The sequence below is a fragment of the Blautia sp. AF14-40 genome (genome assembly GCF_003479665.1).
GTDB classification, from domain to species: domain Bacteria; phylum Bacillota; class Clostridia; order Lachnospirales; family Lachnospiraceae; genus Fusicatenibacter; species Fusicatenibacter saccharivorans.
This window is the reverse complement of the sequence record NZ_QUHK01000020.1, coordinates 357-58,027: the sequence shown is the minus strand read 5'-3', so window position 1 is coordinate 58,027 and position 57,671 is coordinate 357. Positions and strand designations below refer to the sequence as shown.

General features: G+C 45.7%; 44 protein-coding genes and 1 riboswitch. Of the genes, 34 read left to right on the top strand and 10 right to left on the bottom strand.

The features are described 5' to 3' along the window. Window positions 1–22 precede the first annotated feature (22 nt). The 15 genes from DWW13_RS13525 to DWW13_RS13455 all read left to right on the top strand — a co-directional run bounded on the left by DWW13_RS13525 (window position 23) and on the right by DWW13_RS13455 (window position 16,511). Window positions 23–859: a PRD domain-containing protein gene (locus DWW13_RS13525; protein ID WP_022461277.1), complete on the top strand. Its 837-nt coding sequence runs from the start codon at window positions 23–25 to the stop codon at window positions 857–859. Between the two features lie 4 nt (window positions 860–863). Beyond that, window positions 864–1,121, top strand: coding sequence for an HPr family phosphocarrier protein (locus DWW13_RS13520; RefSeq protein ID WP_117801790.1), 258 nt, complete (start codon window positions 864–866; stop codon window positions 1,119–1,121). 23 nt (window positions 1,122–1,144) lie between these two features. After that, window positions 1,145–2,773: a phosphoenolpyruvate--protein phosphotransferase gene (gene ptsP, locus DWW13_RS13515; protein ID WP_118720326.1), complete on the top strand. Its 1,629-nt coding sequence runs from the start codon at window positions 1,145–1,147 to the stop codon at window positions 2,771–2,773. Between the two features lie 418 nt (window positions 2,774–3,191). Continuing rightward, window positions 3,192–3,734: a hypothetical protein gene (locus tag DWW13_RS13510; protein ID WP_118601690.1), complete on the top strand. Its 543-nt coding sequence runs from the start codon at window positions 3,192–3,194 to the stop codon at window positions 3,732–3,734. Window positions 3,735–3,932: 198 nt separating this feature from the next. Continuing rightward, window positions 3,933–4,226 carry a hypothetical protein gene (locus DWW13_RS13505; protein ID WP_238046140.1) on the top strand — a complete coding sequence of 98 codons (294 nt, stop codon included), beginning with the start codon at window positions 3,933–3,935 and terminating at the stop codon, window positions 4,224–4,226. A 300-nt stretch (window positions 4,227–4,526) separates the two neighbouring features. Further along, entirely contained in the window at window positions 4,527–6,749 is a 2,223-nt protein-coding gene (locus DWW13_RS13500) for a sensor domain-containing diguanylate cyclase (RefSeq protein ID WP_118720324.1), read from the top strand. 192 nt (window positions 6,750–6,941) lie between these two features. After that, window positions 6,942–7,054: riboswitch (SAM riboswitch) on the top strand. 106 nt (window positions 7,055–7,160) lie between these two features. Then, complete coding sequence (metK, locus tag DWW13_RS13495; RefSeq protein ID WP_055267252.1) at window positions 7,161–8,348, top strand: methionine adenosyltransferase; 1,188 nt, start codon at window positions 7,161–7,163, stop codon at window positions 8,346–8,348. Between the two features lie 175 nt (window positions 8,349–8,523). After that, the gene (locus DWW13_RS13490; protein ID WP_055267274.1) at window positions 8,524–10,017 is read left to right on the top strand and encodes a sensor histidine kinase; all 1,494 of its coding nucleotides are present in this window, start codon (window positions 8,524–8,526) and stop codon (window positions 10,015–10,017) included. Next, on the top strand, window positions 10,014–10,703 hold the full coding sequence (locus DWW13_RS13485; RefSeq protein ID WP_022461272.1) for a response regulator transcription factor: 690 nt from the start codon (window positions 10,014–10,016) through the stop codon (window positions 10,701–10,703). The genes DWW13_RS13490 and DWW13_RS13485 overlap by 4 nt, the downstream gene beginning before the upstream one ends. Before the next feature lie 27 nt (window positions 10,704–10,730). Further along, complete coding sequence (locus DWW13_RS13480; RefSeq protein ID WP_055226007.1) at window positions 10,731–11,327, top strand: guanylate kinase; 597 nt, start codon at window positions 10,731–10,733, stop codon at window positions 11,325–11,327. Between the two features lie 54 nt (window positions 11,328–11,381). Next, window positions 11,382–12,371: a DNA polymerase III subunit delta' gene (gene holB, locus DWW13_RS13475; RefSeq protein ID WP_022461270.1), complete on the top strand. Its 990-nt coding sequence runs from the start codon at window positions 11,382–11,384 to the stop codon at window positions 12,369–12,371. 4 nt (window positions 12,372–12,375) lie between these two features. Continuing rightward, window positions 12,376–13,278, top strand: a complete 903-nt coding sequence (locus tag DWW13_RS13470; protein ID WP_055226011.1) for a PSP1 domain-containing protein — start codon at window positions 12,376–12,378, stop codon at window positions 13,276–13,278. A gap of 169 nt (window positions 13,279–13,447) precedes the next feature. Beyond that, window positions 13,448–14,131 (top strand): tRNA1(Val) (adenine(37)-N6)-methyltransferase, encoded by a 684-nt coding sequence (locus tag DWW13_RS13465; protein ID WP_055226320.1) that lies wholly within the window; start codon window positions 13,448–13,450, stop codon window positions 14,129–14,131. A 4-nt stretch (window positions 14,132–14,135) separates the two neighbouring features. After that, complete coding sequence (rsmI, locus tag DWW13_RS13460) at window positions 14,136–14,981, top strand: 16S rRNA (cytidine(1402)-2'-O)-methyltransferase (RefSeq protein ID WP_118720322.1); 846 nt, start codon at window positions 14,136–14,138, stop codon at window positions 14,979–14,981. Window positions 14,982–15,143: 162 nt separating this feature from the next. Continuing rightward, window positions 15,144–16,511: an MATE family efflux transporter gene (locus DWW13_RS13455; RefSeq protein ID WP_118720320.1), complete on the top strand. Its 1,368-nt coding sequence runs from the start codon at window positions 15,144–15,146 to the stop codon at window positions 16,509–16,511. Between the two features lie 114 nt (window positions 16,512–16,625). Here the strand turns inward: DWW13_RS13455 and DWW13_RS13450 are convergent, their stop codons facing one another. The 4 genes from DWW13_RS13450 to DWW13_RS19185 all read right to left on the bottom strand — a co-directional run bounded on the left by DWW13_RS13450 (window position 16,626) and on the right by DWW13_RS19185 (window position 19,909). Beyond that, window positions 16,626–17,870 (bottom strand): aminopeptidase, encoded by a 1,245-nt coding sequence (locus DWW13_RS13450; RefSeq protein ID WP_118720332.1) that lies wholly within the window; start codon window positions 17,868–17,870, stop codon window positions 16,626–16,628. A 25-nt stretch (window positions 17,871–17,895) separates the two neighbouring features. Further along, window positions 17,896–18,612, bottom strand: coding sequence for a histidine phosphatase family protein (locus DWW13_RS13445; RefSeq protein WP_118720318.1), 717 nt, complete (start codon window positions 18,610–18,612; stop codon window positions 17,896–17,898). Window positions 18,613–18,765: 153 nt separating this feature from the next. After that, window positions 18,766–18,960 (bottom strand): hypothetical protein, encoded by a 195-nt coding sequence (locus DWW13_RS13440; RefSeq protein WP_118720316.1) that lies wholly within the window; start codon window positions 18,958–18,960, stop codon window positions 18,766–18,768. Between the two features lie 346 nt (window positions 18,961–19,306). After that, window positions 19,307–19,909, bottom strand: a complete 603-nt coding sequence (locus tag DWW13_RS19185) for a hypothetical protein (RefSeq protein WP_118720314.1) — start codon at window positions 19,907–19,909, stop codon at window positions 19,307–19,309. 121 nt (window positions 19,910–20,030) lie between these two features. On the opposite strand from DWW13_RS19185, the gene DWW13_RS13430 reads away from it, so the two are divergent. Next, window positions 20,031–21,374 (top strand): hypothetical protein, encoded by a 1,344-nt coding sequence (locus DWW13_RS13430; protein ID WP_147343061.1) that lies wholly within the window; start codon window positions 20,031–20,033, stop codon window positions 21,372–21,374. Between the two features lie 50 nt (window positions 21,375–21,424). On the opposite strand, the gene DWW13_RS13425 is transcribed toward DWW13_RS13430, so the two are convergent. Together DWW13_RS13425 and DWW13_RS13420 are read right to left on the bottom strand one after the other, a co-directional pair. Beyond that, a complete protein-coding gene (locus DWW13_RS13425) occupies window positions 21,425–23,053 on the bottom strand; it encodes a hypothetical protein (RefSeq protein ID WP_147397736.1) in 1,629 nt (542 codons plus the stop codon). 302 nt (window positions 23,054–23,355) lie between these two features. Beyond that, complete coding sequence (locus DWW13_RS13420; RefSeq protein ID WP_117510709.1) at window positions 23,356–23,826, bottom strand: hypothetical protein; 471 nt, start codon at window positions 23,824–23,826, stop codon at window positions 23,356–23,358. 459 nt (window positions 23,827–24,285) lie between these two features. Between DWW13_RS13420 and DWW13_RS13415 the strand changes: the two genes are divergently transcribed. The 5 genes from DWW13_RS13415 to DWW13_RS13395 all read left to right on the top strand — a co-directional run bounded on the left by DWW13_RS13415 (window position 24,286) and on the right by DWW13_RS13395 (window position 33,482). Continuing rightward, window positions 24,286–24,894 (top strand): nucleoside recognition domain-containing protein, encoded by a 609-nt coding sequence (locus tag DWW13_RS13415; protein ID WP_055267272.1) that lies wholly within the window; start codon window positions 24,286–24,288, stop codon window positions 24,892–24,894. 133 nt (window positions 24,895–25,027) lie between these two features. Further along, complete coding sequence (locus DWW13_RS13410; protein ID WP_055220354.1) at window positions 25,028–25,732, top strand: ABC transporter ATP-binding protein; 705 nt, start codon at window positions 25,028–25,030, stop codon at window positions 25,730–25,732. Between the two features lie 7 nt (window positions 25,733–25,739). Continuing rightward, on the top strand, window positions 25,740–30,005 hold the full coding sequence (locus DWW13_RS13405) for an ABC transporter permease (protein ID WP_118720310.1): 4,266 nt from the start codon (window positions 25,740–25,742) through the stop codon (window positions 30,003–30,005). Window positions 30,006–30,188: 183 nt separating this feature from the next. Then, window positions 30,189–31,313: a Gfo/Idh/MocA family protein gene (locus DWW13_RS13400; protein ID WP_117510713.1), complete on the top strand. Its 1,125-nt coding sequence runs from the start codon at window positions 30,189–30,191 to the stop codon at window positions 31,311–31,313. Between the two features lie 15 nt (window positions 31,314–31,328). Further along, the gene (locus DWW13_RS13395) at window positions 31,329–33,482 is read left to right on the top strand and encodes a glycoside hydrolase family 3 N-terminal domain-containing protein (RefSeq protein ID WP_118720308.1); all 2,154 of its coding nucleotides are present in this window, start codon (window positions 31,329–31,331) and stop codon (window positions 33,480–33,482) included. A 48-nt stretch (window positions 33,483–33,530) separates the two neighbouring features. Here DWW13_RS13395 and DWW13_RS13390 read toward each other — a convergent pair whose 3' ends face one another. Further along, the gene (locus DWW13_RS13390; RefSeq protein WP_118720306.1) at window positions 33,531–34,403 is read right to left on the bottom strand and encodes an AraC family transcriptional regulator; all 873 of its coding nucleotides are present in this window, start codon (window positions 34,401–34,403) and stop codon (window positions 33,531–33,533) included. Between the two features lie 245 nt (window positions 34,404–34,648). Here DWW13_RS13390 and DWW13_RS13385 point away from each other — a divergent pair, with 245 nt between their 5' ends. Further along, window positions 34,649–36,673, top strand: a complete 2,025-nt coding sequence (locus DWW13_RS13385; protein ID WP_118720304.1) for a right-handed parallel beta-helix repeat-containing protein — start codon at window positions 34,649–34,651, stop codon at window positions 36,671–36,673. Window positions 36,674–36,798: 125 nt separating this feature from the next. Further along, window positions 36,799–38,787 (top strand): right-handed parallel beta-helix repeat-containing protein, encoded by a 1,989-nt coding sequence (locus tag DWW13_RS13380; RefSeq protein ID WP_117762073.1) that lies wholly within the window; start codon window positions 36,799–36,801, stop codon window positions 38,785–38,787. An 86-nt stretch (window positions 38,788–38,873) separates the two neighbouring features. Here DWW13_RS13380 and DWW13_RS13375 read toward each other — a convergent pair whose 3' ends face one another. Beyond that, window positions 38,874–40,070 carry a cation:proton antiporter gene (locus DWW13_RS13375; RefSeq protein ID WP_055226128.1) on the bottom strand — a complete coding sequence of 399 codons (1,197 nt, stop codon included), beginning with the start codon at window positions 40,068–40,070 and terminating at the stop codon, window positions 38,874–38,876. A gap of 849 nt (window positions 40,071–40,919) precedes the next feature. On the opposite strand from DWW13_RS13375, the gene DWW13_RS13365 reads away from it, so the two are divergent. From DWW13_RS13365 to DWW13_RS13340, 5 genes are all read left to right on the top strand, one after another. Continuing rightward, complete coding sequence (locus tag DWW13_RS13365; RefSeq protein WP_055226130.1) at window positions 40,920–41,849, top strand: calcium/sodium antiporter; 930 nt, start codon at window positions 40,920–40,922, stop codon at window positions 41,847–41,849. A gap of 372 nt (window positions 41,850–42,221) precedes the next feature. Beyond that, window positions 42,222–42,587, top strand: a complete 366-nt coding sequence (locus DWW13_RS13355) for a BlaI/MecI/CopY family transcriptional regulator (RefSeq protein WP_055226132.1) — start codon at window positions 42,222–42,224, stop codon at window positions 42,585–42,587. Between the two features lie 29 nt (window positions 42,588–42,616). Further along, window positions 42,617–43,831 carry a M56 family metallopeptidase gene (locus DWW13_RS13350; RefSeq protein WP_055226134.1) on the top strand — a complete coding sequence of 405 codons (1,215 nt, stop codon included), beginning with the start codon at window positions 42,617–42,619 and terminating at the stop codon, window positions 43,829–43,831. 112 nt (window positions 43,832–43,943) lie between these two features. After that, window positions 43,944–44,300 carry a hypothetical protein gene (locus DWW13_RS13345; protein WP_022461240.1) on the top strand — a complete coding sequence of 119 codons (357 nt, stop codon included), beginning with the start codon at window positions 43,944–43,946 and terminating at the stop codon, window positions 44,298–44,300. A 90-nt stretch (window positions 44,301–44,390) separates the two neighbouring features. Next, on the top strand, window positions 44,391–45,659 hold the full coding sequence (locus tag DWW13_RS13340; RefSeq protein WP_055226137.1) for an extracellular solute-binding protein: 1,269 nt from the start codon (window positions 44,391–44,393) through the stop codon (window positions 45,657–45,659). A 376-nt stretch (window positions 45,660–46,035) separates the two neighbouring features. Here DWW13_RS13340 and DWW13_RS13335 read toward each other — a convergent pair whose 3' ends face one another. After that, complete coding sequence (locus DWW13_RS13335; protein ID WP_082424849.1) at window positions 46,036–46,668, bottom strand: nucleotide exchange factor GrpE; 633 nt, start codon at window positions 46,666–46,668, stop codon at window positions 46,036–46,038. Between the two features lie 250 nt (window positions 46,669–46,918). On the opposite strand from DWW13_RS13335, the gene DWW13_RS13330 reads away from it, so the two are divergent. From DWW13_RS13330 to DWW13_RS13320, 3 genes are all read left to right on the top strand, one after another. Then, window positions 46,919–48,712, top strand: coding sequence for a family 43 glycosylhydrolase (locus tag DWW13_RS13330; RefSeq protein ID WP_118720302.1), 1,794 nt, complete (start codon window positions 46,919–46,921; stop codon window positions 48,710–48,712). A gap of 91 nt (window positions 48,713–48,803) precedes the next feature. Next, complete coding sequence (locus tag DWW13_RS13325) at window positions 48,804–50,957, top strand: glycoside hydrolase family 3 N-terminal domain-containing protein (protein WP_118720300.1); 2,154 nt, start codon at window positions 48,804–48,806, stop codon at window positions 50,955–50,957. Between the two features lie 12 nt (window positions 50,958–50,969). Then, the gene (locus DWW13_RS13320; RefSeq protein WP_118720298.1) at window positions 50,970–52,355 is read left to right on the top strand and encodes a glycosyl hydrolase family 28 protein; all 1,386 of its coding nucleotides are present in this window, start codon (window positions 50,970–50,972) and stop codon (window positions 52,353–52,355) included. A gap of 357 nt (window positions 52,356–52,712) precedes the next feature. Here DWW13_RS13320 and DWW13_RS13315 read toward each other — a convergent pair whose 3' ends face one another. Continuing rightward, window positions 52,713–54,170 (bottom strand): alpha-L-fucosidase, encoded by a 1,458-nt coding sequence (locus tag DWW13_RS13315; RefSeq protein WP_117762067.1) that lies wholly within the window; start codon window positions 54,168–54,170, stop codon window positions 52,713–52,715. A 434-nt stretch (window positions 54,171–54,604) separates the two neighbouring features. On the opposite strand from DWW13_RS13315, the gene DWW13_RS13310 reads away from it, so the two are divergent. From DWW13_RS13310 to DWW13_RS13300, 3 genes are all read left to right on the top strand, one after another. Next, the gene (locus tag DWW13_RS13310) at window positions 54,605–55,597 is read left to right on the top strand and encodes an energy-coupling factor ABC transporter permease (RefSeq protein ID WP_117762066.1); all 993 of its coding nucleotides are present in this window, start codon (window positions 54,605–54,607) and stop codon (window positions 55,595–55,597) included. Between the two features lie 23 nt (window positions 55,598–55,620). Next, window positions 55,621–56,391 carry a cobalt ECF transporter T component CbiQ gene (gene cbiQ / locus DWW13_RS13305; protein WP_055267212.1) on the top strand — a complete coding sequence of 257 codons (771 nt, stop codon included), beginning with the start codon at window positions 55,621–55,623 and terminating at the stop codon, window positions 56,389–56,391. Between the two features lie 110 nt (window positions 56,392–56,501). Further along, the gene (locus tag DWW13_RS13300; protein WP_055267210.1) at window positions 56,502–57,242 is read left to right on the top strand and encodes an energy-coupling factor ABC transporter ATP-binding protein; all 741 of its coding nucleotides are present in this window, start codon (window positions 56,502–56,504) and stop codon (window positions 57,240–57,242) included. The last annotated feature ends 429 nt before the right edge of the window (window positions 57,243–57,671 follow it).

Genomic DNA, 57,671 nt, shown 5'->3' with positions numbered 1-57,671 from the left:
GCCTTAAAAACGGGTGAGAAGAATGTACAGGATAGCAAAAACACTGAACCACAATTCATTTATTGGTGTGGAAGAAGAAAATAACCGGGAATATCTGGTCATGGGGAAAGGAATTGCATTTGGGAAAAAAACGGGACAGCGTGTACAGCCGGGAGACGATGCCCGCATTTATTCCCTGACAGAGATGACGGAGCGAGGAAATGCCAGAACCATTGTACAGGGCGTTTCTCCGCTCAGCCTGGAGCTGGCGAGTGCCGTGCTTGACGAGGCAGAAAAGGAATTTGGAAAAATTGACCGTTCCATCGTCTTTCCAATGGCAGATCATCTGGATTTTGCTGTCCGGCGGATTCAGAACGGTGAGCAGATCAGCAATCCGCTCACCGACGATATCCGTGTGATGTTTTACAAAGAGTATAAAGTTGCTTCCTGTATCAGGGAGCTTTTAAAAGAACGGCTTCAGATCGAAATTGATGAACATGAAATCGGCTATCTTGCACTTCATGTTCATTCGGCAATTGTGGAGGAAAATGTTTCACAGGCCATGGAAGTAGCAAGAGCAGTCCGGGAGAGCATTTCTTTGGTGGAGCATATCACCGGGCATACCATCGATGTGATGTCGTTGTCGTATAACCGTATGATGAACCATATCCGCTATATGGTTGCAAGAGCGGTCAGTGGGGAAAAACTGAAAGTAAATATGAATGACTACATGTCCGTAAAGTTTCCGAAAGCCTTTCAGGCGGCGAAACGAATCTGTGAGGAGATGGAAAAGAGGCTGAAACTTCCGATGGAGGAGATCGAAATTGGATATCTCGCTATGCACATAGAACGGATTATGGACAGAGAAGAAGGAGAATAAAAGCATGAAATCATTTGAATATACCATTAAAGATGAACTGGGAATCCACGCAAGACCGGCAGGAATGCTGGTAAAGGAGGCAAAAAATTTTGCATCGGAATGCACCATCACAAAAGATGGAAAAACGAAAAAACTGACTCAGCTGATGATGCTGATGTCACTTGGTGTAAAGCAGGGAGATACCGTAACCGTTGCAGCAAACGGAGAGGACGAAGATGCAGCGATTGAGACGCTGAAAGCGTTTTTCGAAGCAAATCTGTAAAAAGTACGCTCGGAGGATAAAAAATGCAGTATTTTCAGGGGAAATCCGTATATAAAGGAATTGTTATGGGACCGGTTGCGGTTCTGAAGAAAAATGATTACCAGGTTAAAAGAGCCCGGATTGAAGATTCGGAAGCAGAAGTAAAACGTGTGAAAGAAGCCGTGGAGGTTTCGAAAAAACAGCTTGGCAGACTGTATGACAAGGCAGTCCGGGAAGTTGGAGAGGCAAGTGCGGCGATCTTTGAAGTCCATCAGATGATGCTGGAGGATGAGGACTATCTGGAATCAATGGAGAACATGATCCGGACAGAACTGGTAAATGCAGAATATGCAGCGGCAGCAACCGGCGATAATTTTGCAGAGATGTTTGCAGCTATGGATGATGAATATATGAAGGCTCGTTCCGCAGATGTAAAAGATATTTCCGAACGTCTGGTCCGCAATTTAAGCGGTGAGGGAGATAACGACCTGAGTTCTATGGAACCATCTGTTATAGTGGCAGACGATTTAAGTCCGAGTGAAACTGTACAGATGGACAAAGAAAAAATACTTGCGTTTGTGACTGTGCATGGATCTACCAATTCTCATACTGCGATTCTTGCGCGAATGATGAATATTCCGGCATTAATCGGCGTCCCGATGGATTTAAACGGTCTGAAAACAGGCATGACGGCCGTTGTAGACGGTTTTTCAGGTCAGGTTATCTTTGAGCCGGAGGAGGATGTGCGGAAGGAAACCGAAAAAAGAATGCAGGAAGAAGCAGAAAAACAGAAGCTTCTTGAGGAGTTGAAAGGAAAAGAAAATATTACGCCGGATGGCCGTAAGATCAACATCTATGCAAATATCGGCAGTGTTGGTGACCTTGGCTATGTGATGGAAAACGATGCCGGTGGAATCGGACTTTTCCGAAGCGAATTCCTCTATCTTGGAAGAAATGATTTCCCAACGGAGGAAGAACAGTTTCAGGCATATAAACAGGCCGTGCAGACCATGGCAGGCAAAAAAGTGATTATCCGTACGCTGGATATCGGGGCAGATAAGCAGGTAGAATACTTTAATCTTGGAAAAGAAGAAAATCCGGCGCTTGGGTACCGTGCAATCCGGATTTGTCTGAAACAGCCGGAAATTTTTAAAGCGCAGCTTCGCGCATTGTTCCGCGCAGCCGTTTACGGAAACCTTTCTGTCATGTATCCGATGATCACATCAACAGAAGAGGTAGAAAAAATCTACGCAATTGTTGCAGAGGTAGAGGAAGAGCTGAAAGCACAGGAAGTGCAGTATAAAATTCCGGAGCAGGGCATTATGATCGAGACACCGGCAGCCGTGATGATCAGCGACCGTCTGGCGGAAATGGTGGATTTCTTCAGCATCGGAACGAATGACCTGACGCAGTATACCCTGGCGATTGATCGTCAGAATGAGCAGCTGGATGATTTCTACAATCCACACCATGAAGCGGTTCTTCGGATGATTCGTATGGTGGTGGAAAATGCTCACAAATGCGGAAAATGGGCAGGAATCTGCGGGGAACTCGGTGCGGACCTGACATTGACGGAGCAGTTTGTACGAATGGGAGTGGATGAGCTTTCTGTTGCTCCGTCCATGATTCTGAAGCTGCGGAAGATTGTCCGCGAGATGAAAGCAGAAGAGTAGAAGAAAAGATACAGCAGATAAGAAAAGAAACCATAGAGCGGATTTTCGGTACAGCTAAAGAACAGCATGGATTTTGATATACGCAGTATGTAGGAACAGCATGGATGGAAGTCAACTACCCATGACCTTTAGGTCGTGGGTAGTTGACTGGAAACACCATTATTTCCTTGATTACCTTACCTATACGAGTGAGTATATGAAAAATTACACATTTAAAAAAAATTAATTTTCAGCAAGTTAAATAAAATCTTCAGAACTTTATTGTAAAACGCTATATATTGTAAAAAAATAACAGGCATGTTACAATGGCTTCAAGAAAATAACAAAAATTCAAAATAATGGAGGTGTTTCCCATGAACTAATTTAGAAATGATAAGTTGAAGCAAAGATTTAGGATAGATAATAAGGAGGCACTATTATGAAAATAAGACATGCCACAGCTTTATTACCATTGATTCTTTTGGTCGGTTGCGCATTAAATGGAGAAAATCAAATCAGAAAACTAGATTTGAAAGGACTTTGTACAAAAGAACAGATTTTTCAGTATGAAGATTTTAGTTGGGGAATGGATACAGAAGAAACTTTTAATCAAAGTTCTTTAAAATTTGATGAGAAAGATTTGGGACAGACCCAAGATAGCGCAAAAACATATACAAGTGAAGAGGAACTTTCTCTTGACAATGCAAAAGCGAACATGAATCTGGAATTTTCCAATGATCAATTAAATCAAGTGTCATTTACTTTCTATCTTGAGAAAGATGCGAAAGAATGGATTCAAAAAGAAGTCGATGAACTGAATTCTTTATATGGAGACGTAGAGACAACTGGATTAGATAACCAGACTTACCAGTGGAGTGGGGAACAGAATACCGTTCTACAAATGGTGGTTTTTTCAAAAAATGATGAAAAGGCTACTGTTATTTTGAGTGTAGCATCATTTGAATATTCCATTGGATCATAGTGTAAGTTTCCCTCCCTAGGAGCCTGTGAAAAAAAGCATAAATTTAATTTCTTAAAAGAGTTGTATACGAATGTAGAATGATGTATAGTATTTGCGAGAGGCACCTTCTTTCGTAAATGTTGCAATGTTTGTTTAGGCACTTTCATTATACAACACGAACGATTTAAGGTGTCTTTCTTTTTATGCAAAATCACGAACTTGCTCACTTATAGTACAAAAGATAAACCGATCATCTTCGCATTCCACGGATATCCGACTCTGATCCACGAGCTGACCTATGAGCGTCACAACCACAACATGTCCGTTCACGGCTATCAGGAGGAGCGTACCATTACAACTCCATTCGATATGCGTGTACAGAACAAGATTGACCGTTTCAAGGGTGCTCACCTGATCCAGAAGATGAACGACAAACTCATCGAGCACAAACAGTACATCGCTGAGTACGGTCAGGACCTCGAAGAGATCCGCAACTGGGAGTGGCATAAATAAGATCTGCTGATCTTTCCATGACCTTGAAATCTTTCATAACAAAAATAAGGAGGCGTTTCTGCAATCCGAAAGGAGAGCGGGGACGCCTTCTTTTTTGCACTTTTTGTCAGAAATGCTCAAATTTATAATGTTTTATTTTAATAAAAAATAAAATTTATACAAATAATTGTAATGAAATAAGGAAAATTTTAAGAAAGTATGGTATAGTATGAGTACTAATGAAAATTTTTGCGCATTCCCGGGACGGAAGAAGGGAAGGAAAAAGAGAGTTGAAAAAATGGAAGAGAAAAGGGCTATGAGATGAAGAAAAGCAGATTTACAGACCGGACAAAATGGAAGATCATCATCGTTCTGATGGTTGGAATGGTCGTTGTGGCACTGTTTCTGCAGGCAGGGATTCTGATGTACGTCAACAGTAAAAATTTGGACAAGACGTCACAGATGCTGCTGGATCAGTCGATCAGCATTATTGAGAAAAATCAGAAGAATGAGATAGATCTGATCAGGTCGATGAAGGAAGATTATGTTATCCGTGCGCGGGCAGTGTCGTACATTCTGGAGTCGAGGCTGGAAGCGGAAAATGATACGGAGGAGCTGCAGAAAATCGCGTCGCTGATGTCGATTGACGAAATTTATCTGTTTGATGCGACGGGAAAAATTTACAGCGGAACAAAACAGGAGTACTATGGATACAGCTTTGACTCCGGCGAGCAGATGGAGTACTTTAAGCCGATGCTGGAGAATAAGGGTCTTACGATGTGCCAGGATATCACGCCGAACACCTCGGAGGGAAGGAGCATGATGTATGCGATCACCTGGAACAGCACAGGAGATAAGATGATTCAGGTCGGAATCGAACCAGTGCGGCTTCTGGCGGAGATCAAACAGAATGATGTATCGACCGTAGTGAGCAATATGCCGATGTATCAGGGCATGAATCTTTACGTGGCAGATCTCGATACCCATGAAATCCTGGGTGCAACGGATGAGAATACGATCGGAAAGAAGCTGGAAGCCATCGGTATGCCGCGGGCGTACCTCGGCGGAACAAAGATGGTGAGCGGAATTGTAAAAATCCACGGAGAGAAATACAACTGCGTTTTTGAACCGTTGGGAGAATACCTGGTTGGTGTTACCTTTGCGGTATCTGCGGATAATGAGAGCAACCTGATTGCGATTCTGATGGTTGCGCTGTATCTGTGCATTGCGTGTGCAATCCTGCTGTATCTGGTTTCGCGGGTTCTGAAAGCAAACCGGGAGAAAAAAGAGCAGTACGGTATTCTGGCGTCGATGGCAGAGATTTATTATCGGATGTATCTGGTAAATCTGGAACAGGATTCCGTCATTGCCTATTCCGACCAGACGGAGGAACAGGAGACCGGAAAGATTTACCGGAATGCGGATCAGAGAATGCATGAGATTATGGCGGAGACCGTCATTGAGGCGTACCAGGAGCAGGCGGATCAGTTCGTAGATCTGCACACGGTTGCGGAGCGCATGAAGGGAAAGAAAATTATCTCCGGAGAGTTTGTAGGAAAGGATTTTGGCTGGTTCCGTGCATCGTTTGTTACGATCCGGGCAGACATCAATGAGAAGCCGGTGAAGGCAATTTTCACGATTCAGAGCATTGAAAATGAGAAGAAGAAAGAAGAGATGCTTATCGAGACATCGAATACGGATGAACTGACGGGATGTCTGAACCGCAGAGCATATGAGAAGGATATCCGCGGGCTGCGGCCATCGACGGAGTTTGTCTATGTTTCCATGGATGTCAACGGACTGAAAATTGTGAACGACAGTCTTGGCCATGCGGCGGGAGATGAACTGCTGCGCGGGGCATCGTACTGCATCCGGAAGTCGTTTGATGACTATGGAAAGGTTTACCGGATCGGCGGCGATGAGTTTGTCGCGATTCTCTTTATAAATTCACAGTGGATGCAGGAAATACGTCACGAGTTTGTGGAAACGGTGGAGTCCTGGAAGGGTGAGCGGATCGATTCCATGACGATTTCGTACGGTATTGTCTCAAGCCGTGAGAAAGAGTGGGAGTCCGTACACGAGATAGCGCATGCAGCGGATATCCGCATGTATGAGAAAAAGGCGATGTATTACAGCCGGAACGGCGTGGACCGGAGAGGACAGCCGGCCGCGTATATTGCGCTCTGCAAGCTGTATCCGAAGGTGCTGAAAATCAATCTGAACAAGGACAGCTACCGGATCCTGAGCTGGGAACCGCCGAAGACGGAGGACGGAGCACCGACGAGTCTGTCATCCTGGCTGGAGCATCTGTCTGCGGCTGACCGGATTGTACCGGAGGACAAAGACGAGTATCTTGCAAAAACAGATCTCGATGCGATCCGCCGGCGGTTTGATGAAACCAAGGCTGCGCAGACAATCACATATCACTGCGAGCAGGATGGAAAAGCGCGGACGGTGACGATTGAAATTGTGCCGACGGATGAATACACGCCGGAAAACAGGACGGGATTCCTTTACATTAAAGAACACGAAAAAGAAACATGATTTTTTGCTGCCCCGGGGCTTCGGAAATCCGCCAGAAGCTCCGGGGCAGTGTATTTTCCGGGATTTTGGCGGTTTGAGTCCGACACTTCTAAGAAAATGTCTCAATTCCTTTCATTTCCTCTTGACGAATGACGTATTTTGCGATAGTGTATCAGAGGAACAAAAAACAAAATCAAAAATTCAGTTGCTTTTCTCTTATTCAGAGTGGTGGAGATACATAGGATCTGTGAAACCACGGCAACCCCCAGACAGAATGGTCTGTACGGGAAGGTGCCAGCCTGAGCGAAATTTTCGAACAATAAGGGGATTTGAACATTACTATTCAGGTCCGCTTCGCTTGCGGATCTTTTTTATTGTTCAGAGATCTTATAGAAGATCAAAAGAGAAGAGAAGAAAAAAAGGAGAACGAGAATGGAAAAAAGACTGTTTACTTCTGAGTCTGTAACCGAAGGACATCCGGACAAAATCTGTGATGCCATTTCTGATGCGATTCTGGATGCGCTGCTTGAGCAGGATCCGATGAGCCGTGTAGCTTGCGAAACCTGTACTACAACAGGATACGTTATGGTAATGGGTGAGATTACATCCAACGCACACATTGATTTCCAGCAGGTTGTACGTGATACCGTTCGCGAAATCGGCTACGACCGTGCAAAATACGGATTTGACGCAGATACCTGCGCTGTTGTAACTGCAATTGACAAACAGTCCACCGATATCGCTATGGGTGTAGACAAAGCGCTCGAAGCAAAAGAGAACAATATGAGCGATGAGGAGATCGATGCCATTGGAGCAGGAGATCAGGGAATGATGTTCGGATTCGCAACCAACGAGACCGAAGAGTACATGCCATACCCGATCTACATGGCACACAAACTGGCTCGCCAGCTGACCAAAGTCCGCAAAGACGGTACTTTAACATACCTGCGTCCGGACGGAAAAACACAGGTAACCGTAGAGTACGATGAGAACGGCAAACCGTTCCGTCTTGATGCGGTTGTTCTTTCCACTCAGCATGATCCGGAAGTATCCCAGGAGCAGATTCATGAGGATATCAAAAAATACGTATTCGACGAAATCATTCCGGCAGACATGGTAGATGAGCACACCAAGTTCTTCATCAACCCGACCGGCCGTTTTGTAATCGGCGGACCTCACGGAGATTCCGGCCTCACCGGACGTAAGATCATCGTAGACACCTACGGCGGATACGCTCGTCACGGCGGCGGAGCTTTCTCCGGAAAAGACTGTACAAAGGTAGACCGTTCTGCAGCTTATGCGGCACGTTACGTAGCAAAGAATATCGTAGCAGCAGGTCTTGCCGACAAATGCGAGGTCCAGCTTTCCTACGCAATCGGTGTCGCTCATCCGACCTCTATCATGATCGACAGCTACGGCACAGGAAAACTGTCCGACAACAAACTGACCGATATCGTTCGTGAGAACTTCGACCTTCGTCCGGCTGGAATCATCAAAATGCTGGATCTGCGCCGTCCGATCTACAAACAGACTTCCGCTTACGGCCACTTCGGAAGAAACGATCTGGATCTGCCGTGGGAGAAACTGGATAAAGTAGAAGACCTGAAGAAATACCTCTAATTTCAGGCTTTTCTGTTTATAGAAAGTTTAGAAAGATTCATCTAAGTTAATGAAAAATCCTCAGGCGTTGTGCTATAATAAATTTAGACTGCGTACTGGGGATTTTTTGTGCGCAAAAGTACGAAATATGTGTTGGAAAACAGGTGGATCTTATATGGAAAAAAAGAAGAAAAGCATGAAATTAAGGACGAGAGTAATCATTTCTTTTTTCATCATCATACTGGTTCCGATCGTGATGTGTGCCTTGACGTTTTACTTTTTTGTAGGGTATAAAGCAAAGATTATCGGTGAAAAATACGGTCTTGCGAACGCAACATACCGGACGATTTCGAACAACACCCTGCTGCTGAATGCGATGACATCAGAAGAGTACGACGAAGTAGAGGATACCGCGAAATCGGATACGGCAAAGCTGGAAGAAACGAATTATCTCTCTGTTCTGAATGCAAGACTGCAGAAAAAACAGTCGTTTATCGCGGTGCGCGAGGATGGTGTTATCATTTACAATGGCTCGGAGGAGCTGTCGTCGGAGGAGCTGGAAAATGAGCTGCCGAAATACGGTGACCCGGGGGCCAATTTGAAGGGCGGCGTTTATTTCCGCAATGAAAAACAGTGGATGGTCAAACAGGTGGACTATGAGAACTCGGACGGAAAAGAATGCAGTGCGTTTATCGTCACCAAGACAGACCAGATTGCGCCGCAGATTACGGGCATGGTAAAAGAGCTAGGCATCGTGATTGTGCTGATTCTGGTGCTCACCAGTCTGGGCCTGAGCTTCTGGATTTACCGCGGTGTGATCGGACCGCTCGAGCAGCTGAAAAAGGCGACACAGAATATCAAAGACGGAAATCTGGATTTCACTGTTGAACCGTGCGGCGTGGCGGAGATTAATGACCTCTGCGAGGACTTTGAGGAGATGCGTATCCGGCTGAAAGAGACAGCGGAGGAAAAAGTCGAGTTTGACAAAGAGAATAAAGAGCTGATCAGTAACATTTCGCATGATCTGAAAACACCGATTACCGCGGTCAAGGGTTATGTCGAGGGAATCATGGACGGTGTGGCAAATACGCCGGAGAAGATGGACCGCTACATCCGCACCATTTACAACAAAGCGAATGAGATGGACCGTCTGATCAATGAGCTGACGTTTTATTCCAAGATTGACACGAACCGCATTCCGTATACGTTTTCCAAGATTCACATTGCGGATTATTTTGATGACTGCGTGGAGGAACTGAATCTGGAGCTTGACGCGCAGCATGTGGACCTGACATACTTTAATTATCTCGAGGACGACCCGGTCGTCATCGCGGATGCGGAGCAGATCAAGCGTGTCATCAATAACATTGTAAGCAATTCCATCAAATATATGGACAAGAGCCATAAGGTCATCAACATCCGTCTGCGTGATGTCGGAGATTTTGTGCAGGTGGAGATTGAGGACAACGGAAAGGGAATTGCGACGAAGGATCTGACGAAGATTTTCGACCGTTTCTACCGCACCGACGCGTCCCGCAACAGCACGAGAGGCGGCAGCGGCATCGGTCTTTCCATCGTGAAGAAGATTCTCGAAGACCACGGCGGAAAAGTGTGGGCCACCAGCAAAGAAGGGGTGGGAACCACGATGTACTTTGTATTAAGAAAATATCAGGAGGTACCTGTTTCATGAGTAAAATACTGATTGTTGAGGATGAGGAATCCATTGCAGATCTGGAGAAAGATTATCTCGAGCTTTCGGGCTTTGAGGTGGAGATTGAAAACCAGGGAGACACCGGTCTTGTGCGGGCGGTCAAAGAGGATTTTGATCTGCTGATTCTGGATCTGATGCTGCCGGAGGTGGATGGCTTTGAGATCTGCCGTGAGGTGCGTGAGAAGAAAGATATTCCGATTATCATGGTTTCGGCAAAGAAGGATGATATCGACAAAATCCGCGGACTCGGCCTTGGTGCGGATGATTATATGACGAAGCCATTTTCTCCGAGTGAGCTGGTTGCACGCGTGAAAGCGCATCTGGCACGGTACGACCGTCTGGTCGGAAACGGCAAGAAAGAGAATGATGTTGTGGAGATCCGCGGCATCAAGATTGACAAAACGGCACGCCGCGTGTGGGTGAACGGAGAGGAGAAGCAGTTTACAACGAAAGAGTTCGATCTGCTGACCTTCCTTGCGGAGAATCCGAACCGCGTTTTCACGAAAGAAGAGCTGTTCCGTGAGATCTGGGATATGGAGTCCATCGGAGATATTGCGACGGTTACGGTGCATATCAAGAAGATCCGTGAAAAAATAGAGTTTAATACGGCAAAGCCGCAGTATATCGAGACGATCTGGGGCGTTGGATATCGGTTTAAGGCATAAAGAATCTGTGTTTCGGGGAGAGATAAAATGGGAAAAATTTACTATCTGATGGGAAAAAGTGCGTCAGGGAAAGATCATATTTATGAGCATCTGATCCAGGAGACGGCGCTGGATTTAAAACCGTTTGTCCTGTATACAACACGGCCGATCCGGAGCGGGGAGCAGGACGGAAGAGAGTATTTCTTTGTGGATGAAAAACGGCTTTCGGAACTGCGGGAGGCCGGAAAGATTATCGAGGAGCGCATGTATTCGACGGTGCAGGGGCCGTGGTATTATTTTACGGCGGATGACGGGCAGATTGATCTTGCGAAGCATGATTATCTCGGAATCGGGACACTGGAATCGTATCTGAAATTAAAGGCATACTTCGGGGAGCAGGCGATGGTTCCGCTGTATGTCGAGGTGGACGATGGGCTGCGGCTTTCGCGGGCACTGGAACGGGAAAGAAAACAGACAGAGCCGAAATACGCGGAGATGTGCCGGAGATTCCTGGCGGACTGTGAGGATTTTACGGAGGAGAAAATTGCGGAAGCTGGAATTGTCCGCAGATTTTCCAATAATTCTACGCCGGAAGACTGTTTTTCCGAAATTCAGAATTTTGTGGAACAACAGAAAAAGTTGTGATATACTTAATGCAGTATTAGTAAGAAATACAAAAGAACTCCAGGGGGTGATTTTATGCAGGGTTTTCAGAAGGTTGTAGGACATCAGGAAATCATAACGCATTTACAGAATGCCATTTCGATGAATAAAGTATCTCATGCTTATCTTTTTGGCGGAGAGAGTGGATCGGGAAAGAAAATGATGGCTTCACTGTTTGCGATGACGCTTCAGTGCGAGAAGCACGGGGTCGAGCCCTGTATGGAATGCCCGTCCTGTAAAAAGGCACAGAGCCAGAATCATCCGGATATCATTTATGTGAAGCATGAAAAGCCGAACACCATCAGCATCGATGAAATCCGCGAGCAGCTCATTAACGATGTGATGATCAAGCCGTACAGCAGTCCGTACAAGATTTATATCATCGACGAGGCGCAGAAGCTGACACTTCAGGCGCAGAACGCGCTGCTGAAGACGATCGAGGAGCCGCCGGCCTACGCAGTTGTCATGCTTCTGGCAGACAACCCGGATGCGCTGCTTCCGACGATTTCGTCACGCTGCGTGCAGTTAAATTTAAAACCAGTGGGAGACCAGCTTGTGAAAGATTATCTGATGAACGAAATGCATGTGCCGGATTACCAGGCAGAGGTTGATGCGTCCCTGGCGCAGGGAAATATCGGAAAAGCAGAGCGGATTGCCCGTTCTCCGGAATACGAGGAGACGCTGGAAAGTGCACTCCGCATGGCAAAGTACGCCGACAGTATGCCGCTGTATGAAATCGTGGAGACGATCAAAAAACTGACGGCCGAAAAAGACAATATTGATGATTACTTCGATATCTTTTCTTTATGGTTCCGCGATGTTCTGCTCTTTAAGGCGACAAAAGAGGTCGATTCCCTTGTGTTCAAGCAGGAGCTGAATGGAATCCGTGAGAGAGCAAATAAGAGCTCATACGAAGGCCTGGAGAAGATTATAGAGGCGATTCAGAAGGCGAGAGCCCGCCTGAACGCGAATGTTAATTTTGATTTAACCATGGAGCTTATGTTCCTGACAATGAAGGAAAACTGATAACATGATAACAATTATAGGAGTACGTTTTCGAAACGTAGGAAAAGTATATTATTTCTCGCCGAGAGAGCTGGACATCTGCGTGGGCGACCACGTTATCGTTGAGACGGCGCGCGGCGTAGAGTATGGTTTCGTTGTGCTGGGGCCAAAAGAAGTTGACGATTCCAAGGTGATCCAGCCGTTGAAAGAAGTCATCCGCATTGCAACGCCGAAGGATGATGCGCGGGAGGAGAGCAACCGCAAGAAAGAAAAAGAAGCGTTTGAAATCTGCCAGAAGAAGATCCGGGCGCACAACCTGGAGATGAAGCTGATCGATGCAGAGTATACGTTTGACAATAACAAGATGCTGTTTTACTTTACCGCCGACGGAAGAATTGATTTCCGTGAGCTGGTAAAGGATCTGGCGGCTGTCTTTAAGACGAGAATCGAGCTTCGCCAGATCGGTGTCCGCGATGAGACAAAGATCCTCGGCGGAATCGGCATCTGCGGCAGACCGCTTTGCTGCCATACGTATCTGTCCGAGTTTGCACCGGTTTCGATCAAGATGGCAAAAGAGCAGAACCTGTCCCTGAACCCGACGAAGATTTCGGGTGTCTGCGGACGACTGATGTGTTGCCTGAAAAACGAGCAGGAAACCTATGAATACCTGAACCGCAAGCTGCCGGGTGTCGGCGATATCGTAACGCTGCCGGACGGCATGAAAGGTGAGGTTTCCGGTGTGAATGTGCTTCGTCAGCTCGTAAAAGTGCTGGTGGATGTGAACGATGAGAAGGAAATGCGGGAGTGCCCGGTGGAAGAGCTCAAGTTCAAGCCGAAGCATAAGAAGGAAAAAGGCAAAGAGAAGAAAAAAGACAGAAACAGCTCCGGGGAGCAGGCTTCTTCGGAAGAGGCAAAACAGCCGGAATAAGATTGATTTGGAATGCATTTTGAAAAAAGTAAGCGCCGGGTAAAACTGACGCTTCTTTTTGTGTGATGCGGCGCTGGGCGGTCAGCAGGAGGAGGGATTTTCATTGGATAGAAAAGAAGAATTTTTGAAGCCGGGTGAGCGGCTCGATGATCTGCAGAACGGTTACTGGATGATACAGAATCCATCCCTTTTCTGCTATGGCATTGACGCGGTGCTGCTGGCATCCTACGCGAAGGTGAAGCGCGGGGAGCGGGCGATGGATTTCTGCACGGGATCGGGAATTGTGCCGATTCTGCTGAAGGCGAAGACAAACGGAGAGCATTTTTCCGGGCTGGAAATTCAGGAGTACAGTGCCGAGATGGCACAGCGGAGTGTGCGGTACAATCATCTGGAAAATGATGTTGAGATTTTCCAGGGAGATGTGAAGACGGCATCGCAGCAGTTTGGAAAAGAAGTGTTTGATGTGGTAACGTGCAATCCGCCGTACATGACGGGGCAGCACGGGTTGACGAATGCGCTTGAGGCGAAGACGATTGCGCGGCATGAGGTGCTGTGCTCGTTTGATGATATTGCGAAAGAGGCATCGGCGGTTTTAAAGACGAAAGGACGGTTCTATCTGGTGCACCGGCCGTTCCGGCTGGCGGAGATTTTTTCGACGCTGAAAAAATATCATCTGGAACCAAAAAGGATGCAGCTCGTTTATCCGTTTGTGGACAAGGAGCCGAACATGGTGCTGATCGAGGCGATGAAAGGCGGGAATCCGAGAATTACCGTGGAGAAACCGCTGATTGTGTATGAGACGCCGGGCGTGTATACAAAGGACATCCGGGAATTATATGGAGACGGGAGATAAGAACATGGCAGGAAAATTATATTTGTGTGCAACACCAATTGGAAATCTGGAGGACATGACCTTCCGTGCAATCCGCATTCTGCAGGAGGTCGATCTGATCGCGGCGGAGGATACGAGAAACAGCATTAAGCTGCTGAACCATTTTGAGATTCATACGCCGATGACGAGTTACCATGAATACAACAAATACGACAAGGGCCGCGAGCTGGTGCAGAAGCTGCTGGCGGGAACAAATATCGCGCTGATCACGGATGCCGGAACACCGGGAATTTCTGATCCGGGTGAGGAGCTGGTGAAGATGGCGTACGAGGCAGGCATCGAAGTGACAAGCCTGCCGGGCGCATGCGCGTGTGTGACGGCACTGACACTGTCGGGACTTTCAACGAGAAGATTTGTCTTCGAAGCATTTCTTCCGCCGGATAAAAAAGAACATAAACTGGCGCTGGAACGGCTGAAAAACGAGACGCGGACGATGATCGTATACGAGGCGCCGCATCATCTGCTGAAAACGCTGCGGGAGCTGCTGGAGACGCTTGGCAACCGGCGGCTGACACTCTGCCGGGAACTGACCAAGAAACACGAGACGGCATGGCAGACCACGATTGAAGATGCCATCACCCGCTACGAACAGGAAGATCCGAAAGGCGAATGCGTTCTTGTCATCGAGGGCAGAAGCCAGAAAGAAATCGAGGACGAGGCGAAGGCTGCGTTTGAGGAAATTTCGATTGAGGAACATATGAAACGGTATGAAGACCAGGGGATTGCGCGGAAAGAGGCGATGAAGCTTGTGGCAAAAGACCGTGGCGTAACGAAGAGAGATATTTATCAGTATTTACTGGGAAAAGAATAACGACACGCTCTAAGAGAAGGAAAGAGAGGAAGAAGTATGAAAATCTGTAAAATTTTGTGTTATTGTATTTGTTTTACAGATTTGGAGATATTCCTTGTCCGGTAGCTACTCCCGTCTGTTATAATAGGAATAATGAAGTATTTTTGAGGGAGGAAATTTTTTATGTCACAGTCACAAACCCAGCGGAGTTCCCGGGTTGATCTGCTTCACGGCTCGATTCTGAAATCTCTGCTTCTTTTTGCACTTCCGATCATGGCATCCCGTGTATTTCAGCAGATTTACAACACGATGGACACACTGATTGTCGGCCATACACTCGGCGATTCGTCGATTGCAGCTATGGGTGCCTGCTCGTCGATCTATGAAATGATGACCGGATTTACGTTCGGCGTCGGAAACGGGCTCGCGATCGTCACGGCGCGATGCTTTGGAAGACAGGAGACGGAACGGATGAAAAAATCCGTTGCATCCTGTATCGTTATTGGTATTACCATTACACTGGTGGTCACCGTTCTTGCAACGATTTTCATGCATCCGCTGTTGCGGCTGCTGAAAACACCGGCAGAAATCCTCGAAGAATCCTACAGCTACATTTCAATTCTATCCGTTTTTCTGTTTGTCATGTTTGCCTACAACCTGTGCTCCGGTCTGTTGGGAGCAATCGGAAACAGCTTTATGCCGCTTGTTTTCCTGATTATTTCATCGTTGGTAAACATTGTACTGGATTTGCTGTTTATCCGTTCTTTCGGCATGGGTGTTCGCGGTGCTGCAATTGCAACCGTGATTGCGCAGGGAATTTCCGTCGTGCTCTGCCTGATTTATATTGTTACCAAAGCAAAAATTCTGCTTCCGGAAAAACGTCATTTTGAACCGGATCGCGGACTGTACATGGAGCTTCTGGCACAGGGATTTTCGATGGGATTTATGAGCAGTATTATCTATGTCGGTTCGATTGTCCTGCAGCCGGGCATCAACAGCCTTGGCTATGAAACAATTGCGGGACACACGGCTGCGAGAAAGCTGTTTTCCTTCTCGATGATGCCGCTTTCCTCGATGGCACAGGCAGTCAACACGTATGTGGCACAGAACCGCGGCGCGGACAACTGGGAGCGCGTACGGAAAGGCATTCGCTATGCTTATATTTTCTGCTTCAGCGTGACCGCATGCCTGATTCTCCTTGTCACGCCGCTTGCACCGACGATGGTTCATCTGATCTCCGGCTCGTCCGACCCGACTGTCCTCGGAAACGGAGCCCGCTACCTCCGTGTAGCCATTCCGTTCTTCTTTGCGCTCGGCCTCGTCAACTGCAGCCGCCTTGCACTGCAGGCACTCGGAGAAAAGATTCTTCCGCTGCTGTCGAGTTTTATTGAGCTTTTCGGAAAAATTATTTTTGCGATGGTGTTTATCCCGCGCTACCACTACAGTGCCGTGATCTGGTGCGAACCGATCATCTGGTGCTTCATGGCAGCAGAACTTGTGATTTCGCTGTATCGAAATCCTTATATGAGAAAAGGGAAGTCTGGAAACTGATTTTTTTCAAAAACAAAACCCGGGGCAGTCTACAAAAAACGGTAGATTGCCCCGGGTCTGTTTTTTTGACTAAATAAAGGAAGTCCCCTGCTTCTATTGCGAAAAACAGCAGATTTACTCTGCCCAGGTACCATTTACAAAAATATCGGTTTCGCTTCCATCTTCGCGGATACCTACGATGTGCAGGTCATCCGATCCAACCATAAAGTCAACGTGGATCAGAGAATCATTCACACCTTTTTCCAGAATTTCCTCGTTGCTCATCTCCAGAAATCCATCGAGCACCTCAGGGAAACCGGCGCCAGCGGCAACGTGGCAGCATGCGTTTTCATCGAAAAGGGTATTAAAGAACATCAGCCCGGACTGGTTAATCGGAGATTCTTTCGGAACGAGTGCAACCTCGCCGAGCATTGCAGCACCGGCGTCCATGGCGAACATTTTTTTCAAAACCTCTTCGCCCTGCTCTGCGTGGCAGTCAACGACTTTTCCATCCTTGAAATCGACGGTAAAGTTGTTGATGATCTGTCCCGACCAGCTTAAAGGTTTTGTGGAAACGAGACGGCCTTCACATTTTCCTCTCATCGGGCTGGTGAAGACTTCTTCGGTCGGCATGTTTGGAACGTAGAAGGTGTTGTTCGTATGGTTGATATCACCGGCGCCGCTCCATTTTGCGCCCGGAATCAGCTCAACGGTGAAATCCGTACCGTTTTTGCTGGTGTAATGCAACTTGTGGAATGCCTGCTCATTCAGCCAGCTGGCTTTCTGGGTCATGAGGTCGCAGTGTGCCTGCCAGATCTTTTCTGCATCTTCGCCGTCTTTTAAGTAAACACAGTCGAAAATAGCATCCCACAGTTTTTCAACAGCAATATCCTCCGGCTCGCCCGGGAATACTTTTTCTGCCCATTTTGGAGAAGCGGCGGCAACGATCAGCCACTGATGCTTTCCATCGAGCTGGTCACGGTATTTTTTAATGACCTTTCCACGCATCTGACGAACGGTGGAGAGCAGGTCCGCAGGAATGCCGGCGAGCTCGTCCGGATCGGAGGAGTCGATGAAAATGCGAACCGGCAGATCAACCGTCATCTGTTTGAAACGCTCTTCTTCCCAGTGCGGAACCGCGCCAAGCGTTTCTGCGGTGGCATACTGATAATGCATTTTGTTGATCTCACCGCATTCCCAGATCACTTCCACATAGCTTGCGCCCGCCTGATAGCACTCCTCTGTCACCATCTGGGTAAGCAGAACCTGATCGATGCCGGCCTGGAGGCGGACACGCTGTCCTTTCTGTACATTTGCGCCGATTTTTACGATCAGCTTTGCATATTCTCTTAATTTTGCCTGAAATTTTGCTTCATTCATGATAAAAGACTCCTTTTTGTGATTTTTAAAACTGAAATGGATCATTAAAGGCTCCATAGTACGAAACCGGTTCGCCCGCGGAAAGCAGATGATGGACATCGCCGACGGTCTGGCAGCGGAAGTACACTTCACCCGGCTTGCGTTCCTCACTTCCGACAATTGTGACGGAAGTCGGCGCCAGGAACATGCCCTGCCAGAGCTGTACCGGCGTCATATTCAGCAGATGCGACAGTGCCACACAGGTGACGCCGAGATGGCAGAAGCAGACGATGACGGCTTCCCGGTTTGTTTCATCCGAAGCGTGATAGCGGTAGCCGTCGCGTACATAGCCGTAGCGCGCAAGCAGTGCATCGAGTCCGTCGGTCACGAAATGGTAATTCTCGTCCATGTTTCCGGTCTGCATAATCGGATTTTTCGTCCAGAAATCCTGGTCATAGAGATCCCGGTTTGCATCGAGCACATCCGGCAGAAAATCCCATGGAATCCGGCGTTTTCCCGTTTCCGGGTCAATGACAGGTGCATCAAATTCCCGCAGCCATGGGAGAATTTCGGCTTCGCGGCCTGCATTTTTCAGTGTAAAAGAAGCCGTATCTTTCGCACGGCCAAGCGGAGAACAGTAAAAATCGGTGACATTCCATTTTGCTGTGCGTTTCGAAAGCAGCTCGGCCTCGCGCCAGCCTTTTTCGGTCAGAGAATCAATTTCATAATTTGGTTCGCCGTGGCGGATAAAAATAATTTTCATAACGTTCCTTTCTTCGTATGTCGAAAAAATGGTGGATTTCGACATAGAAAAGTAAAATTTCGTCCCGAAAGATCTGTGCCGGAGCATAAAAGAATTCAGAACTAAGAGCATTTCATTCAGTATATCATAAATAGTCAGATTTGTGTGAATTTCTTATCGGCATCTCCCCCAGTTCAGCTCCCCGTTGGTAAACTCAGCCCAGTTGTACTGCGCCATGTATTCGCCATGGTACTGGTTGATCGCGGAAAGTTTTCCCTCGCACCAGTCAAAATAGTCACAGGAGACTTCTTCCGGGCAGATCCGCAGGCTTCCTCTGGCGGACGCAACGAGCGTTTCACAATGATACACTTTTAACGAATAAAAATTTGTGAAGCGGAAGCTCCCTTTTTGATACGCTGCATCTTGAGAGAGTAGCTAGTAGCAGTCCTGTAGGTAGGTGCAAACAGGAGAAAAATATGCTATAGTAAAAACAGCGTAAGGGGAAACAAAAAGTAATGCAGCAAGAGGAAAGAGGATGATAAACTGTCGGTCATCAAGGTCTGTCTGAACGCTCAAAAAGAAACCCATGATGTATTTCTTCAGATGATGAAGACACTACTTGGTGTTGAAATGCCGGAGAATGAATTTTTGAAATTGATGCATACGTAAAAAAACAGGCACGATTCCCGAAAAAGGTGATTCGTGCCTGCTTTTTTTACTTTTCTACTTCTTCATACTGGTTGCCTTCCGGGTCACGCAGGTTATCATCTACATAAATTTTTCTTCCTTTGGTATCCAGTCTTTCTTTGTAGTCCATAGAGAAGGCACCCAGTGAAGCGGCCAGAAAGCTAAAAACAATCGTCGCTTTAGAAAGGTTCTGTAAAAATTTGAGGGCGCCATAAATAATCAGGTTTTTGTAATACTCCAGCCGCAGTCCTTTTTCAACACCCCGTGCAGTGAGACGGCAGATAAGCAGAACAACGGCCAGCATAAATGCACCGATAACCAGAAGAAAAATTCCGGCTTCATGATATTTTCCAGGTAAATAGCAGGCACCGATTACGATCATGATCGGGGCAATTAAGGACATAGTAAAAACCATTTCGGCACGAAAGGTAAAAAATCGATACATCAAAAAGATTAAGATTAGGATAGCGATGAAAAGCATATTAGTTTTCTCCTTCGTAATGTTATAAATGATATAAAGCTTTTTTGCAGAAAAAGCAGATGAATTTGTGTGAAAAATTTTGCATATTTTGGCTTTTTCCTGTATACTTAGATCAATGTCGACAGGAAAACAGCATTCTGCCCAAGCCATCGGATATTTGCTGTTGTCCGGAAAGGAACTTTGATACTACATGAGCGATTTTTCACAAAGGCTTGAAAAGGAAATAAAAAATACAGGAAAAACTTTATATTATCTGTCTGAGGCCAGTGGTATGCAGCTGGATTACATTTCTAAAATGAGTAAAGGAAAACGTATTCCAAAAGAAGAAGAGCGCCTGACCTGTCTTCTTGATGCGATGGAATGCACCGGAAATACAAGAGCAGATCTCCTGTTCCTTTATCGCCAGGAAAAAATGGGAAAGAGCCAGTGGCAATGTATGGAAGAACTGATCCGTATTATCCAGCAGGATGTGGTTGAATTTCCTCAAGTCTCTGTTTCTACAAGTGTTTCAGGAATTCCGGATACGGATATGACGCTGGACAATATCTTTGCAATTTATGCGTGTATTCGAAAAGCAATGATAAATGCTTCCGATTCCACGATTTGCTTATGTACTCCGGAAATTTCACTGGAACATTTACGATATCTTGTTCAGATTATTCATGAAGTGCCCTATCGCAGATTAGAGCATCTTTTTCCTTTGCTGCAGAATCAGACAACGGAAAATACACTGGATAACCTTCGGAAAATATGCAGTCTGAAACCGGCAATGAACTATGAAAACTACAAACCATTTTATTATTACGTTTCTTCTGCTGAGTCCGAGGCGAAAAAAGCAGGCTTACTTCCCAACTGGCTGATCACAGACCATATTGCAATTGGAATCAATTTTCATACGGCGAAAGGAATTATTCTCAGAGATGCGCAACAAATACAATTACTGAAGAATTCCTTTATTCAGGAAAGAAAAATAGCAAAGGAAATGTTGTTTTGCTCTGATTTAAATGCTTATGTAAAAGATGTCAATGTTATGATGAATGAAGGCTATGTAACGCATAACTATTATATTGAATATTCACCATGTCTTCTGCATCTGATTCCGTTAAATGTACTGAAACAGCAGATCATCCTGGATGGAGTGGAAAAGGAACAGCTTTTATCTTCTCTCTTTCAGCGGATCCGGCACATGGAAACGGAAAGTATGGTACATATTTTCTGTATATCTGGCTTACGACAATTAATGGAGCAGGGACGCATTGCAGGCTATCCGGATATGCTTTATAAGCCTCTTGATCCTGCGATGCGCCTGTGGCTGTTGAAAAGTTATTATCAATATATGCTGCACACACCTCATTCCTGCATTTGTGTAAAAGAAAATTTCGTCCAGCTGCCGAAACATATCTCCATTGTATGTAGCTCTAATGTTCATAATGGAATTGCATTTTGGAACAATACAAGTCATGGATTGCAATATTATATTTTAAAAGAATCCGGCTTCTCACAAAAACTATATGAATTTTGCCAGTTTCTGGAGAATGGAAACATGGCATGGTCACAGGAGGAGACGCTGGATATTATTCGAAACATGATTGTGGAATATGGAGGCACCTTATAAACCGCGCTTCCAGGAAAATAAAGGATTCTTTCGGGACAGCTTTTCTCCTGCTATCTCTGGAAGAGCCGGGAGAAAAGCCCCTTCTTTTTTGCCGGGCGGGATGCAGCAGGTACATTTTGATTGATATATTGCTGAAACATGTTTTTTGAATCCTGAATGAGACCATTTAATTGCGCATTCTGACCAGCAGAAAACAGATCACACAATACAACTCCTTTTTGGGCATAGTACAATGCATTTTCCTTTCGCTCCAGTCTCATATTTGCAATTTGGAGCGTTTGATAGATAGGGATTTGATAGACCGGCATTTCTTCCGGAAGCAAAAGATCGCTGTAATGATACAGAAGTAATGAGATTTCTTCCGCTGCTTCCTGGATCTGCTCGGGATTTATATGTTCTTCCTGTACATTCTGAAGATACATAGATCCACATCCGATACAAATGCGGATGAATGCTTTGGACACAGTTTCTCTGATTTGTGGATTTAGAATTTCTGCATTCCATATATATTCGATACTTTCTGCCAGACGCCAGCTCTTCTCGGCCAATTCGGTGCATTTGTGTCCCTGTATTTTTTCTGCTGTTACGACGGAAATGCATGCCAGCATACATTTCAGTTCATTCATCAATAAAATTTCAGCAGTTTTTTCTTTTGGGATTTTTAACTGCATTTCCTGTTCCAGCTTTTCTTGCTGGTGTTCTGTAAAATCCTGTAATTCTTTGATGCTCTCCGGATCGCTGAACTGAGATTCCTCCAAAGTTATTTTGCAGATCATTACCCGGAGCAGATTCTGATAGGTTTCTTTCCAGATTCCCGGTTCTTCTGATTGATTACTGATGGCCATGCATCTTCTGAAAAGATCTGTTTTATCAAAGGCCGACAGATATGGATTGTTGGAAAATTGCAGAATCTGAAAGGCTGTACAATGAAAATTTTCTTTTGCAGCTGCCTGCATCAGGAGCTCGGGATATTTTCGGGCATTCATAGACGCAACAGAAAATTCCTCTGCCTGTTTTTGAGCAGAAAGCAGCATTTTCTTTGGGGCTTTCTGTAGCAAAAATCCATTTTCCGGAAAGAGATTTCCAAAGATATTTTTAAAAATAGCTTGTTGTACTGCTGCTTTCAGTGTCATTGCATGAGAATGCATCTGCGGGCAATCCAGATTTCCGGCGACTGCTGTAATTTCATATTTTTCTTTGAGTGAAAGCAGCGCCGGAACAAGCAGATATTCTGTATCTGTCAGAATTTCCAGACGATGATAGACATCATGGTACGGCGCACCCGCGAGATCTCCCTTGGAAAACAGGAGCTTCGGGAAAAAATTCCAGCAGATACCTTCTAAGGTATGGTCTGTTACCTTTGCCTGCGCCAGCTCATAGATAGAATCATATCCTTCCTGATTGCTTTTTACTGTAACATGGGTATCGGATTGCACAGAATATAATTGACGTTCATAATAATTGGACAGAAAAATTCTGTCGCCCAAGTGATCCCAGGAATACATATAGTCCATATAGGATTCATACACATGATTTCCAAACATACTTGTCGTTGGTCCGACAAACAGAGAGTTCCACGCTTCGTAAGTATCAAGTTTTTGATTAAAAGCATTTACCATTTTTGCCTGTTCTTCTTTTGTATATTTGGAAATTTCCGTTCGTTCATTTGTCTTTTGCACAGAAGTTCCGCCTTTGCGGCGTCCGTGCTCAACCAGGAGAAGAAAGATGATTTCTTCTTTTTCCAGAAATTCTATTTCAAAAGAAATATCCCATGATTTTTCATCACAATAGGTTCTGTAATTACTACCTGAATTTATCGCTTTTTGTAATATTTCGGGATCAAGAGTTTCCCATGGAATCGAAACAGGAAAGTCCATATTTTATTTCCTCCAGGTGTCTGCTGATAAAATGATGTTGGAGGCAAAAAATATTTTGCCTCCCTTGTCATCCGATTGCTTTGCATGATATGCTTTGGCAATTCTTATTTTAATACTTTGATAGATACTTTTCCGCCAATTCCGGCCTGACACTGAACTTTTAAGATATCTCCGTCTTTTAAATCCAGATCCAGGTAACCATCACCAGTTTTAAACATGGCACCGGCTAAGGATTTTCCTATTTCGCCGACGGATATTTGTTCTGCGAGGCCGCTGCCTGCAGAAAATCCAATGATGGACCCCATCAGATTGACATTCCCTTTTTTGCTGTCTTTTGCCGGATCTATCATAGAAATACGATGAACGCCAGGAGTTAAGCTGATTTCATATGGAGTCTTAGATGCCTCATATAAAGTTCCTTCTTTTTCGTCATCAATAAAGATGCCTATTTTTGCTTTGGAATTCATCATTTTATTGTACTTGAGTGGATGAAACATTTTGTCCATGACGCTCATGGAAAGATCTTTTGCCATTCGATTGGAATCTTTTACTGTTAATACTAATCTTGCACTCATATTTTCCCTCCTGAAGTCAAGCGTTTCAAATGATGCGCTTTTGTATTTTGGGTATCGGATTGTTGTTTTGGTATGGAATAGAATGATCCGATTCCGGCTAAAATTTGTGTTTATTATACTATTATTTGAAAAACTATATGAAATAGGCATAAAAATTAGACAAAAAATCAGATGAAAACATAAATTAAACTTTTAATGATTCCTATGATCCGATTTTTTTAAAAGAAAATTGATTTTATGGGAAAACAAAACTTATTTTGGAATGGAGAGAAGCGCAGGAGGCTGTGAACGACAGAACAAAAGAAAGAAATGACAGAAAACAGATACCGCGGTGACAAAGCTGTTCACAAAGCTGGCGGGCGTGACAACGGCGTCTTATCTGTGGGTTGAAACAAAATATCATGAAAAACAGAAAAGAAGCATATCGTATAAAGATAACGGATGAACGCAGGTGAATCCATGAACAGACTCTGGAGCGGTATGCTTCTTCTTGGCATTGCCTACGGTGCTTTTTGCGGAAAACTGCCGGAGGTGACAGACGGTGCGCTGCGCGCTTCAAAAGAGGCAGTTGTGCTGGCAATTTCTCTTCTGGGTGTGACGGGCCTTTGGAGCGGGCTGATGGAGATTGCAAGGAAAGCGGGAATGATCGACAGCCTGGTAAAAAAGATGGGACCGGTCATGCGCTTTTTGTTTCCAAAGGTACCATCGGATCACCCGGCCATCCAATCGGCTGCCACAAATATGATCTGTAATGTATTCGGTCTTGGCGCAGCGGCAACGCCGCCGGGCCTTCTTGCCATGGAACAGTTCGAAGAGCTGGAAGAGGAACGGCGGAAAAACAAAAATCCGGCCGCTGTTCCGAAAGGAACTGCAAACCGGGAAATGTGCACCTTTCTGATTTTAAATATTTCTTCCCTGCAGCTGATACCGGTCAACGTGATTGCATACCGCAGCCAGTATGGCAGCGTGCATCCAACGGCCATTGTCGGACCGGCACTGGCGGCAACGGCAGCAAGCACGGTAGCGGCTGTTTTATTCTGCAAATGTATGGAAAAATGCAAAAGCTGAGAATGCGGTCTGCCCAGGAATATTTATAAAAAAACAGTAAATTCGCCTTCTTAGGACTAGCCGCCGCGGCAACGGCTTGGTACAATAAAGGAAATGAGGGATATTGAATTTTACATAGGAGGAACACAAGAGCATGGCAGGATATGTGAGTCTTCAGGATGTAACCAAGACATACAAAATGGGTGAAGTCACCATCAAGGCCGCGGATGGAATCAGCTTTGATGTGGAAAAAGGTGAGTTTGTGATTGTTGTTGGACCGAGCGGTGCGGGTAAGACGACGGTGCTGAATATTTTAGGCGGAATGGACACAGCGACTTCCGGAAAGGTGCTGGTGGACGGCGCGGAAATCAGCAAATACCGCGGCAAGAAGCTGATCCAGTACCGGCGGGAGGATATTGGATTTGTTTTTCAGTTTTATAATCTGATGCAGAACCTGACGGCGCTCGAGAATGTGGAGCTGGCGATGCAGATTTGTAAGCATCCGCTGGATGCGTCGGAGGTGCTTGCGGAGGTTGGGCTGGAAGAGAGAATGAATAACTTCCCGGCGCAGCTTTCGGGCGGAGAGCAGCAGCGTGTGGCGATTGCGCGTGCGCTGGCGAAGAATCCGAAACTGCTGCTCTGCGATGAGCCGACCGGCGCGCTCGATTATGTGACGGGAAAAGCGATCTTAAAGCTGCTGCAGGATACCTGCCGGGAGAAGGGGATGACGGTCATTGTCATCACTCACAACTCGGCGCTGACACCGATGGCGGACCGCGTGATTAAAATCCGAAACGGAAAAGTGGCGGGCATGAAAACAAATGAGAACCCGACACCGGTGGAAGAGATAGAATGGTAGGTGGACGATGAGAGCATTTCGAAAAGACTTTATCCGGGAAATCACAAAGAACAAGGGGCGGTTTCTGTCAGTCTTTTTCATCGTGCTTCTTGGCGCGGCGTTTTTCTCGGGCATTCGGTCGGCGGAAGGAGATATGAAGGTTTCGGCGGACCGGTATTATGATGAAGTAAATTATATGGATTTGAAAGTTCTTGGAACGCTGGGGCTGACAGACGATGATCTGGCGGATATCGCGAAGACGGATGGCGTGAAAGCGGTCTACGGCGGAAAAACGGTGGAAGTGCTGCATGACATCGGCGAGAGCGAGCAGGTTGTGAAGCTGATTGCGCTGACGGACGGTGTGAATGAGCCGCGCGTGGTCGAGGGACGGATGCCGGAGAAAGAGGATGAAATTCTTGTTGATACGCAGTTTCTGAAAAGTTCCGGCTGTGAGATTGGGGATCAGGTAACGTTCACTTCCGGAACGGAGGATCCGCTCTCAGATTCGCTGACCGGGGACACGTTTACGATTGTTGGTTCGGCGACACTCCCTTATTATATGGAGCTGAACCGGGGAACGGGCTCGATTGGAAACGGAAGCATCAACAGTTTTGCACTGCTGCTTCCGGAGACATTTACCTCGGATCTCTATACAGAGATTTACGTCCAGGCGGACGGCGCACAGGAAGAGGCGAGCTACAGCGATGCGTATGATGAGACGGTGAAGGCTGTACAGACGAAGATTGAAGCGCTCGAGGATGCGGCGTGCGACCGGCGGTATACGGCAGTCAAAACCGAAGGACAGGAAAAGATTGATGATGCAAAACAGCAGGTCGCTGATGCAGAGCAGAAATTAGCGGACGCAAAAACAGAGCTGGATGACGGTGCACAGCAGCTTGCCGACGCGAAAGTGACGATTGCGGACAAAGAGCAGGAACTTCTCGACGGCGAACAGACGTTAAAGGACAAAGAACAGGAGCTTCTTGACGGAAAGCAGACGATTGCTGAGAAAGAACAGGAACTCCTTGACGGAAAACAGACCATTGCAGACAAAGAGCAGGAACTTCTCAGTGCGAAAGCAACCATCGCCGATAAAGAGCAGGAGCTGGCATCCGGCAAGGCAACGCTGAAAGACAAAGAGGCGGAACTTGCGAGCGGAAAAGCGACGCTGGAAGCAAAGGCGGCAGAGCTGGAAAGCGGAAAAGCGGAGCTGAATCAGAAAGCCGATGAACTTGCAAGTGGAAAAGCCACACTTGAGGCAAAAGCGAAAGAACTTTCCGACGGAAAAGCACAGCTTGCAGAGAAAGAAACAGAACTGGCATCCGGCAAAAAAGAGTTAGAGGAAAAAATGACGCAGCTTTCGGCGGCAAAAACCGAACTGACTCGGAAGCAGACGGAGCTGAATACTGCAAAAGAGCAGCTTTCCGAAAAAGAAACGGAATTGAATATTGCAAAGGAGCAGCTTTCCGCTGCACGCGAGGAACTGGACAACAAGAAAGCAGAAACCGCTGCAGGACGCACACAGTATGAAGCGCAGAAGGCAGCGTATGAAGAACAGAAGAGTCAGTATGAGACAGCCAAGGATCAGTTAGCCCAGATTTCCAGGCAGCTTCCGGTGGTGGAGACTGCGCAGACAGAAGTGACTGGTCAGATCGAGGTGATTGAGGCTCAGCTTGACGGACTGACGGAGGAAGATGAAGCATATGTATCCCTGTTGGAACAGAAAACTGCGCTGGAAGCAAAGCAGACAGAGTTAGCACAGCAGCTTTTCACGATGCAGGAGCAGAAAACATTTCTGGAACAAAACATCGCAGCGTTTGAAGCAGCAAGCGCTGATGCGGAAGCCCGGCTTGCGGCTGCAGAAGCTCAGATTACCGACGCAGAAAGTCAGCTTGCCGCTGCAGATGCACAATTAACAGAAAAAGAGCAGGAATGCGCCGCAGGCGAGGCACAGATTGCTTCTGCAAAAGAAGAACTGGAAAGCGGCGAAGCTCAGATTACAGAGGCTCTTGCCCAGCTTCAGGATGGAGAAGCACAGGCAGAAGCTTATCAGAAACAGATTGAAAATGGCGAAGCCCAGCTTGCATCCGCCAAAGCAGCGATTGCCGACGGAGAAGCTCAGATTGAGACGAACCGCAGTAAATTAAAAGACGGAGAAACTCAGCTTGCGGCTGCCAGAGCCCAGCTTGCTGATGGGGAACAGCAGATTGCATCGTACCGACAGACGATTCAGTCGGGTGAGGCCCAGCTTGCCGCTGCAAAGCAGACAATTTCCAGTGGAGAAAGTCAGCTCGCCGAAGCGAAACAGACGATCGCCGACGGCGAAACCCAGTTAGCCGAAGCCAAGCAGACGATCGCCGATGGAGAAACTCAGCTCGCCGAAGCCAAGCAGACGATTGCCGACGGAGAAACCCAGCTTGCCGACGCGAAACAGGAAATCGCCGACGGAAAAATCTCCCTTGCGGATGCGAAACAGGAAATTGCCGATAAAGAAAAGGAACTTGAGGACGGCAAAGCCGAATATGAAAAAGCAAAAGCCGACGCCGAACCAGAAATCGCGGATGCGAAGCAGGAAATTGCGGACGGTGAGAAAACACTCGCAGACCTGAAAAAACCAACGTGGTACGTCTGGGGACGGAATAAGGTAACGTCAACTGAGAGCTTCGGTCAGGATGCCGGCCGTATCTCGAATATCGGAAAATTCTTCCCGGTTATCTTCTTCCTCGTGGCTGCTCTCGTCAGCCTGACGACGATGACACGAATGATCGAGGAACAGCGTCAGCAGATCGGAACGTTAAAAGCCCTCGGCTATTCCGACGGCGTGATCGCCTTTAAATATTTCGCATACGCGATGCTCTCCACCGTATCCGGCGCTCTCGCGGGCGTGGTGGTTGGAGAAAAAATCCTGCCCTGGGTTATTATGAATGCCTACGGCATGCTGTATACCGGACTCCCGTATTACATGACCCCGCTGAACTGGGAGCAGGGAGGCCTTGCGATTCTGGCGAGTGCAGCCTGCACCGGCGTGGCGACGATCGCGGCATGCTACAAAGAACTCGCCGCAGGTCCGGCAGAGCTGATGCGGCCGGAAGCACCGAAAAACGGCAAACGGATTTTCCTGGAACGCATCGGCGTACTCTGGAAACATCTGAACTTTACGCAGAAATCAACCGTGCGGAATCTGGTGCGGTATAAAAAACGATTCTTCATGACCGTTATCGGAATCGGCGGATGCATGGGTCTGATCCTCGTCGGTTTCGGCCTTCAGGATTCCATCACCGCGATTGCGAAAAACCAGTTCGTCAGCCTCTTCACCTATCAGGCGAATGCTGTGCTGAATTCAGATGTGGATGAATCCGAAAAAGAAGCATTGCAGACCGATCTGGAAAACTACAGCGGCATCGATGAGCTGCTGGAAATGTACTGCCAGAACATCGAACTGCAGACCGACAAAAAGACCGTGGATGCAGTGCTTGAAGTGCCGAAAGAACTGACGAATTTCAATGACTTCTATGCCTTCCGAGACCGGAAAAGCGGAGAAGTTTACGAATTCCCGACCGACGGCGGCGCAGCCATCAGCGAAAAGACAGCAACGATGCTCGGCGTAAAAGCAGGCGACACGGTTCAGCTGAAAAAAGGCGACGATATTGTGGACGTAAAGATTTCGATCATCGTCGAAAACTACGTGCGCCATTACCTGTATCTGGCCCCGGATCTCTACGAGGAGCTGTTCGGCGGAGCGCCGGACTACAACCAGCTTCTGATGAAATACCAGGACACGTCGAGCAATTATGAGACAGCACTCGGAGAAAAAATCATGACGTACGACGGTGTAGCGGCAATCTCGTTCACATCCGACCTGATTGATCAGATTGACAACATGCTTCGTTCCCTCGACATCGTCATCGTGGTGCTGATCGTATCGGCGGGCCTGCTGGCGTTTGTGGTGCTGTACAACCTGAACAACATCAACATCACCGAACGACAGAGAGAGCTGGCAACGCTGAAAGTGCTCGGCTTCTTCGACGGCGAGGTGGCATCGTACGTGTACCGGGAAAACATGGTGCTGACACTGTTCGGCGTTATCGCGGGCATGGGAATTGGAACGTTTTTACATCATTGCGTAATTCAGACCGTCGAGGTCGATATGATGATGTTCGGACGAAACGTGTTCCCGCGGAGCTACGGCTGGAGCGCCCTGATTACCCTGGCGTTTGCTCTGTTCGTCAATTTTATGATGTTCTACCGGTTAAGAAAAATTGATATGATTGAATCGCTGAAAAGCGTGGAGTAAACAACAGAAAAAGGCCGTCCGCGGTGATGCAGAGAATCTGCAGAAACCGTGGGCGGTTTTTTCATTTTGAAAGTGAAATATGAGCCGGAATGCTTGTTTTTTCAGACATTTCGTTGTATAAAAAAAATAAGGGTTTTTATCAGAACAGAATCAAAAAACAAAGAGTAAAGGGGATTTTTACAAATGGGAACAACAGAAACGAAAAAAATGAGAGTCGGCGTTGTCGGCTGTGGAGCGATCAGTGATATTTATCTGACGAACATGATTCATAACTTTGAGAATCTTGAGGTAGCAGCATGCTGCGCAGGCCATCTTGAACATGCGAAAAAGAAAGCAGAGCAGTATGGCATCAAGGGCTGTACCTACGAGGAAATTCTGGCAGATCCGTCGATTGAAATGGTAGTCATTCTGACACCGGCACCGACCCACGAGGGGCTGATCCGTCAGGCACTGGAAGCCGGAAAACACGTTTACACTGAAAAAACAATGACCCTCGCACCGGAAACGGCAGCGAAACTGATCGAGCTGGCAGAGGAGAAACATCTCTATCTCGGTTCCGCACCGGACACCTTCCTTGGATCGGCACTGCAGACCGCAAGAAAAGCGATCGACGACGGGCTGATCGGCGAGGTGACATCTTTCGAAGCATGCGCAAACCGCGATCTTGATTTGCTGGCGAGCATCTTCCGTTTTCTGCGGATGCCGGGCGGCGGTATCTGCTACGATTTCGGTGTTTATTATCTGACCGCCATCGTCAGCCTTTTCGGCCCGGTGGACCGTGTCGTTTCCTCCGTGCGCAACCTTGCGCCGAAGCGCGTCAATGTCGTCCCGGACAGCCCGGAATACGGCCAGGAATTTGACTACAGCAACGAGAGCCAGGCTTTCACGATTCTGGAAATGAAAAACGGCGTGACCGGCACATTCTGTGTCAATGGCGACAGCACCATCAACGATCAGGCGGTATTCACAATTTACGGCAAAAAAGGTATTTTAAAGCTGGTGGACCCGAACAATTTCGGCGGCGATATCGTCTACATTCCGGGCGTGAAGGACTGGACACAGCAGGCAGTTCCGGAAGTGCTGGATTATGGCTTTGCCTACAGCGAAAACAGCCGCGGCCTCGGTCCGTCCGAGATGGCAGAAGCAATTGCAGAGGGCAGACTAAACCGTGCGAATGCCAAAATGGCATACCATGTACTGGATGTGATTGATCAGATTATGAAGAGCGCAAAATCGGGCGCATTTGAGAAGGTTCCGTCCACCTGCGAGAGACCGGCGGCACTGCCGGTACCGGAAAAAGAGCAGTAAAAATAAGGAGTATTTATGGAAATATATAAATTACAGCAATTGCTGTCGGAAATGTCTTTACAGGAAAAAATAGGACAAATGGTACAGCTGACCGGTGCATATTTTGATAAGGATGCGGTACTGACCGGTGTTGTCGGAGAACAATTACCGCCGGAATGGATAATCCGGTATGCGGGTTCTGTGCTGGGGGTGATTGGCAAAGAAAAAATATATGACATTCAGAGCAAATATATGGAACAACACCCACATCATATTCCTCTTATCTTTATGGCGGATGTGATCCATGGATGCCGGACAATTTTTCCGATTCCGTTGGGACAGGCCTGTTCCTTTCATCCGGAGCTGGTTTCCGAGGCTGCGTCGATAGCTGCCTCGGAAGCCTCTTCTGAAGGGCTTAAAGCAACATTTTCTCCTATGATTGATGTTTCAAGAGATCCGCGTTGGGGAAGAATGATGGAGTCTTTTGGAGAAGACCCGTATATGAACGGAATCATGGGAAAAGCAATGGTAGATGGCTATCAGCAGAAAAGCGATCAGGGAGTAGCAGCGTGCCTGAAGCATTTTGCAGGTTACGGAGCAGTGAATGCAGGGCGGGAATACAATGATGTTGAAATATCCCAACGGACATTTCTGGAGCAGTACGTAAAGCCTTTTTGTATGGCATTAAAGGCAAAGCCTGCTATGGTTATGACTGCATTTCATGCAATAGATAGAAAACCGATCAGTGGAAATAAAAAACTTCTCAGGGAGTTTTTGCGGGATAAAGAAGGTTTTGAGGGAACTGTTATTTCAGACTGGGGATCGATCGGACAGCTGGTGGAACAGGGAGTGGCAGCTGATCTGGAAGAAGCTGCGGTTCAGGCTGCAGAAGCCGGTGTGGATATTGATATGATGAGTCCTGCTTATATGTTTTGGCTGGAAAAACTGGTGGAAAACGGACAGATTCCGGAAGCCCTTATTGATGAGAGTGCATTCCGGGTTCTGATGATGAAAAACCAGCTGGGTCTTTTTGAAGATCCGTTTGCAGGACTTGGGAAGAGTGAAAAACTCACCCCGTATTACCGGGCAAAAGCATATGAACTGACCAGCGAAAGCTGCGTCCTTTTAAAAAATGAAAAAATATTGCCTCTGTGCCAGAAACAGAGGGTGATATGGGCCGGACCTTATGTGACATCAAAAGAATTTTTGAGTCGCTGGTCAATTTTTGGTGAACACGAGGCAGTTGAGACCATAGAGGATATTCTTCAAAAGAAGCAGATAAAGGCGGAATGTATGCCGGGCTGCAGAATGCTTTCGGATGAAGAGTGTAAGATATGGCAGGTGGAACCGGAGCGGTTTGATGAGCCAGGGAATGAACGGTGGCTGGAAACGATAACCGGGGAGGATACTGTTGTATGTGTGTTGGGGGAACATGAGTCTCAGTCGGGAGAAGCGGCCAGCAGAGCGTTTCTGACCCTGCCGGAAGAACAGCAGCTGTTTTTTGAAAAAATAGCAAAGCGCACCAGAAATATTGTAACTGTGGTAATCACAGGAAGACCGCTGGATCTGCGAAGAATATCCGAAAAATCCAGGGCTGTTATTATGGCATGGAGACCCGGAACTATGGGAGCGGAAGCAGTGGTAGACATTGTATACGGAAGAACCAATCCTTCCGGAAAACTGGCTGTAAGTATCCCATGGTGTGTGGGACAGGTGCCGGTGAGCTACTGGGATATAAAAACAGGACATATTTATGATGCCGATCATCCGGAGAACCGTTTCAGCAGCAGATATATGGACATTCCCAATACTCCGTTATATCCGTTTGGCTTTGGACTGTCTTATACAGAATTTAATATTTCGGATATTGAGGTACAGGCAGGACCGGATAAAAGAGTTCATGTACATTGTAAGGTAAGTAATACAGGTAAGGTTGCGGGGGCAGAGGTAGTGCAATGTTATTATGAAACGTTATGTTCATCTGTAGTACGTCCGAGAAAAGAGCTTGTTCGCTTTCAGAGGGTATTCCTGGAACCGGGAGAAAAGAAAACGGTAGATTTCTCTATAGATCGGGAAGAATTTTCTTATTACGATGAAAATATGGAAATCGTCTGCAGCCAGATGAAGCTTCGCATTAGCATTGGAAACAGCAGTGATCATGAATGGGGAAATAGTGTTATATTTGTTTAGCGGGGAGGACACGGCTGGAATGTGTGGAGGCCATGCCGAATTCATAGCCTATTTCTGATAGGATTGCAGGTACATCTGACGGAAGTCGGTAGGGCTTACATTTTTTGATTTCAAAAAGACTCTGTTAAACGTAGAAATACTGTTAAAACCGGATTCGAGCGACACTTCGGTGATCGTGAGATCCGGTTTTTTTAACAGGTTTTCGGCGATATGGAGCCGTTCCCTGGTGACGAAATCCGTGAAGGAGAGGCCGGTGTATGCGCGGAACAGCTTGGAAAAATGGCAGCGGGAGAATCCGGCGACCTTTGATGCTTCTTCCAGAGAAACCGGTTCGGTGCAGTGACTCGAGATCCAGGTACATGCAGCAATCATCTGGCGGTGTACCTGTGCGGAATGGCCTGTTTTTTGCGGTGCGGCAGTTTCGGTCGGCACGGAGAGATTTTCGCCGAGCAGAATAAAAAACTGATACAGCAGAACGCATCCGCGCAACTCGGAAAAACTGATACCGGAGAGGGATAGCCTGCGCAGCTCTGTCAGAAATCCGCGGAGTTTTTCGATTTCCGGGAAGTTGTTCTGATTCAGAAGACGGATCTGATAAAAAAGATAAGCAACAGACTGGAAATCCACGCGTTTTTCCAGAAAATCTGCATCGAGCTGAAGCATGATCAGGCGATGTTCTTTGTTGGTTGTGGAAACAGCGTGCAGCTCGCCGGGCCAGATAAAAAGAAGATCACCGGGCTTTAGCGGAAAGGTTTCTCCATTTACTTCATAGATAATGCCGTTATCCTGTGCAAGCACAATTTCGATATAGTGATGCCAGTGCAGACCGAAATAGGCGGGGACATGCGAAATAGAGATATCGTAAACATAGCTGTTAGCAAAATGATTGTTTTCGAAAAAAGAAGTCGAATCGTTTTTCATGGCAAAAGAATCCTCCGTATCTGATAAACGGTATTATACAACAGAAGAGAGAAAAAATATAGAAAAAATCGAAACATCTGGGCAATGATCGGCAATATATAAGTAGTGTTTTACGAGGATCTGTATTATGGTTAAGATATGAAAATTGTGAAGAACGGCAGAAATCGGAAAAAGAGTAATGTGATTTTGGCGAAAATTCACAATAAAAGTTTATGAAAAGTGAAGAAGTGAGAGGTAAGCGAAAAATGCAGATTTATGTAGATGGAAATGCTGTACGAAGCGGAAATGGGCAGAAGGAATATCCATTTCAGACGATTTCCGAGGCGGCAAAAATTGCAAGGCCCGGCGACGAGGTGCTTGTAGCGTCTGGCGTATATCGGGAATATGTAGATCCGGCGAATGCGGGATGTGAGGATGCAAGAATTGTGTACCGTTCTGTGGAACCGGGAAAAGCTGTGATTACCGGTGCGGAAATTGTGGATAACTGGGAGCATTTGGAAGGTGATGTGTGGACAGCGCGCGTTTCGAACGGATTGTTTGGGGATTACAATCCATATACGACACTGGTCAGCGGTGACTGGTTTATCGCATCCTACACGGCACACACCGGAGAAGTGTATCTGAATGGAAAATCCATGTATGAGGTGACGAGCCTGGACAAGGTGAAAAAGCCGGAGATCTATAAAAAATCCTGGGATCAGGCATTCACGGCTTACACCTGGTATGTGGAGCAGGACGAAGAAAAAAATGAGACCGTTTTCTATGTGAATTTTCAGGGAAAAAATCCGAACGAAGAAACCGTAGAAATCAATGTACGTGAGAATTGCTTTTATCCATCGAAGGAGGGCATTGGTTATATCACGCTGTCCGGCTTTGTTGTAAAACAGGCGGCAACCCAGTGGGCTCCGCCGACGGCATATCAGGAAGGAATGGTCGGCCCGCACTGGTCAAAGGGATGGATCATCGAGGATTGTGAGATTTCAGATTCGAAGTGCTCGGGCATTTCCCTTGGAAAATACAGACAGCCGAACAATGACAATAAATGGCTCAAATGGAAGTTCAAAGATGGCACACAGACGGAGCGTGACTGTATCTGTCAGGCGCAGCGGGAGGGATGGACAAAGGAAAACATCGGAAGCCACATCATCCGCCGGTGCAACATCCACGACTGTGGACAGACGGGTATTGTAGGCCATTTAGGCGGTGTGTTCTCGATTATTGAGGATAACCACATTCACCATATCAATAATAAACAGAACCTTGCGGGTGCGGAGATCGGCGGCATCAAGATGCATGCGGCGATCGATGTGATCATTCGAAGAAACCATTTCCATCACTGTACGAGAGGCCTCTGGCTCGACTGGCAGGCACAGGGCACACGTGTTACGCAGAACCTGTTCCATGACAATACGCTGCCGAACGAGGAAAATGCAAATCCGGAGGGGATGGACGGCATCGGCGAGGATATCTTTATTGAAATTTCCCACGGACCGACACTGGTGGACAATAACGTACTGCTTTCGGACCGCGCGATGAAGCTGGCAACACAGGGTGTTGCGGTAGTACATAACCTGATCGCGGGATCGTTTACTGCTGTCGGCCGCGGTGTCAACAATGGCTCCGAAAAGCTGCCGTCGCCGCGCTACACACCGTACCATGTGCCGCATCGCACGGAGATCAACGGATTTATGACGGTTCTTCACGGTGACTGCCGGTTCTACAATAATATCTTCATCCAGAAGCCGGTTCGTGCGGGAATGGAAGAAATCCGTAAACTGACTGGGGATAATGAATGGGATGACGGAAATCTGACAGCAGGAACCGTGCCGTACAGCGGATATCCGACGCTGGAGGAGTACGTGGCAAGATTTGAGGGCTACTGCGGAATGGGTTCCGGAAAGTCACCGGATCTGTATTACGAGAAGCTGCCGGTATGGCTTGGCGGCAACGTTTACTTCAATGGGGCGAAGCCGGCAGAGCAGGAACAGGACGCTGTAGTGGATACCGAGCATGAAATCACCATCGGTGTAAAAGAAGAGAACGGAAAATGGAAACTGGAGACCAATGTTTACGATTATCTGCCGCAGAATGCCTGTGCAGTGATCTCAACGGAGACGCTTGGCATGGCATTTGAGCCGGAACAGAAATATGAGAATCCGGATGGAACGCCGATCGTGTTCCGATATGACTACTTCGGAAACCGTCAGGGCATTCATCCGCTGCCGGGCCCGTTTGCATCAAAAGAGGCTGCGGAAGAAGCATTATCGTAAAGAAATTCTATAGACCCGCAAAAAAATAGCGTAAAAAATTCAGCGCCGCAGAGAGTGAATGATTGCGTCACAGCCTTTTTTGCAGTGTTTTCGGGTTTTACTATAACAAAAAGGAGTATAGAGAAATGATTTACTATGTCAATAATTCCGCTCCGAAGAATGGAAACGGAACAAAAGAGATGCCGTTCAAGTTCATCAACGATGCGGCAAAAATTGCAAAGGCAGGAGATGAAGTTCTGGTTGCACCTGGTATTTACCATGAATATGTTGATCCGGTCAACGGAGGAACCGAGGATGCAAGAATCGTCTATAAGAGTGAGAAGCCGCTCGGCGCAAAGATCACCGGTGCGGAAACGATGAATGACTGGGAGCATTACAAAGATAATGTGTGGGTATGCCGTGTAGACAACGGAGTGTTTGGCAATTATAACCCATACACGACAATGGTCGGCGGTGACTGGTATTTTGCACCGGTGGTACGCCATACCGGCGCGGTTTATCTGAATGACCGCCAGTTATACGAGGCAGAGACGCTCGAGGAGTGTATCAAGGGCGAGGTTTATGCGCCGTCCTGGGAGCCGGAGTGGTCGGTTTACAAATGGTATACCGAGCAGGACAAAGAGAAAAATCAGACGGTCATCTACGCAAACTTCCAGGGTAAAAACCCGACGGAGGAAAAAGTAGAAATCAACGTGCGCCGGAACTGCTTTATGCCGTCGAAAACAGGCGTAAATTACATTACGTTCAGTGGATTTGATGTCAGCAAGGCAGCAACGACATGGGCGCCGCCGGCTGCTTATCAGGACGGTATGATCGGTCCGCACTGGTCGAAGGGATGGATTATTGAGGACTGTGAGGTCAGCAACAGCAAGTGCTGCGGTATTTCGCTCGGAAAATATTACGATCCGGAGAACGACCATTACTTTACCAGAAAACACGTAAAAAGCCCGACCCAGATGGAGCGTGATGCTGTGTGCCGCGGCCAGTATCACGGCTGGACGAAGGAGAACATCGGAAGCCATATCATCCGCCGCTGCCACATCCATCACTGTGAGCAGACCGGTATTGTCGGACGGATGGGCGGTGTGTTCAGTATCATTGAGGACAACCACATTCACAACATCAACAATATGCAGCAGCTTGGCGGGGCCGAGATTTCCGGTATCAAGATGCATGCAGCGATCGATGTTGTGATGAGAAGAAATCACATTCATCATTGTACGATGGGCATCTGGTGCGACTGGGAGGCACAGGGAACACGCCTGACCCAGAACCTGCTGCACGACAACTGCCCGCCGGAGGGAACACCAAAGGCAGAGGGCGCAATGATGAGTCAGGATATTTTCATCGAGGTTGGCCATGGTCCGACACTGATCGATAACAACATTATGCTCTCACCGGTCAGCGTTCGTATGGCGACCGATGGTATTGCCTGCGTACACAATCTGATGCTTGGCTCATTAACTGCAGTTGGCGGCGGAACAGGAGACCGTTACACGCCGTATCACATCCGTCACCGTACCGAGGTTGCCGGATTCATGACATTCCTGCATGGCGATGACCGGTTCTACAACAACATCTTTATCCAGAATTACCCGGTTGAGGAAACAGAAACGGTTGAGGACATGGGCTTCAAGATGGAGGATAACCAGGAGGTCGGAACGCATGTGTTCGACGAGTATCCGACCTATGACGAGTGGATCAGCCACTTTGAGCTGGATAAACCGGCCGACATGAGCAAGCTGGAGCCGTATCACAATAAATGTCATCTGCCGGTTTGGGTAAACGGAAACGCTTACTTTAACGGAGCAAAGGCGTGTGTGAATGAAAAAGAGAATCTTATGGATAACGAGAACCAGGTTAAGGTGGAACTTGTGGAAAAAGACGGCCACTATTCCATCAAGACGAACGTGTATGAGTTCCTGAAGGATTTCCGGACGGGAATTATCAACAGTGATATTTTAGGATACGCCTTCGAGCCGGAGCAGAGATTCGAAGATCCGGACGGAAGCACGATTATCTTCGATCAGGATTATCTCGGCGAGCACCGCGGCGTGGCAGCAATGCCGGGACCGTTTGCGGATGGAGCTGAGGCAGAGAAGATTCTGTGGTAGAAGAAATCAGAACTTACCGGTTGATACGAAAAAAACAGGGCGCTGTGCAGGAAATGGCACAGCGCCCTGTTTTGGTAAAAGGAAAGTCAGGATGCCTTTGCAGAATCTTTTGCCGTCGGCATTTTCGCGTATAAGATTTTCAGTATAATCGGTGTTGCAACACTCGAGAAGAGAATCAGCAGAATCACGGCACTGAAGAAATCGCCGGATAAAAAGCCTGCATTCAGACCCTTTTGCGCGACGATCAGACAGACTTCACCGCGGGTCATCATACCGACACCGATTTTCAGGCTGTCGCCCCAGGTAAAGCCGCATCCCTTTGACATCAGGCCACAGCCGATGATTTTTGCGACAAGGCCGACGATGACGAAACAGATGGCAAAGAGTACGAATTTCTCGTTCATGCCGCTGAGCGTTGTTTTGAGTCCGATACTTGCAAAGAAAATCGGTCCGAAAATCATATAGGAGCTGATATCCATTTTTTCTTCGATGTAATCGGAAGAATCGAGGGAACACAGGATAACGCCCGCAACGTATGCACCGGTAATATCGGCGATGCCGAAATATTTTTCGGAAATGTAGGACAGTCCGAAGCAGAGCGCAAGACCCAGAATCGGGAGACGGCGGGTGTGCGGAAATACGGAGTTCATGCGGTTGAACAGCTTAAAGCAGAGAAAACCGAGCACAATCGCAAGGGCAAAAAACAGAATGGTGGAGGCTGCTACTTTCAGCGGATTGGATGTCGGATCTTTAAAACCGATGACAACAGTCAGCACAATGATACCAATGACATCGTCGATGATGGCTGCATTTAAGATGGTTGTTCCAACCTCTGTTTTCAGCTTGCCGAGTTCTTTCAAGGCCTGTACGGTGATGCTGACCGATGTCGCAGTCAGAATAACACCGATAAAAACAGCGTGGTAAAATTCTTCCGTTCCGACAGCAGAGAAGCCATAAAAGCTCATGTATAAGATGGCTCCAAGAACGAGAGGAACAAAAACACCGGCACAGGCGATCAGCAGGGATTTCACTCCGGTGCGGAGCAGATCCTTCAGGCTGGTGCCAAGACCTGCGGAGAACATCAGCAAAATGACACCGATCTCCGCCATCTGTGCGAGAAAGTCAGACTGCTGAACGAGTCCCAGCACACTGGGTCCAAGGACAATACCGGCAATCAGCTCGCCCACAACCTGCGGAGCCTTGCATTTTCTGGCAAGAATACCAAACAATTTTGCGAATACGATAATGATTGCCAGGTCTTTTAAAATGACATACGTATCCATGAAAAAGATACCCCCTTTTATGAATTTTATGTATGTGTCGGCAGCTTGAAAGAGCAATGCCGGAGTTTGATACGCATACATTTTCAGTATAGCAAAAATTGAGAAAAAATACTATCGGCAAGAAAGAAAAAATAAAGTAAAACGGAAAAATGATGCAGGCGTATGGAACCGTTCTTTTGTAAAACAAAACTGGAAAAGAGGATTGTGAGGGTTATTGTCAGATTAAGAGGAGTGAACGGTAATGGAAAAAGAGATATAGAAAAGAGCATGTAGATATAGTATGATCAAAGCAGCAAATAAATTTTACATGGAGTTTAAAAAGCGGGATCAAAGAAAAAACGGGTAAAGGGAAACTATTATGAATGGCTAAACAACCCATGTTTTCATGGTGAGGTGGATCGGGAAAACATAGAACTCTCGGACATTATTACATTTCATTTTTATGGTGATTATACGCATGCACGAAGAATGGTAAAGTTTTTGAAACAGTTTAATCGTCCGCTGATTAATACAGAATGGATGCATAATTTGTATCATGCAGATTTTACTCCGTATGATCAGGAGGAGTTGGATATACTAAAGAAGTGTAATGAAGATAAGAATATCTGGAAATAAGGAACTAGGAGAAACAAAAACGTTGACGAAAAAAAAGAAATTTGATAAACTGGAAAAATAAAAGGGAGTAGCTAGCCAACCGTGTTCACTTCTTCGTCAGTACAGCTATTGATATTCAATAACTCGGAAAGTGATTAAATAGCGAGACTTTTACTGTAGATGCAGTAGGAGTCTCTTTTTTTATGCCTATAACACCTGCTGCAAAGAATGCAAAAGAAAGAGAGGAAGATACGTATGATGTTACAGGCAGGGATTTTGATAGTGGGTTTCCTTTTTCTGGTAAAAGGAGCAGACTGGTTTGTGGAAGGGTCTGCAAGCATAGCAAGAAAGTTTGGAATTCCCCAGCTGATTATCGGACTTACCATTGTTGCAATGGGAACGAGTATGCCGGAGGCTGCTGTAAGTATTACCGCAGCGATGCAGCAGAACGCAGGAATTACGATAGGAAATGTGGTTGGAAGCAATATTTTGAATATTTTTATTATTCTCGGACTTACGGCATTAATAACAAATGTGGCAATACAAAGGTCTACCTTGTTTTATGAAATACCGTTTATGATGTTTGTTACGGTAGTTTTAATGATATGCGGAATCACAGGAGGAAAAGTAACGTTTGCCGAGGGCATAGTCTTATGGGTACTGTTTCTTGTATATCTTGGCTATTTGTTTGTAATGTCGAAAAAAGGGGAAAATCCGGAAGAGGAGGAAGCGAAAAATTATCCTGTCTGGAAATGTCTTCTTTTGATGGTGGCAGGCGGCGTCCTGGTTGTAAAAGGAAGTGATTTTGCCGTCAGCGGGGCAACCGAGATTGCACGATACTTTGGAATGAGTGAGCGTTTTATCGGACTGACGATTGTTGCTCTCGGAACATCCCTTCCGGAGCTGGTAACATCTGTGACAGCAGCAAAAAGAGGGAATGCAGGAATTGCAATCGGAAATATTGTCGGAAGCAATATTTTTAACATTTTATTTGTAATTGGAACAGCCGCACTGATCTGTCCTGTGCCATTTGAAACTAAATTTATTGTAGACACAGGAATCGCAATTCTGGCAGGTCTGGTTTTATGGATTGGGACGTACAAGAACAGGGAATTACGGAAAACGTGTGGTGTCGTTATGCTTTTATGCTATGCAGGATATTTTGCATATTTATGTGTGGTATAGGATGAACCATTTTTGATGAAACCATTATTTAAGCACCGACCATTTGGCCGGTGCTTTTGAAGTGCATTCAAAGCTATGCGAAACGGAAGAAAAAATCAAGAATCATGCTAGAATCTAGTACATCGTTTTGTAAATAACTATACCAATCACGCAGGATGCAGATTCGAGTGTGCAGGTATAAAAATGTAGGCGTAGCGGGCTACGCCGAGGCTTTTATGCCTGTGCAATCAGATTTGCAGACAAGTGAGTGGTATAGTTATTTCGAAAACGATGTACTAGCTTCGGAAGGCGGAAAACAGTCCCAAAAAGTGCAACAATTTTCTGGAAAATATGCTATAATCTGGTCAAAGTAGAGAAAAGCGGAGAGTAGAAATGAAAAAATTACCAGAATCAGAACAGGAAATTATGATGATTGTATGGGAATATGCGGAACCTGTCAGCCGATTTCAAATTGAAGAGAAATTGAATGTAGAGAAAAACATTGCACCGAGTACCATTTTAACATTGCTTACTCGTTTGGAAAAAAAAGGATTTATTCAAAAAGTGAGGAATGGGAAATCAAATCTTTATGTACCATTAGTAGAAAAAGAAAACTATATAGGCACAGTTGGAAAAAACATGTTAGATAAAATGTTTCAAGGGTCATTAGCAAAATTCGCATCGTCATTGTATGATGGAGAAAAACTTAGCTCAAAAGAGGTTAAGCAATTGCAGGAATTTATTGACAGACAAAAATAGAAAAAGTGGTGTAGAGGACATAGTTACAGATGGCATTTATCATAAAGTGGAATCTTTTCATAGGCATAGTCGCATTTATGGCATATGTTGTACAAAAAATAATGGGGAAAAGACTCGGTCATTACTGGAGAAAGGTAGTCTGGATACTTCTGACAATTAAAATGTGCTTTCCGTTTTGGAGTGTGACGGAGAAATTCCGGCAACATTTTTTTATAATTTCTATGCCGGCATATTATATGGGGGAACAAAATCAAAAGACTGCGATCATGACGAAAATTGGAAACGTTTCAATTCGAGAGTGGATGTCAGGCGAAAAATTTTTGCCGTATATATGGCTTGCAGGGATGATTTTATGCCTTTTGTTTCACGCAATACAATATAGAATATGGAAAAAAAGAATATTTGCAGAATGTAAAAGAATGCAAAAAAATTCCGTATTAGAAGCTCTAAAAAAAGCAAGCGAAGTTTGTAAAATAAAAAAAACAGAAATATGGGTCTGTGAAAATCAAGATTTTTATTCTCCTATGTTGTTTGGTGTACGAAATACAAAAGTATTGATTCCACAAGAAATGCTGGAAACGGAAAATTACTCCTATGAAGAATGGTATTTGATTTTTTTACATGAATTGACACATCAGAAAAAACACGATTTATGGTATAAAAGGTTTCTTCAAATTATAAGGGATGTTTATTGGTTTTGTATCCCAATGCTGTGGGTGCAAAAAATGGCAAATATAGATATCGAATGTGTCTGTGATGAGACTGTTACAAAACATATGAATCTGACGCAACGGAAAGATTATTGCAATGTTATTTTAAAAGTGGCTTCAAAACAAACGAAAAAAGAATTATCTGGAGTTGTTTCAATGGTATCAGAAACAGAGATACTGAAAGAACGATTTTACAATGTGTTTTTAGCAAGAAAAAAACTTCGAATATACGTCACTGTTTTTCTTTTTGGAATAATTATTTTGAGTTTTTCGGAAATGCAAATAGCGCGACAAATATGGTCATCATCGCATATAGAAAATTGTCCCAAATGCAAAGCTGCGGTACAAGGAGAAGTGGTTTGGAATGCATGGGAAAATGAAAAAAATGTAGTATGTACACATCAATATGCATGGGGAGATGACTTACAGAAAGCCAGATATGGAGTAGAAAAAATCAGGTGTAATGAATGTGGAAATTTTTTTGAGATAAAGATCAGGCAAGAAAAAATAGTCTGCCATGGGTATAATGATTAATTAGACAAATGTAGAAAAAAGATTGACAAAAAGTAGGAAGTATGGTATTTTTTTTGTTACACAAATGTAGAACGTACGTTGACAGGTATAATAAATTTTTAAGGAGAAAAGTATGAAAGCGGTAAAGAAAAAAATTTCCATTTTTCTAATGACCTTAATGTTGGCCAGTACATTTTCTGCCAATGTAACAAAAGCGGATGTTATCGAAAGTAAGAATATTTTTGCGTATGAAGAAATTATGCCGTATGCTGCAGTTTGCCCGAGATGTGGAGGAAGAATAACATCGTCAACCGTATGGGGAAGCTGGATAAGCAGTGGTACAGTTACATGTACTCATGGTCACGCATGGGGAACTGATTTGAAGCAGTATAGAACAGGAATAAAAACTACAAAATGTTTAAATTGTAACGCAGGAAATACTGCTAATGTGAAAGAAACAAGAACAATTTGTCACGGATATGATAATTAATGGTTAAAACACAAGGCTGTTGTATGATATGTAAAAAAACAGAAGTCATGCAATAGCCTTGTGCCATATAGAAACATAGGGGGTAGCATAATGATGGGAAAAAGGTTGAAAGAAATTTTTGGTTTGATTCTGATTAACATCACATTAGTCAGTGGGAGCTTAAATGCAGAAACGGTATATGCAGATACACAAGCCAAGATTGAAATTGAGAAAACGGAAATGCCATTAAAAATTTGTGTTGATGAAGAAAATAAAAAAACGGTACTTCAAATAGTGGCAGCCTGGAAGAAAATATATAAAAATAATGGAGTGGAATTAATGGTAATCCCATCAGGGCAACAGGCTTCGGAAGAAAAAGTACAGGAGATCCAGAATGAAATTACGACGGGAGAAGGGCCGGATGTATTTTTCGCAGAAGGGCCGAATCCGACTTGGAGTGAGCAAAGAGTAGTTGTTTTTGAAGACCCCAAAAAAGAAATGTATCAGGGAACCTTTCTTTCGTTGAAACCATACATGAAATATTTTGATATAGATATTTTAGAAGAGAAGATTTTGTCTGCAGGTATGGCTAATGAGGAACAAATACTGCTTCCTATGACATACGATTATTTTCTATATGCATTTACAACACAGGATTTACCGGAAAATACAGAAATATCAAGAAATTGGCTGGAATTAGCCAGACAAAAAGAAAAAGCAATTCAACAGATTGTAGGGCAAAGAAGTGGGGTTCAATTTTTTGATACATTTAGTGAGGTGGTTGATTATAAGAAAAAAACACTTCTATATTCGGAAGAGCAGATAAAAAAAGTTTTGGATGAAACAGTAGCATTAAAAACAAGATCATTAGCTTTAAACTGGAAAATAAAAGATACAGGAGTAGTAAGTCTAAATGATTTGGAAGAACTTGGAGGTGAAAAAACAGTTCATACGGTATTTGCAATGCCGAATCAGGAAGGCGGATTCACTGCAAATGTTACACTTTATGCAGGAATTAATAAGAACACAAAGCAACCTTTAAAAGCAGTCTCCTTTTTACAAATGCTATACAGTGAAGAAGTTTTATCGGGAAAAGGAATAGAGTTAGAAGATAAAAGAGAGGCAAGCAATATAAGATTTCCGCAAGGGGTTTCTATTTACAAAAAGGAACTAGAAAAACGAATGCGGAGTCTTTCGAGACAAGATCAAAAACAAATCAAAACGATACAGGAAGAAGTAAAAACTGTTCGATTTTATTCGGTATGGGACAGGGAACTTAATTCCTTATTATCTAAGTATGAGGCACAGGAAGATGAAAAGCAAAAAGAGCATGTCTTCATAAAAACAATACAGAAATGGAAGGAAAAAATACAGAAATGACATAAAAAATCAGTCCTGTGGAGTGAGAGTTGCAAGAAACAGATTTTCCGGAGTACTGTGGAACAGTCTGTAAAGCCAAAGCGGATATTCGCAATCCGCTTCGTTACTTGCTCATAACTGAATAGCTGCTTCACAGCTTATCAGGACTTGGTTGATTCGGTTAAATTCTTTTAGGGTTTGTCAAGGGTGATGAGTAGCTTTAAAAACAGGCTCCTCTTCACCCTTAATTTATATATCGGTTAATGATCTGTGCGTTTGAGAAATTGATTCGTATATATCAAGACACACATGGCAGAGCATTATTTTTGACAGGATGATGAAACCATTATTTAAGCACCGACCATTTGGCCGGTGCTTTTGAAGTGCATTCAGAGCATTACTTTTGACAGGGATTTTTAGAAACAATAACTTTTGTCGGTCGATACAGTTTTTCACCGAAGAAGTAGCCTTTCTGTATTTCCTCGACAACTCTGTCTTCTTCCACCCGGTCTGTCTCTTCGATGTGTACTGCATCATGGATATGAGGATCAAATATTGCACCATTTGCTTCAATCGGCAAGACATTCAGCTGGTATAAATTCTGCGCCAAAGCTGTACGGAAATCCATCATAAGAAGTTTTTCATCCATATAGGCCCAGCGATTTGTCGTTCTTTCCGAACTGACAATTCCATATTCAAGATTGTCTTTTACAGCCAGCAGCTTTTCAATCCATGTGCTGACCCGGATGTTTGTATCTCCGTCATGACAGTCTGCAAATACTTCTTGTGTCTGTCTGGCGATCATCTGGATTCCCTTTCCAATTGCAGAATCCTTCGTTGTGGGGTTCAGATTTTTTGCACCCAGGCAAAACTCTTTTCCGGCCTGAAGTACATTTGCGAGAAGCTGTTTCGGCACGAAAACGGTGTTTATCGGGAAAGGTTCCGGTTTTTCTTCTGTGAATTGACTCAAATCTATCTTTGCACGTTTCTCTCCTGATTGCAGTATCAGGGTAAAATCGCCGCATTCCATTCCAACCTCGATCCATGCTGAAAACTCGGCTTGCAGATCTTGTTTTCTGCAATTTGAAATTACACGAATTATAAATCCAACACAGGAATTTGTCCAATACCTGAGACAAAAAAACAGTCCAAAAAGTGCAACAAAAAAGTCAAATCAGAACATTTCCTTTCTTTGCGGGATATGCTAAACTTTTTCTATCATAAGAAAAAAGGATGTACGAACAGGGGTTTTTACGTACTGTCCGGAAAGAGGAATTTTGATGAAAAAACAGTATTTCTGCAATCCGTTAAATATGGATTACCGTTACCAGTTTATTCAGGATATGAGAAGCGGTGAGGACAAGATTTCCCGCGAGGCCGCCGATCCGTCGATGATTTTATTTCAGGGAAAGTATTATATTTTTGCGTCCATGACGTTGAGCGTCTGGGTTTCGGAGGATATGGTTCACTGGGAGAGCCACCGTCTGCCGGACAGCCTGCCGCTGTATGACTATGCGCCGGATGTGCGCGTGGTCGGCGATTACGTGTATTTCAGCGCATCCCGTCGTGGCACGATCTGCGATTTTTACCGCACGAAAGATATCTTAAACGGTCCGTTTGAGCGTATTCCGGGAACCTTCGATTTCTGGGATCCGAACCTGTTTCTTGATGATGACGGAAAGCTCTATTTTTACTGGGGATGCAATAACGTGACTCCGATCTGGGGTGTGGAGCTTGAACCGGAGACGATGGTTCCAAAGACCGAGAGAAAAGAACTGATCTACGGTCAGCCGGAAAAAATCGGATACGAGCGCGTCGGAGAAAATCATTCCAAAATGCCGCTGAGTGAAGAAGAAGCTGTTGAAAAATTCAAAGAATTTCTGAAAGCACAGGGAAAAGATGCGGATCATCTGACGGAGGAGCAGATCGGGTTTGCCAAAATTATGTTCAGTCAGAGACCGTTCATCGAGGGCGCATGGATGACGAAGCATGACGGAACCTATTACCTCCAGTATGCCGGCCCGGGAACGGAATACAACGTTTACGGTGACGGTGTTTACGAGAGTGATTCCCCGCTTGGCCCGTTCCGTCTGGCAAAGAACAATCCATATTCCTATAAACCGGGTGGATTCCTGCGCGGTGCAGGCCACGGTTCGACGATGGAAGACCGCTATGGAAACTGGTGGCATACCGCGACAATGCAGATCAGCAAAAACCACGATATGGAGCGTCGCGTCGGCATCTGGCGGGCAGGTTTCGACAAAGATGGTGTCCTGTTCTGTAATCAGCAGTTCGGCGACTGGCCGATGGCGGTGGAGCAGGCAAAAGAAGACCCATGGGCAAAACCGGAGTGGTATCTCTTAAGCTATCAGAAAGCAATGACGGCATCGTCCTCGGAAGAAGGCAGAGAACCGTCGTTTGCGACAGATGAAAATATCCAGACCTGGTGGCGCGCAGCCGGAAATCAGCCGGGTGAGTGGATTTCGATGGATCTTGGTGAGGTAAAAGATGTCCGCGCCGTACAGATCAATTTTGCAGATGACAAAATCGATGCACCTCTGCCGGGCGAGCGTCAGGGCGAACGATATATCGACCCGAGCCAGCATAAGACCAGATGGCTGCTTGAGGCATCCGCCGATGGAACAAACTATTTTGTTCTGGCAGATAAATCAGACGCAGAAACCAATTTGCCGCACGATTTCATCGTAAAAGAAGAGGGTGTACAGATCCGTTATCTGAAACTCACTGTTTTTGAAGTGCCGTACAACCAGAATCCATGCATCTCCGGTCTTCGTGTTTTCGGCCTCGGCAACGGCGAAAAACCATCCGCACCGCAGTACCAGGCAGAGCGGACCGGAACTATGGATATGCGCATCACCATCGAGCCACAGACAGACGCTGTCGGATACAACGTCCTCTGGGGTTTTGCACCGGACAAGCTGTATCACAGCTGCATGACCTTTATGCCGGAGCAAAATATTGGAGCGCTGGTAGAAGGCGAAACGGTGTATGTGAGAGTCGATGCGTTTAATGAAAATGGAATTACGGAAGGAACCGTAAGGCCGCTTGCATGATACAATTATATTGAAAAAGCAGAAAAACAGCTCAGGTGCTCTTTGGAGAAATGAACATTAGAAATAAACGGATTGAACATAAGGAGTATTTATGGAAATACATGAATTACAGCAATTGCTGTCAGAAATGTCATTACAGGAAAAAATAGGACAGATGGTGCAGCTCACCGGTGTATACTTCGATAAAGAGGCAGTACTCACCGGTGTTGTTGGCGAACAGTTACCACCGGAATGGATCATTCAATATGCCGGTTCAGTGCTTGGAGTGATCGGTAAAGATAAAATTTATGATATTCAGAGCAGATATATGGAACAGCATCCCCATCATATTCCGCTTCTTTTTATGGCAGATGTTATCCATGGATGTCGGACGATTTTTCCGATTCCGTTGGGGCAGGCGTGTTCATTTCATCCGGAACTGGTGTCTGAGGCGGCTTCTATAGCTGCCTTGGAGGCATCTTCAGAAGGGCTCAGAGCAACATTTTCTCCTATGATTGATGTTTCAAGAGATCCCAGATGGGGAAGGATGATGGAATCCTTTGGAGAAGATCCATATGTAAATGGGATCATGGGAAAAGCAATGGTAGATGGCTATCAGCAGAAAGATGATGCCGGAATAGCGGCATGCCTGAAGCATTTTGCGGGTTATGGGGCAGTGAATGCAGGAAGGGAATATAATGATGTTGAAATATCCCAGCGGACATTTCTGGAACAGTATGTAAAACCTTTCCGTATGGCATTAAAAGCAAAGCCTGCTATGGTCATGACAGCTTTTAATGCTATTGACCGTAAACCGATAAGCGGAAATAAGGAACTTCTTAAGGGGCTTCTGCGGGATAAGGAAGGATTTGAGGGAACTGTAATTTCAGATTGGGGCTCCATAGGTCAGCTGGAAGAACAGGGAGTGGCAGCTGATATGGAAGAAGCAGCAATTCAGGCTTCCGAAGCCGGTGTAGACATTGATATGATGAGTCCTGCTTATATGCTGTGTCTGGAAAAACTGGTAGAAAGCGGAAAAATCCCGAAAGCGTTTGTTGATGAAAGTGCATTCCGGGTCCTGATGATGAAAAATCAGCTGGGGCTTTTTGAAAATCCGTTTGCCGGTCTTGGAAAGAGTGGAAAACTGACTCTGCATAACCGGGAAAAGGCATATCAGCTGGCGGGCGAAAGCTGTGTCCTTTTGAAAAATGAAAAGCTGCTGCCATTAAGCAGGAAGAAGAAAGTTATCTGGGCAGGTCCTTATACAGCGTCAAGAGAATTTTTAAGCCGCTGGTCAATTTTTGGAGAACATGAGGCAGTTGAAACAATAGAAGATATTTTACAAAAAAAGCAGATAGAAGCAGAATGTATTACAGGATGCAATATTCTTTCTGATGAAGAGTGTAAGGTATGGCAGGTGGAACAGGAATTGTCTGACAAGCCAAGGGATGAGCAGTGGCTGGAAACGATAACCCATGAAGATACGGTTGTATGTGTACTGGGTGAACATGAGTCCCAGTCAGGAGAGGCTGCCAGCAGGGCATTTCTGACTTTGCCAGAAGAACAGCAGGTGTTATTTGAAAAAATAGCAGAACGTACAAGTAATATTGTGACTGTGGTAATTACAGGAAGACCATTGGACCTGCGGAGGATATCAGAAAGATCCAAGGCTGTCATTATGGCATGGAGACCCGGCACTATGGGAGCTGAAGCAATCATAGATATTGTGTATGGCAGATTAAACCCTTCCGGCAAATTATCTGTGAGTATCCCATGGTGTGTGGGGCAGGTGCCCATAAGCTACTGGGATGTAAAAACCGGACATATATTTACAGAAGATAATTCAGAAAATCGTTTCACCAGCAGATATATGGATATCCCAAATACGCCGTTATATCCATTTGGCTATGGATTGTCTTATACAGAGTTTGATATTTCGGACATTGATGTGCAGATAGGCCAGGATAAAAAAGTACATATACATTGTAATGTGTGCAATACAGGGAGTGTTGTGGGAGCAGAAGTAGTCCAGTGTTATTATGAAACATTATATGCATCTGTAGTACGTCCAAAGAAAGAACTTGTCCGTTTCCGAAAGGTTTTCCTGGAGCCGGGGGAAAAGAAGGATGTAGATTTCTTTATTGATCAGGAAGAATTCTCATATTATGGGAAAAACATGGAAACCGTCAGTAGCGGAATGAAACTGCGTATCAGTATTGGAAACAGTAGTGACCACCTTGTTTCTGAGAACATTATACAAGCATAGGAGAAAAGAGACATGAAGGATTTTGAAAATGATTTGATTTATTATCCTAATCCGGACCCGGTCAAGGAACCGAGATTTATTTTAAATTCTGTAGATGAATTGGAAAAATCAGCAAAATACAGTGTTACCTGCAATGGAACAGAGCGAGTGGTATACCATACAGATTCGTTTGACTATGTTGTTGTAGTAGATAACGAAGCGTATGATCTGGAGATTTCAATCCATGCATCATATGAAAAACTTGAAATCCGTCCGTCCAGCTTTGGCATAGTTCCTTCTGTAAAAGGAGAAACAATCCATATCCATCTTGATGAACCGAGAAAGTTTACTGTAGAGACAGATGGTGGTCTTCATGATGCATTGTTTGTACTTTGCTCGCACAGGATTGAGAAACCGGCAGATACCACCATCTGCTTTGAAAAGGGCAAGGTATATAATGTAGGAGTTCTTACCTTAAAGTCCAATGATACGGTTTATATTGAGGAAGGTGCGGTTGTATCAGGGTGTGTATATGCAGACCACTGTGATAATATTTCCATTGTAGGAAACGGAATTATCAACGGATCCTGCTGGCATCTGCCGGACAGTAATGCACACCGTTTCTTTATCTATGCCAAGTGGTGTAATAATGTACTCTTAAAAGGCTTTACGGCTGTAGACGGACCTTCCTGGCATGTAGTTCCTGCGGCGTGTGACCATGTTGTGATTGATAATATGAATATTATGTCGAGGATTGTAACGGGAGACGGTATTGATATTACGAGCAGCCAGGATGTAGAGGTAAAAAATTGCTTTATCCGTTCCACAGACGACAGTATCTGCATCAAATCCCAAAGATTGTTTGAAGATCCGTCAACGGTACGTGATGTAACAAAAGTGCGTGTTCACAATAACGTAATCTGGAATGCAGAACCCGGTAATGCCATAGAGCTTGGTTATGCCCTCCAGAGCGAAATCCACGACCTGGTATTTGAAGACTGTGACATCATACACTGCCAGTATGAAGGAAACATGGGTGGTGCGGCGATTTCCATACATCAGGCAGATGGAGGTCATGTTCATGATATACATTATAAAAACATCAGAGTAGAGCAGGCAGAACAGAAACTGTTTGATATTAAGGTTCTGCTTTGCAAATATACGGAACAGCTTGCCAAAGGAGAGATTAATGATATCTATTTTGATAATATCCAGGTGCTGAACGGAGATGTCCCGGTTTCCGTAATCCGGGGGTACCAGACACCGACAGAAGAAGTACGTGTTCATGATGTCCATTTTGATAACATTACTTTTATGGGGAACAAGTGTGAAACCTGGCAGGATATGCGGCTAGTCATAGAACTGGCAAATGATATTTACGTCAACGGTGTCAGAACATGCAGACAGATGAAATTCTGAGAATATTACCATATAGGGAAGATTCAACAAATAATGGCAAGGATTCTCCCACCTCGATAGGTGGTGAGATGAATTGCAAATAAGAAAATTAACGGCAGTGGAGGGCGGAGAGAAATCGGTATCCCTACTGACATGAGGCAAACCACAGTCAGCATTCTGCTGACAAGTCAGACTCTGTGAAATTACCGACTGTGGATTGAAACAACTTCTTAAATGAATATAGTTTTTTCAATTATATTGACAAAGCAGAAAAACAGTTCAGGTGCAGAAATGCACTTGAACTGTTTTGACGTTAGGCGTATCAATGACTAATCCAGCCGACCTGAATGGATCAAGGAAAATTTTACACTTGTTGATTTACCGTTCTTTCTTCATCTCAAACACCAGCGCAATCGGTGCGGAGCCTCGTCTGTATCCTGCCGGGACAGTTATGCAAAGGCCGCCTTCGACTTCTTTGAATGCAACATTTTCTCCGTTTTCCACCATACAGATCTCCGAAATCTTCGCCTCGGTATACGGTACGAAAATTTCTGCCTCTACCGATTCCTGTACCGTCGGATATAACCGGAATACATAGACAGAATCACCTTTCTGTGTGAACGAAAGGGTTCCGCTCTGGTACGGCGCGCAGACGCGGGTTCCGTAGATAGCATCGCCGAAAGTTTTCATCCACTGGCCAAAACCGTTCAGGCTGTCCCAGGCATCGACCGGGATGCGGCCGTCTGGCTGTGGGCTGACGTTCAGTGCCATGTTGCCGCCTTTGGCAACGATGTTGACAAGCATGCCGACAAGCTCACGCGGAGATTTATAATGGTCGCCGTATTCGTACGTAAAGTCAACGCCGAGGGTAAGGCAGCTTTCCCACGGAACGTTCAGCGGTTCTTCCGGAATGCAGAGCTCCGGTGTCACGTAGTTTTCGTAAGCACCGCCGATTGTACGGTCAACGGAGAGAATCCACGGCTGAATCTTACGTGCTTCCTCAACGATCTTTCCAAGCTCAATATCCTGGCCGTTGCTCTCAGAGACCCAGCCCGCGTCGAACCAGAGAATATCCAGCTTACCGTAATTCTCACAGAGCTCCAGAACCTGATTTTTTGTATATTCTTTAAAACGGTTCCACACCTTGGGATATTCCTTCGGATCGTAGGAAGGTCCGCGGGATGTCAGACCATCTTTTCTCAGATCTTCATTCCAGTAGTCCGGGCAGTGCCAGTCGGCTTTGGAAAAATAAGCACCGATGCCGATGCCTTTTGCACGGAATGCATCAAACATGGATTTTACGATATCCGCATTTTTATGTTCATGGAACGGGCAGTCCTCTGCAGTTGTTTTATAATCTGTATATTTGGTGTCCCAGAGGCAGAATCCGTCGTGATGCTTTGTGGTCAGAAGAAGATAACGGAATCCGCAGTCCTCTGCCATCTGCGCCCATTCCTCCGGCTGAAAGCGGACCGGATTAAACGAACGATTCAGGCCGAAATACTGTTTTTTAAAGGTTTCGCCGTCCGTCCAGTTTACCTGGTGGCGGGACCAGTCTGAATCCTTGTCGCTTAATGCCCAGGAGGCAACCATGCCGGGCTGGCAGTACAATCCAAAATGCATCATCAGCGCAAGCTTCTGATCCCGGAACCATTCGAGCTGCTGCAGAACAGCCGGATCGGTCGGACACACATACGTTTCAGCGGCGCTGTAGTTGTGGACACCTTGGGAAACAATTTCCTGTTCTGGATCAGAGGGCGCTTCATTGCCCAGGATATCGATGATCGGTTCCGTTGTTCTGTTTTGATCTTCGTGTTCTAAGTTCTCTGTGCTCATAAGAGAGTCTCCTTCTCGTCAAGATGAAATTCACACCAATACTCGAAAATACAGCCAGAACCCGTTAAAGAGCCGGTTTTGGCACTAAAATAAGAAAGAATCCTGCCCGGAGGGCTTTTTTCTGTAGAAAAAACCGCGGCGACCCGATGACGTGCAGGCGGCCGCGGATCGGACAGGAATCCTGTCCTCGAGATAGTGTGTGTACGGACTCCCGACACCGGGATATCCGTCTGTGTTGTCTATAGAATACCATATAAATGTTAAAAAGTCACCCTTTAAATTTAAACAAAATGTTCATAAAAAATCGGTAAAAGTGAACAAAAAGGATCATAAAAAAATCCCAAAAAATAACCCCCACGGGGGCTTGCAGGACGAATTTTAGCGTAGTAAAGTAAAAAAAGAAAAAAACAGAAACCAAAAAGGAGGAGAACATTATGCATATGGCTGATGCGCTGGTTGCGCCTGCAGTGGCTGCAACAATGTATGTCTGTTCCGGCGGAGTAGCTGGCTTTTCTGTAAAAAAAGTACGCCTGGAGAGCGACCCGAAAAAGATCCCAGTGATGGGAGTGATGGGTGCGTTTGTCTTTGCGGCGCAGATGATTAACTTTACAATTCCGGGCACAGGCTCGAGTGGTCATCTCTGCGGCGGTATGATGCTGACCGCGTTGCTCGGACCGTATGCCGCGTTTTTAACAATGATCGGTGTGCTGCTGATCCAGTGTCTGCTGTTTGCGGACGGCGGTCTTCTGGCGCTCGGGTGCAACATCTGGAATATGGCGTTTTATGGGTGCTTTCTCGGTTATTTCCTGTTCTGGCGTCCGATGATGAAAAAGGGAATGTCGCGCGGAAAGATTGTAGGTGCTTCCATCCTTGGGTGCGTGGTGACGCTGCAGCTTGGCGCTTTTAGTGTGGCACTGGAAACACTTGCATCCGGCATAACGGATCTGCCGTTTTCGGTATTTGTGGCAACAATGCAGCCGATTCATCTCGCGATTGGTCTTGTAGAAGGCCTGATTACAGCGGCCGTTCTGCTGTTCGTCTATGAAGCCCGCCCGGAGATGCTTTCGTGCAGCGAAGAAAGGGCAAAGAGCCGATTTTCTTTCAAGAAGACAATTGCGATCTTAGGAATCGCAGCACTGGTGATCGGCGGAGCCGTTTCTCTTGCGGCATCCTCCAATCCGGATGGACTTGAGTGGTCTATGGAGCGTCTGACTGGTTCGACGGAACTGGAAAACGACGGAACCGGCGCACATGCAGCGGCGGAAGAAATTCAGGAAAAAACGGCACTTCTGCCGGACTATGGATTTAAAAATTCCGATTCCACGTTTGGAACCAGCTTTTCCGGAATTGCGGGATCCGCAGTTGTTCTTATTGTCTGTGTCGGTGCATGCTATGCATTCCGTTTCTTTAAAAAGAAAAAGTCATAAGCTGCACGGAACAGGAGAAAGAAATGAATAAACTTGGCAATGCACTATATGAAATCCATCATATGGATATGCTTGCGGCGAAGGACCAGTGGGTGAACAGGCTTCATCCACTGGTTAAACTTGTTTTAACGATTGTTTTTCTGACCGTAACCATGTCCTTTCAAAAATACGATCTGACCGGCCTGCTGCGCATGGGAATTTATCCGATTGTACTCTTTATCGTCGGCGAAATTTCATTCTGCGACAGTATCCGGCGGCTTCGGATTGTTCTGCCACTTGTCTGCTTTGTGGGGCTGTTTAATCCGATTTTTGACCGTCAGGTAATCGGGTATATTGGTACCGTTCCGCTGACAGCAGGGATGCTTTCCATGGTGACGCTGATGATCAAAGGCATTTACAGCGTACTGGCGGCATATCTTCTGATTGCGACAACATCCATCGAAAAAATCTGTTATGCACTGCGTCTGCTTCACATCCCTGCCATTCTGGTGACACAGGTGCTGCTGACGTACCGCTATGTTACAGTGCTTCTCGAGGAGGCAAACCGCATGACCCAGGCGTACAGTCTGCGCGCGCCGAATCAGAAGGGTGTTCATTTCAAGGTATGGGGAACACTGGCCGGCCAGCTGCTTCTGCGCAGCATGGACCGCGCAAATGAGGTGTATGAAAGCATGACTTTGCGCGGCTATCGGGGAGAATTTTACTATACAGCGAAGGAGCCGTGCAAAGCGAAGGACTGGCTGTATCTGGGCGTGTGGCTTGCACTTTTTGCCGTGCTGAAGGTAACGGGATGAAATGCTGCGTGGGGAGACATCTATTTGCAACGAGTCGGAAGATGTAGAAAAGCAACCCGGTGCAGTGGCCTGCACGCGGAAGAGGAAAGAATTGTCGGGAGATATCAAAAATGAGCCATATTCACATCAATTTTGAACATGTTAATTATTCTTACGAAAAAACAGTCCCGATTCTGCAGGACATCACATTTACCGCACACGAAAATGACAGCATCGGGCTGATTGGAGCGAACGGTGTCGGGAAATCCACGCTGCTGAAATTGCTGGTCGGGCTAAATCCGGACTATGAGGGCAGCATTCGTGTGGAGGAGATGCCGGTTGTGAAGGAGATGCTTCCGAAAGTGCGCGAGAAAATCGGATATGTCTTTCAGGATTCGGACAGTCAGCTGTTCATGTCGACGGTATTCGCGGACGTGGCATTTGCACCACGCAATTACGGACTGCTGGAAACAGAAGTGGAACAGCGTGTCAGCCATGCACTGGAACAGATTCATATCGGGCATTTACGGGACAAGCAGATTTATAAGCTGTCGGGCGGTGAGAAAAAGATGGCATCGATCGCCACGATCCTCGCAATGACACCGGATATCATTCTGATGGATGAACCATCGATTGCACTCGATCCAAAAAACCGTAGAACGTTAATTCATATACTGAACGATTTTGAACATCTGAAAATCATCGCATCGCATGATCTCGATATGATTCTGGAAACCTGCAATCGCGTGATTCTGATGGCCGGCGGACGGATTGTCTGCGACGGGGATACGAAAGAAATATTGACAAACAAAGAGCTTCTTGAGGCAAACGGACTGGAGCTGCCGTTTTGCCTGCAGAAGCCGATGTGGTAGAAGGTTTTGCGGAAGAAAGTGATGAAACACATACGTTGTGGATTTCTCGCGGTGATGGTAGTAATGGCGGGAATCGGAAAAAGTTCGCGTGGACATGGACGTTGGTTCGCTGTCCGTGAAGGTGGTAGAACAGTAGGATCAGGACGTGTTGCTACAATCATTGAGTAATACAATCTGAATATAGATTTGTTATCGTAAGATAACGTTGTGTCCAAACGTAAGATACCCGTAGAACTTCGGTTCTACGGGTTTTTCTGTTACCTGGAAATATAAAAAAGAGTGGAAAAGAATAACGAACAGTATAGAAAAACGGTTGCCGGGAGAGTGTCCTGACAACCGTTTGTGATAACAGAATGATAACAAAATTGTAATTTTAATAATTTGCATTACTGTGAAATGAATAAGTAGTGTATATGTTTTCTAAATTAT

Bases quoted from the DNA above. Each gene is read 5' to 3' on its own strand.
- DWW13_RS13525 (WP_022461277.1), top strand. From the start codon at position 23: ATGTACAGGATAGCAAAAACACTGAACCACAATTCATTTATTGGTGTG.
- DWW13_RS13520 (WP_117801790.1), top strand. From the start codon at position 864: ATGAAATCATTTGAATATACCATTAAAGATGAACTGGGAATCCACGCA.
- ptsP (WP_118720326.1), top strand. From the start codon at position 1,145: ATGCAGTATTTTCAGGGGAAATCCGTATATAAAGGAATTGTTATGGGA.
- DWW13_RS13510 (WP_118601690.1), top strand. From the start codon at position 3,192: ATGAAAATAAGACATGCCACAGCTTTATTACCATTGATTCTTTTGGTC.
- DWW13_RS13500 (WP_118720324.1), top strand. From the start codon at position 4,527: ATGAAGAAAAGCAGATTTACAGACCGGACAAAATGGAAGATCATCATC.
- metK (WP_055267252.1), top strand. From the start codon at position 7,161: ATGGAAAAAAGACTGTTTACTTCTGAGTCTGTAACCGAAGGACATCCG.
- DWW13_RS13490 (WP_055267274.1), top strand. From the start codon at position 8,524: ATGAAATTAAGGACGAGAGTAATCATTTCTTTTTTCATCATCATACTG.
- DWW13_RS13485 (WP_022461272.1), top strand. From the start codon at position 10,014: ATGAGTAAAATACTGATTGTTGAGGATGAGGAATCCATTGCAGATCTG.
- DWW13_RS13480 (WP_055226007.1), top strand. From the start codon at position 10,731: ATGGGAAAAATTTACTATCTGATGGGAAAAAGTGCGTCAGGGAAAGAT.
- holB (WP_022461270.1), top strand. From the start codon at position 11,382: ATGCAGGGTTTTCAGAAGGTTGTAGGACATCAGGAAATCATAACGCAT.
- DWW13_RS13470 (WP_055226011.1), top strand. From the start codon at position 12,376: ATGATAACAATTATAGGAGTACGTTTTCGAAACGTAGGAAAAGTATAT.
- DWW13_RS13465 (WP_055226320.1), top strand. From the start codon at position 13,448: ATGATACAGAATCCATCCCTTTTCTGCTATGGCATTGACGCGGTGCTG.
- rsmI (WP_118720322.1), top strand. From the start codon at position 14,136: ATGGCAGGAAAATTATATTTGTGTGCAACACCAATTGGAAATCTGGAG.
- DWW13_RS13455 (WP_118720320.1), top strand. From the start codon at position 15,144: ATGTCACAGTCACAAACCCAGCGGAGTTCCCGGGTTGATCTGCTTCAC.
- DWW13_RS13450 (WP_118720332.1), bottom strand. From the start codon at position 17,870: ATGAATGAAGCAAAATTTCAGGCAAAATTAAGAGAATATGCAAAGCTG.
- DWW13_RS13445 (WP_118720318.1), bottom strand. From the start codon at position 18,612: ATGAAAATTATTTTTATCCGCCACGGCGAACCAAATTATGAAATTGAT.
- DWW13_RS19185 (WP_118720314.1), bottom strand. From the start codon at position 19,909: ATGGCTTGGGCAGAATGCTGTTTTCCTGTCGACATTGATCTAAGTATA.
- DWW13_RS13430 (WP_147343061.1), top strand. From the start codon at position 20,031: ATGCAGCTGGATTACATTTCTAAAATGAGTAAAGGAAAACGTATTCCA.
- DWW13_RS13420 (WP_117510709.1), bottom strand. From the start codon at position 23,826: ATGAGTGCAAGATTAGTATTAACAGTAAAAGATTCCAATCGAATGGCA.
- DWW13_RS13415 (WP_055267272.1), top strand. From the start codon at position 24,286: ATGAACAGACTCTGGAGCGGTATGCTTCTTCTTGGCATTGCCTACGGT.
- DWW13_RS13410 (WP_055220354.1), top strand. From the start codon at position 25,028: ATGGCAGGATATGTGAGTCTTCAGGATGTAACCAAGACATACAAAATG.
- DWW13_RS13405 (WP_118720310.1), top strand. From the start codon at position 25,740: ATGAGAGCATTTCGAAAAGACTTTATCCGGGAAATCACAAAGAACAAG.
- DWW13_RS13400 (WP_117510713.1), top strand. From the start codon at position 30,189: ATGGGAACAACAGAAACGAAAAAAATGAGAGTCGGCGTTGTCGGCTGT.
- DWW13_RS13395 (WP_118720308.1), top strand. From the start codon at position 31,329: ATGGAAATATATAAATTACAGCAATTGCTGTCGGAAATGTCTTTACAG.
- DWW13_RS13390 (WP_118720306.1), bottom strand. From the start codon at position 34,403: ATGAAAAACGATTCGACTTCTTTTTTCGAAAACAATCATTTTGCTAAC.
- DWW13_RS13385 (WP_118720304.1), top strand. From the start codon at position 34,649: ATGCAGATTTATGTAGATGGAAATGCTGTACGAAGCGGAAATGGGCAG.
- DWW13_RS13380 (WP_117762073.1), top strand. From the start codon at position 36,799: ATGATTTACTATGTCAATAATTCCGCTCCGAAGAATGGAAACGGAACA.
- DWW13_RS13375 (WP_055226128.1), bottom strand. From the start codon at position 40,070: ATGGATACGTATGTCATTTTAAAAGACCTGGCAATCATTATCGTATTC.
- DWW13_RS13365 (WP_055226130.1), top strand. From the start codon at position 40,920: ATGATGTTACAGGCAGGGATTTTGATAGTGGGTTTCCTTTTTCTGGTA.
- DWW13_RS13355 (WP_055226132.1), top strand. From the start codon at position 42,222: ATGAAAAAATTACCAGAATCAGAACAGGAAATTATGATGATTGTATGG.
- DWW13_RS13350 (WP_055226134.1), top strand. From the start codon at position 42,617: ATGGCATTTATCATAAAGTGGAATCTTTTCATAGGCATAGTCGCATTT.
- DWW13_RS13345 (WP_022461240.1), top strand. From the start codon at position 43,944: ATGAAAGCGGTAAAGAAAAAAATTTCCATTTTTCTAATGACCTTAATG.
- DWW13_RS13340 (WP_055226137.1), top strand. From the start codon at position 44,391: ATGATGGGAAAAAGGTTGAAAGAAATTTTTGGTTTGATTCTGATTAAC.
- DWW13_RS13335 (WP_082424849.1), bottom strand. From the start codon at position 46,668: ATGGAATGCGGCGATTTTACCCTGATACTGCAATCAGGAGAGAAACGT.
- DWW13_RS13330 (WP_118720302.1), top strand. From the start codon at position 46,919: ATGAAAAAACAGTATTTCTGCAATCCGTTAAATATGGATTACCGTTAC.
- DWW13_RS13325 (WP_118720300.1), top strand. From the start codon at position 48,804: ATGGAAATACATGAATTACAGCAATTGCTGTCAGAAATGTCATTACAG.
- DWW13_RS13320 (WP_118720298.1), top strand. From the start codon at position 50,970: ATGAAGGATTTTGAAAATGATTTGATTTATTATCCTAATCCGGACCCG.
- DWW13_RS13315 (WP_117762067.1), bottom strand. From the start codon at position 54,170: ATGAGCACAGAGAACTTAGAACACGAAGATCAAAACAGAACAACGGAA.
- DWW13_RS13310 (WP_117762066.1), top strand. From the start codon at position 54,605: ATGCATATGGCTGATGCGCTGGTTGCGCCTGCAGTGGCTGCAACAATG.
- cbiQ (WP_055267212.1), top strand. From the start codon at position 55,621: ATGAATAAACTTGGCAATGCACTATATGAAATCCATCATATGGATATG.
- DWW13_RS13300 (WP_055267210.1), top strand. From the start codon at position 56,502: ATGAGCCATATTCACATCAATTTTGAACATGTTAATTATTCTTACGAA.